The organism is Nocardia jiangsuensis (assembly GCF_042650385.1).
Taxonomy (GTDB): Bacteria; Actinomycetota; Actinomycetes; order Mycobacteriales; family Mycobacteriaceae; genus Nocardia; species Nocardia jiangsuensis.
Map to the genome: position 1 here is coordinate 28,299 of NZ_JBHSAX010000014.1, position 54,172 is coordinate 82,470.

Genomic DNA, 54,172 nt, shown 5'->3' on the forward strand with positions numbered 1-54,172 from the left:
GCGGTTCGGGTCCACCGGGATGCCCGGGCCGGTGTTCGTCGACACCGTCACCTTCTTGACGTAGCGCCCCTTCGCGGTCGACGGCTTGGCACGCAGGATCTCGTCGAGCGCGGCGCCGTAGTTCTCCACGAGCGCGGCATCGTCGAAGGATGCCTTGCCGATGACGAAGTGCAGGTTGGCCTGCTTGTCGACCCGGAAGTTGATCTTGCCGCCCTTGATGTCGGCCACGGCCTTGGCCACGTCGTTGGTGACCGTGCCGGTCTTCGGGTTCGGCATCAGGCCGCGCGGGCCGAGGACGCGCGCGATCCGGCCGACCTTGGCCATCTGGTCCGGGGTGGCGATCGCGGCGTCGAAGTCGAGCCAGCCGCCCTGGATCCGCTCGATCAGCTCCTCGGCGCCGACCGCGTCCGCGCCGGCGGCCTCGGCCTCGGCAGCCTTCTCGCCCGCGGCGAACACGATGACGCGGGCGGTCTTGCCGGTGCCGTGCGGCAGGTTCACGGTGCCGCGGACCATCTGGTCGGCCTTGCGGGGATCGACCCCGAGCCGGACGGCGACCTCGACGGTCGCGTCGGTCTTGGTGGTGGCGGTCTCCTTGGCCAGCTTCGCGGCGGCCAGCGGGGAGTAGAGCGTGTTGCGATCGACCTTCTCGGCCGCGGCGAGGTACGCCTTGCTGCGCTTTGCCATGTTTCTCTGTCCTCTTTCGAAAAGTCAGCGGTGGTTATCGGGCCTGGCCGGCCCTCCCACGGGGGAGCGAGCGGGGTGCGCTCAGCCCTCGACGGTGATCCCCATCGACCGCGCGGTGCCGGCGATGATCTTGGTCGCCTGCTCCAGGTCGTTGGCGTTCAGGTCTTCCTGCTTGGTCTTGGCGATCTCGCGCACCTGGTCGAGGGTCACCGTGGCGACCTTGTTGCGGTGCGGCTCGGCCGAGCCCTTCTGCACGCCTGCGGCCTTGAGCAGCAGCCGCGCGGCAGGCGGGGTCTTCAGCTTGAAGTCGAAGGACCGGTCCTCGTACACCGAGATCTCGACCGGGATGACGTTGCCACGCTGCGACTCGGTCGCGGCGTTGTACGCCTTGCAGAACTCCATGATGTTGACGCCGTGCTGACCGAGCGCGGGACCCACCGGGGGGGCGGGGTTCGCCGCGCCGGCCTGGATCTGCAGCTTGATGATCCCGGCGAGCTTCTTCTTCTTGGGGGGCATCTTTCTTTCCTCGGGTTGTCAGTCGTGCTTTCCTACAGAGCGGCTCTGCAAGTACTAGATCTTCGCGACCTGCGTGAAGGCCAGCTCGACCGGGGTCTCCCGGCCGAAGATCGAGACGAGCACCTTGAGCTTCTGCTGCTCGGCGTTCACCTCCGAGATGCTGGCGGGCAGGGTGGCGAACGGGCCGTCCATCACGGTGACCGACTCGCCGACCTCGAAGTCGACCTCGATGATCGGCTTCGGCGCGAGGTCGCTGCCGGAATCCGCGCCGTGCGCGGCGGCAGCGGCGGCGGGCTTCTTCTGCTGCTGCGCCGCCGGGACCAGGAATTTCACCACGTCGTCCAGCGACAGCGGGGAGGGCCGCGAGGTCGCGCCGACGAAGCCGGTGACGCCGGGCGTATTCCGCACCGCGCCCCAGGACTCGTCGTTCAGCTCCATCCGGACCAGGATGTAGCCGGGCAGCACCTTGCGGCTGACGTTCTTGCGCTGGCCGTTCTTGATCTCGGTGACATCCTCCGTCGGCACCTCGACCTGGAAGATGTACTCCTCCAGGTCCAGGTTCTGCACGCGGGTCTGGAGGTTGGTCTTCACCTTGTTCTCGTAGCCGGCGTAGGAGTGGATGACGTACCAGTCACCGGGGGCGCGGCGCAGCGCGGCCTTCATCTCGGCGACCGGATCCGCGGGCTCGTCGGCGACGGCGGGGGCCGGCTCCGGCTCGGCGGCTGCGGTCTCCGCGGGCTCGGCCGCATCGTCCGATGCGGCGGCGTCCTGCTCGTCCGCACCGGCGACGACGGAATCCTCGACGGACTCCGCGGGGTCGGCCGGGAACTCGTCGCTGGTGTCGTTCTCCGGGGTGGTCACCGGTGCGCTCGCTTCCTGTGTCGTCACAAACATCTTCTGCCTGCCGGAGTGGCACGGCGGATCACGCCGCCCGGCTTCCGTGGGATCGGCTCCCGGTGTCGGCGTCGTCCCGGCGGGCCGGACGGCCGGTCAGCCGAACAGCCAGTCGACACCCTTGATGAACGCCAGATCGATCCCGGCGATGAACGCGACCATGAAGACCACGAACACCAGAACAACGATCGTGTAGGTGACCATCTGATTCCGGTTGGGCCAGATCACCTTGCGCAGTTCCGCGACGACCTCGCGCAGGAACTTGATCAGGCGCTTGAACGGATTGCCCGTTCCCTCGCGCCGGGCCCTGCCCGCGGACTTGGCGGCCGGACGTTCGATCGTGGCCACCGAACCGGTGTCGGCCGACGAGGCGGCACGGCTCCGCCGCGCGGACCGCTTGCCGCTCGGCCGAGTCGATGCGGCGGTGTCCTCACCGTCGTCGGACGCATGCGCGCCGTGGCGAGTATCCCGCTCGTCGCTCACGTCGATCCTCTCTCGTCGCCGGCAATAAGGGCAGGGGCGACAGGACTTGAACCTGCAACCTGCGGTTTTGGAGACCGCTGCTCTGCCAGTTGAGCTACGCCCCTTCGGTCGGACCGCTGCCGCCCGAGAGCTTGCCGGGCCCGACCACATTTCCCATCTGAAATTATAGTTTCGGTCCCACACAACACGCGCGCCACTCCTCAGAGCAGCGCGCTACGACCGGTGATCCCAGATTCCCGAGTGTACGTTACCGTCCACCCGATAAGCCAATCCGGTACCGAGCCGCAGGTCAGGACAGCTGCACCGTCGCGGTCGCGCGGCCGAAGATCTTGCGGCCCGCCGACTTCGCCACGATCGCGACAACCGCGGTCCTGCTCTCCGGATCCACCGACTTCACCTTACCGGTGTACTCGATCTCGGCGGGCTCGTCGGCGCCGACGAAGACCGGGCTGGTGAACCGGACGCTGTAGGCCTTGACCGCGCCCGGATCGCCGAGCCAGGAGGTGATGAAGCCGCCGCCGAGCCCCATGGTGAGCATGCCGTGGCCGACCACGTCGTCCAGCCCGACCAGCTTGACGACCTCGTCGCTCCAGTGGATCGGGTTGGCGTCGCCGGAGACGCCCGCGTAGTTCACCAGGTCGCCGCGGGTGAGCCGGACCGTGCGCGGCGGCAGTTCGGCGCCGACCTCGACATCGGCGAGGGAGAGCGCGTGCTTGCTCGCGGTGATGCCGTCGGCGGGCGGCACCGGCGCCACCGCGACGGTCGGCGCGCTGTGCGCGGGCTCGTCGTCGCCCATGCCGTGCATGAGCACCTTGCGGACGGCCTCGTTGACGTTCGGGTCGATGTCGCCGCCGGTGCGGCCGACCAGCGTGGTGTAGGTGGTGAGCACCAGCTCACCCGCCGCGTCCGAGACGATGTTCTTGGTGACGATGATGTCGCCGCCGAAGGCCTGCCGGAACGAATCCAGGTAGACGTCGCAGATCAGCTTGTCGCCGACCGCGATCGGACGGTGGAACTCCAGCACCTGGTCGGTCTGCATGATCTGGCTCAGGTCGTAGCCGGTGACCACGTTCTCGAACAGCTTGCGCTGGGCCAGGATGCCGACCAGTGAGATGAAGGTGAGCGGAGCGAGCAGCCCGGGGTAGCCGTACTCGCGGGCGACGTCCTCCTCCCAGTGCACCGGGTGGTAGTCCTGCACGGCCCGCGCGTATTCGCGCACCTTCTCGCGGCCGACCTCGTAGTAGTCGTCGACGCGGTAGTGATGACCGACCATCGCCGCCGCGTGTGCGGCCGGATCGACTTCGGTGGTGCCGGTGTTCGATGTCACGGGAGGGACTGTACCTATCTGACCCCGGACGCCGGGATCTCGTCGGACGGTTACCGCCACGGTCCGGAAACGCCAGCGGGGCCGGACATGACGTCCGACCCCGGCGGGCAGTTCACGCGGCAGTGGTCACGCGTTCCTGATCAGCGCGATTCGCGATGCGCCCGGTGCGTGCCGCAGTTCGGGCAGAACTTCTTCAGCTCCAGCCGATCCGGGTCGTTGCGCCGGTTCTTCTTGGTGATGTAGTTGCGATGCTTGCACTGCTCGCAGGCCAGAGTGATCTTCGGCCGGACATCAGTGGACTTCGCGGCCACGGCTTTGCCTTCTTTCCGGTGTTCGGTGCGTTCTCTCTATGGTAGCGATGGCCGGACTTGAACCGGCGACACAACGATTATGAGTCGTTTGCTCTACCGACTGAGCTACACCGCCATGTGCACGGGAATTGCGAGCCCCCTAACGGAATCGAACCGTTGACCTTTTCCTTACCATGGAAACGCTCTGCCGACTGAGCTAAGGGGGCATGACTGCGCTCGCACCGAACTGGAAGTACTCCCGACTCGGTGGCTCGAAGTCTTGAACGAGGTTACACACTCCCCCGTCACCGCACCAAATCGCCTGGTGAAAGGTGGTGAACGGCGAAGTCCCCGCCGACCGTGATCGACGGGGACTCCGGGGTGGCAGATGTAGGATTCGAACCTACGTAGGCTTTCGCCGACGGATTTACAGTCCGCTCCCATTGGCCGCTCGGGCAATCTGCCGTGCGCACCTCAGTGCGATGAGCAGAATACATCTCAACGCCCCCCGGATTGCAAACCACCAGGTCACGCGCGCTAATGTGCCGGTGCATACATACCTCGGGGACAGGAGCAGATCGTGGCCGATTCGTCGTTCGATGTCGTGAGCAAGGTCGACCGCCAGGAGGTCGACAACGCGCTGCAGCAGGCCGCGAAGGAGCTGAGCACCCGGTACGACTTCCGCGGCACCGGAGCGGCCATCGAGTGGTCCGGCGACGACAAGGTCGTGCTCAGCGCCGACGCCGAGGAGCGGGTCGAGGCGGCGCTCGAGGTCTTCAAGGAGAAGCTGATCCGGCGGGACATCTCGCTCAAGGCGTTCGAGGCGGGCGAGCCCGCGATCTCCGGCAAGATCTACAAGATCACCGGGACGCTGGTGCAGGGCATCGACACCGAGCACGCCAAGAAGATCTCCAAGAAGATCAGGGACGAGGGGCCGAAGGGCGTCAAGGCCCAGGTCCAGGGCGAGGAGCTGCGGGTGAGCAGCAAGAAGCGGGACGATCTGCAGGCCGTGATCTCACTGCTCAAGGGCGAGGACTTCGGGATCGCGCTGCAATTCGTGAACTACCGCTAGGGCAGCCGCCTGCCGCCGGCCAGCTCCTCCAGCCGGGCGATCCGGTCGGCGATCGGCGGGTGCGTGGAGAAGAGCCTGGCGCCGCGCTCGCCGACCCGGAACGGGTTGGCGATCATCAGGTGCGACTGCGCGGTGAGCTGCGGCTCCGGCGGCAGCGGCGCCGCCTGCGTGCCGCGCTCCAGCTTGCGCAGCGCGGCGGCGAGCGCCAGCGGGTCGCCGGTCAGCTCGGCGCCGGACCGGTCGGCCTGGTACTCCCGCGACCGGGAGACCGCCAGCTTGACCAGCGCGGCCGCGATCGGGCCGAGCAGCGAGAGCAGCAGCACCCCGATCAGGTTCGGCCCGCCGTCCCGGTTGCCGCCGAAGAACGAGGTGAAGTAGGCCAGGTTCGCCAGGCCGGAGATCACCGCGGCGAGCGCGCCCGCGACCGACGAGATCAGGATGTCGCGGTTGTAGACGTGCGAGAGCTCGTGGCCGAGCACCGCGCGCAGCTCACGCTCGTCGAGCAGCTGCAGGATGCCGCTGGTGCAGCAGACCGCGGCGTGCCGCGGGTTGCGGCCGGTGGCGAAGGCGTTCGGGGCGTTGGTCGGGCTGATGTAGAGCCGCGGCATCGGCTGGCGGGCGATGGTCGCGAGTTCGCGGACGATCCGGTAGATGACCGGCGCCTCCAGCTCGGAGACCGGCTGGGCGTGCATGGCCTTCAGCGCGAGCCGGTCGCTGTTGAAATACGCGTAGGCATTGGTGCCGACGGCGATGAGCACCGCGATCGCCAGGATCGCCGGATTCCGGAACAGGGCGCCGGCCAGCACGATCAGGGCGGAGAGCCCGACCATGAGGCCGAAGGTCTTCAGTCCGTTGGCGTAGCCGTGCCCGTGCATTCCGCTCCTCGCCCCCCGCGATCCCCCTTCTCACCCGTGCTGTCCTAGGCGACAACGAGCCGGACCCCGTGCGGAGTTCCGCACGGGGTCTCTCGATCGGGGTGATTCAGCCGACGCGTTCGATCGTGTAGCGGACCAGCTGCTCCAGCGCGTCGTTGGCCGGGCCCGCGGGCAGCGCGGCCAGCTCGGCGTAGGCGAGGTCGGCGTAGCCGCGCAGCTTCTCCCCCGCCTGCACCAGGCCGCGGGAGTCGGCGAGCAGGGCGAGCGCCTCGCTGACCTCCTCGTCGCTGCTCAGCGGGCGCGCGAGCAGGGTGCGCAGCCGGTCGCCGACCGGCCCGTCCTCGCGCAGCGCGTACAGCACCGGCAGGGTGTGCACGCCCTCGCGCAGGTCGGTGCCCGGCGTCTTGCCGGACTGCTCGGCGGCCGAGGAGATGTCGATGATGTCGTCGGAGATCTGGAAGGCGGTGCCGACCGCGTCGCCGAGCCGGGCCAGCCGCTCGACGTGCTCGGGATCACCGCCGGAGAAGGTGCCGCCGAAGCGCCCGGCCGCGGCGATCAGCGAACCGGTCTTCTCCCAGACCACGCGCAGGTAGTGCTCGACCGGGTCCTGCCGCTCGGTGGCGCCGATGGTCTCCCGCATCTGGCCGGTGACCAGCTCGGCGAAGGTCTCGGCGATGATCCGCACCGCGTCCGGGCCGAGCGTCGAGGTGAGCCGGGAGGCGTGCGCGAAGAGGTAGTCGCCCGCCAGGATGGCGAAGCTGTTGCCCCAGCGGGCGTTGACGCTGGGGGCGCCGCGGCGCAGCTGTGCCTCGTCCATCACATCGTCGTGGTAGAGCGTCGCCAGGTGCACCAGCTCGACAACGGTGCCCGCGGTGATCAGGTCCGGGTCGGCGGGGCGCGGGCCGAGCTGGCCGGTGAGGATCGTGAAGAGCGGGCGGAACCGCTTGCCGCCGGCCTTGGCCAGGTGCAGCGCGGCCTCCTGGAGGAAGTCCGCGCCGTCGGAGAGCTCCTCGACCAGCAGGTTCTCCACGGCGGCGAGGCCGGTGCGGACGGTCTCGGCGAGTTTCTCGTCGCCGAGTTCGACCCCGCCGACCACCGTGTTCCCCGCGCTCACAGCCGATGTACTCATCTCTTCTCCCAGCGACGCGTCCGACCCCACGGTAGAGAACCTAGCCTGTCGGCTCACGGCCGCCCATGAACACCGTCACTTGCGCGGAGGCGCGGCCCTGCGAGGATGGAGTCATGGAAGCACCGGACGTCATCCCCGCCGCGGTCGAGGTGCTCGTGGTCGGTGCGGGCCCGGCGGGCTCGGCGGCCGCCGCCTGGGCGGCCAGGGACGGCCGTGACGTGCTGCTGATCGACGGCGCGGTCTTCCCCAGGGACAAGACCTGCGGCGACGGCCTCACCCCGCGCGCCACCGCCGAGCTGGAGCACCTCGGGCTCGGGCCGTGGCTGCGCGCGCACACCGTCAACCACGGTTTGCGGATGACCGGGTTCGGCCGCGAGGAGCTGCTGCCCTGGCCGGGCGGATCGTTCCCGACCTACGGCAGCGCGGTGCCGCGCACCGAGCTGGACGACATGCTGCGACAGACCGCGGTGAAATCGGGCGCGCGCATGCTGGACGGCACCAAGGCCGTCGAGGTGCTCCGCGACGGCGAGCGGGTGCGCGGGATCACTGTCAAGACCGGTTCCGGCACGCACACCGTCGGGTGCCGGACCCTGGTGGTGGCCGACGGGGTGCGCTCGCCGATCGGCAAGCAGCTCGGCCGCCGCTGGCACCGCCGCTTCGCCTACGGCACCGCGGCGCGGGCCTACATCCGCTCGGCGCGCAGCGACGACCAGTGGATCACCTCGCACCTGGAGCTGCGCAATGCCGACGGCGCGCTGGTGCCCGGGTACGGCTGGATCTTCCCGCTCGGCAACGGCGAGGTGAACATCGGCGTCGGCTCGCTGGCCACCGAGCGCAGGCCGTCGCACATCGCGCTGAAACCGCTGCTGGAGCACTACACCGCGCAGCGCAGGGACGAATGGGCCTTCGACGGCGAGCTGCGCGCGGTGGCATCGGCGCTGCTGCCGATGGGCGGCGCGGTGTCGAACGTCGCCGGGCCGAACTGGGTGCTGATCGGTGATGCCGCCGGCTGCGTGAACCCGCTGAACGGCGAGGGCATCGACTACGGCCTGGAGGGCGGGCACCTGCTGGCCGCGCTGCTGGACGAGCCCGACCTGCGCACCGTCTGGCCGGAGCTGCTCCGCGCCCGCTACGGCCGCACCTTCTCGGTGGCGCGCCGGATCGCGGGCATGGCGACGCACCCGCGGATGGTGCCGCTCGGCGGGCCGCCGCTCATGCGCTCGGCGCTGCTGCGCCGCACCGCGGTGCGGGTGATGGGCAACCTGGTGACCGACGAGGACCTCGACCTCACCGCCCGGCTGTGGCGGACGGCGGGGCGCGCTTCGATGCGCGCCGACGACCTCGTCCCCTTCGCCTGAGATGGCCGCCAGGCCGCCGCTGGCGCTGCTGCCGCACCTGCGCCGGGCCCGCGACCTGGCCGACCGGCACTACGCCGAGCCGCTGGACCTGACGGCGCTGGCCGCGGCCGCCTGCGTCTCCAAGTTCCACTTCCTGCGCGCCTTCGCGGCGGTGTACGGCCGGACCCCGGCCGCGTACCTCACCGAGCGCCGGATCGAGCGGGCGCAGGACCTGCTGCGCGCGACCAACCTGACCGTGACCGAGGTCTGCGTGCTGGTCGGCTACAGCAGCCTCGGCTCGTTCAGCAGCCGGTTCCGCGCGCTGGTCGGGGTGGCGCCATCGGACTACCAGGCCAAGTTCGCCGACGGGGCGCCGCGCATTCCCGGCTGCTACGTCTTCATGCACGGCCTCTCGGACCGGACCGCAATTCCGGAGAAGCGCGGGGAGAACTCCGGGTCCTAGCCTCGACGGTATGACGATCACCAACGTTTCCCTGGTCACCGTGTACGTCACCGACCAGGAGGCCGCCAAGCAGTGGTACCTGGAGAAGCTGGGCTTCGTCGAGGCCGCCGACATCAGCATGGGTGACAACGGCTTCCGCTGGGTCACCATCGTGCACCCGGACCACCCGGAGCTGGAGGTGACGCTCATGGTCCCGGGCCCGCCGCTCGACCCGGAGCTGGCCGACGCCATCCGCCGGGCGCTCGCCAACGGCACGCACGGGGCGCTCGGCCTGCGGACCGACGACTGCCAGCGGACCTTCGAGGAGCTCACCGCGAAGGGCGTGGAGTTCGTGCAGCCGCCGGCCGAGCGGCCCTACGGCACCGAGGCCGTCGTCCGGGACAACTCCGGGAACTGGCTGGTGCTGGTGGAGCGGAAGGAGTTCACCCCCGCCGATTTCGCCTGAGCCTCAGCCCTCGGGGTGCTCGGCGAGCCACGTGGCGAAGAATTCCCGCTCGTTCTGCACCACGCGCTGGTGCAGCTGCTCGACCATGCGCTCCAGCGCGCCGCCGACCATCGGGACGTCGAACTCGGCCTCGCCGCTGATCTCCAGCACGGCGCCCTCGGCGGTGGGGCGGAGCAGGTAGTCGCCTGCGAGCTCGCCGCGCACCCCGGTGGTGGCGGCGGTGAAGGAGCCGGTGGCGCGCTCGCCGTCGAGCCGGTTCCAGGTGTCGGTGCGCTCCAGGGTGAACTCGCGGCCGAGCACCGAGCGGACCACCCTTGGCACGGCGTCGCCGCCGACCCGCTCGGACATGTGGATGCGGATACTGCCCTCGCCGTCCGGGTGGTCGAGGTCGTAGTTCGCGGACTTGGCCTCGGCGAAGCGCGCGCGCCAGGCCTCGGGATCGGTGTATGCCCGGTGAAGCAGGGTCACCGGGGCGGAATAGGGCACGGTGAAGCTATAGGTGCGGGACATGGGCGCACACGCTAGCGGACCCGTCCATTAACCTGGCCCGGTGTCGGAAACCAGCCTCCGCGTGGCGCGTTCGGGTTCGCTGGGGCGGGGCGGGCTGACGGTGCTCGTCGCCGCCGCGGCGATCAGCGCGCTCATGGTGCTACTCGTGCTCGCCGCTTTCCGCAACGACTACCTGATCAGCTCGGATCGCGGCGTGACAACGGCCGAGGTGCTCTCCGCCGGGCGGCTGCGCTCGGCCGTCATGTACGTGACGCCGGACGGCGTGACGCACAACCCCAAGGTGGGAGTGCTCTACCCGACCAACCTGACCGCGGGGCAGAACATCAATGTCGAGTACAACCGGGCCGACCCGGACCTGGTGCGGGTGGCCGGGCGCGACGCGACGGTGGCGATCATCCCGGCGGGGTCGGTGATCGTGGTCGTCTGGCTGATCGCCCTTCCGTTGCTGTGGTACCTGCCGCGGCGCAGGACGAACTGAGCGTTCGCCCGAACTTTGCGCGCCCTTCACGAAGCCGTGGCGCCTCCGGTCACCGGAATTGCGAGGCTGGACGGGTGCGCGTAGCCATCGTCGCGGAGTCGTTCACGCCGAACATGAACGGTGTCACGAACTCCGTCCTCCGGGTGCTGGACCATCTGGACCGGCTCGGCCACGACGCCCTCGTGGTCGCGCCGGACACCGTGCGCGGTCTGCCGCCCGCACCGGATCACCAGGGCAGATTCCCGGTGCACCGGGTGCAGGCGGTCATGGTGCCGAAGATCAGCTCGCTGCCGGTGGGGCTGCCGCAGCCGGGCATCACCGCCGCCATCGCCGCCTTCGACGCCGACGTGGTGCACCTGGCCTCGCCGTTCCTGCTCGGCGCCGGCGGGCTCGGCGCGGCGCTGCGGCTGGATCTGCCGAGCATCGCCGTCTACCAGACCGACGTCGCCGGCTTCGCCAAGAGCTACGGGCTGAGCCTGGCCGCCAGGGCCGCCTGGGGTTGGACCAGGCGCATCCACGAGGGCGCCACCCGCACGCTCGCGCCGTCCAGCGCGGCCGCCGCCGATCTGGCCGCGCACGGCATCCCGCGGGTGCACCGCTGGGGCCGAGGCGTCGACATCGCCCGCTTCACGCCCTCGCGGCGCAGCCGGGAGCTGCGCGAACGCTGGCTCGGCGGCACCGACCGGATGCTGGTCGGCTTCGTCGGCAGGCTGGCGCCGGAGAAGCACGTGGACCGGCTGGCCGTGCTCGCCCGCGATCCGGGCGTGCGGCTGGTGATCGTCGGCGACGGCCCGGAGCGCGCGCGCCTGACCGCGCTGCTGCCCGGCGCGGTCTTCACCGGCGAGCTGGGCGGGCTGGAGCTGGCCGAGGCGTACGCGAGCCTGGACGTCATGGTGCACCCGGGCGAGCACGAGACCTTCTGCCAGGGCGTGCAGGAGGCGCTGGCCGCGGGCGTTCCGGTGATCGGGCCGGACGCGGGCGGCCCGCGCGACCTCGTCGCGCACTGCCGCAACGGCTACCTGCTCCCGGTCGAGCGCTTCGCCGAGCTGCTGCCGAGCGCGGTCGCCGCGCTGCGCGACCGGACCCTGCGCGCCAGGTACGCCACCGCGGCCCGCAAGTCGGTGCTGCACCGCACCTGGCCCGCGATCTGCGACGAGCTCATGGGCCACTACACCGCGGTCACCGGCTGGACGGAACGCACGTCACACACGGCCTGAAGGGTGGAACACCCGTGACCGGATAGGGTCGCGGTGTGGCGAAAACAGGACAGCGCGAAACCATCCGGGCCTCGCTGGAGAAGCGGCCGGACGAGGTCGCGTCGATGTTCGACGGGGTCGCGAAGCGGTACGACCTCACCAATACCGTGATCTCCGGCGGGCAGGACCGATACTGGCGCTGGGCGACCAGGCGCGCGCTCGATCCGCGCCCCGGCGAGCGGGTGCTCGACCTCGCGGCAGGCACCGGTGTCTCCACGGTGGAGTTGCGCCGCTCCGGCGCCTGGTGCGTGGCCGCCGACTTCTCGCAGGGCATGCTGGCCGCCGGTCGCGGCAGGCAGGTGCCGATGGTCGCGGGCGACGCCATGGCGCTGCCCTTCGCCGACGATTCCTTCGACGCCGTCACCATCTCCTTCGGGCTGCGCAACGTCGCCGACATCGACCTCGCCATGCGCGAGATGCTGCGCGTCACCAAGCCCGGCGGGCGGCTGGTGATCTGCGAGTTCTCCACGCCGGTGTTCGGGCCGTTCCGCACGGTCTACATGGAGTACCTGATGAAGGCGCTGCCCCGGGTGGCGCGCGCGGTGAGCAGCAACCCGGACGCGTACGTCTACCTGGCCGAGTCCATCCGGGCCTGGCCCGCCCAGCGCCAGCTGGCGCGGCGGATCACCGAGGCGGGCTGGTCCACGGTGAAGTGGCGCAACCTGACCGGCGGCGTAGTCGCCCTGCACCGGGGTTTCAACCTCGGCTGAGCGGCCGATGAGTTCCGCTCGCCCGTGCCGTCGACAGAGGCAACACCGCACGACGAACGAGCATTCGGGAGAGAAGATGGCGCGCGAACTGGTCTACACGGGATTCATGTCACTGGACGGCGTGGTCGACTCGCCCGGCGGCACGGAGGAGGGGCACCGCAGCGGGGGCTGGGTGATGGCGACCGAGTTCCTGCCCGAAGCGTTCGCGCTCAAGGGTGAAGAGCTCGCCGACACCACCGCGCTGCTGTTCGGCCGCCGCAGCTACGAGGCGTTCGCCCCGTTCTGGCGGGATTCCGAGGACCACGCGGCCTATCGGGAGCTGCCCAAGTACGTCGTCTCGACCGGGCTGAGCGAATCCGCGCTGACCGAGGGCTGGGGGCCGACCGAGATCCTGCGGTCCACGGACGACGTCGCGAAGCTGAAGCAGAGCGCGGGCGGGGCGATCTTCATCCACGGCAGCGCGGAACTGGCCAGGCGGCTGGCCGCAGCCGACCTGATCGACCGGTACAACCTGCTGGTCTTCCCGGTCCTGCTCGGCGCGGGCAAGAGCCTGTTCGACCGGTCGGACCGGGACAAGCGGAACCTGCGGCTGCGGGAGTCGGAGTCCTTCGCCAACGGCGTCACCAAGCTCGTCTACGAGATCGTGCGCTGAACCGGAAGCTCTATGATCTCGAGCACAGCTCACCGGGAAAATCTGCACCGGTGAGGCGGAATGTCACCTGACGATAACGTCGGGTAAAAACCGCGCAACCGCGCCGCAGCACCATGGACTCCATGCGGGAAGCGGATACGGTGCGCACACAGTGCTCGTACTGCGGTGTCGGCTGCGGCATCACCGTGGCGACCGGGGTCGAGCGCGGTGTGCCGGTGATCGCGAAGGTCGCCGGCGACAAGCTGCACCCGGCGAACGCGGGCAGGCTCTGCACCAAGGGCGCGACGCACGCCGAGCTCATGCGCGCGGACGGCCGGATGGGCACCGCGCTCCGGCGTCCGGCGCGGGACCGCGAGCCCGAGCCGGTTCCGGTGGACGACGCCGTCGCCGAGGCCGCCGCCCGGCTGAAGGCGATCCTGGACGAGCACGGCCCGGACGCCGTCGCGCTGTACGTCTCCGGGCAGATGTCGCTGGAGGCGCAGTACCTGGCCACCAAGCTGGCCAAGGGGTACCTGCGCACGGTGCACATCGAGGCCAACTCCCGGCTCTGCATGGCCAGCGCCGGCACCGGCTACAAGCAGTCGCTGGGGTCGGACGGCCCGCCCGGCTCCTACGACGACATCGACGCCGCCGAGCTGTTCTTCGTGATCGGCGCCAATACCGCCGACTGCCACCCGATCGTGCACCTGCGGATGGCGGACCGGCTCAAGGCCGGGGCCAGGCTGATCGTGGTCGACCCGCGGCGCACCGAGACCGCCGACCGCGCCGACCTCTTCCTGCAGATCGCGCCCGGCACCGACCTGGCGCTGCTGAACGGCCTGCTGCACCTGCTCGTCGCCGACGGCGCGATCGACACCGAGTTCATCGCCGCGCACACCGAGGGCTGGGACGCCATGCCGGAGTTCCTCGCCGAGTACCCGCCGGAGTGGGTCGCCGAGCTCACCGGGCTGGCCGAGCCGGACATCCGCACCGCGGCGCGGATGATCGCCGGGGCGGGCGAGTGGATGTCGCTGTGGACCATGGGGCTGAACCAGTCCACGCACGGCACCTGGAACACCAACGCGGTGGTCAACCTGCACCTGGCCACCGGGGCCATCTGCCGTCCGGGCAGCGGGCCGTTCTCGCTCACCGGCCAGCCGAACGCCATGGGCGGGCGCGAGATGGGGTACATGGGGCCGGGGCTGCCCGGCCAGCGCAGCCTCCTCTCCCCCGCCGACCGCGCCTTCGTGGAGACGGCGTGGGAACTGCCGCCCGGCACCATCCGGGACGAGGCCGGGCCGGGCACCATCGAGATGTTCCGGGAGATGAGCGCGGGGCGGATCAGGGCGGCCTGGATCATCTGCACCAACCCGGTGGCGACGGTGCCCAACCGGACCACGGTGATCGCCGGGCTGGAGGCCGCCGACCTGGTGATCACCCAGGACGCCTTCGCCGCGACGGCGACCAACACCTACGCCGACATCGTGCTGCCCGCCACGCTCTGGGCCGAGGCGGAGGGCACCATGGTGAACTCCGAGCGCACGGTCACGCTGCTCCGGCAGGCGGTGCCGCCGCGCGGCGACGCCAGGCCGGACTGGCTGCTGATCGCGCAGGTGGCGCGGGCCATGGGCTTCGCGGGCTTCGAGTTCGAGACGGCGGCCGAGGTCTTCGCCGAGATCACCCGCTTCGCCAACCCGGCCACCGGCTACGACCTGCGCGGCATGAGCCACGAGGCGCTGCGCGGCGGGCCGATGCAGTGGCCGTGCCCCGACCCGGAGCGGCCGCGCAACCCGATCCGCTACCTCAACGACGGGGTCAGCCAGACCCTGTTCACCGCCGAGGACGGCAGCACCCCGCGGCTGGCCTTCGCCACGCCGAGCAGGCGGGCGGTGTTCCTCGCGCGGCCGCACATGCCGGCGCGGGAGATGCCCGACGACGATCACCCCTTCCTGCTGAACACCGGCAGACTCCAGCACCAGTGGCACACCATGACCAAGACCGGGCGGATCGGCAAGCTGACCAAGCTCACCGGGGAGCCGTTCCTGGAGATCTGCCCGGCCGACGCGGAGCGGCTGGCGATCCGGCCGGGAGACGGGATCGAGATCACCTCGCGGCGGGGCCGGGCGGTACTGCCCGCGCGGATCTCGGATCGGGTGCGGCCGGGTGAGTGCTTCGCGCCGTTCCACTGGAACGACGAGCACGGCGAGTACCTGACCATCAACGCCGTCACCAACGACGCGGTCGACCCGGCCTCGCTGCAGCCCGAGTTCAAGGCCTGCGCGGTGGCGCTGCGCCGGGTGCCCGCCGCGCCCCGGCCCGCGCCGCAGCCCGCCCCCGCGGCGCACCCGCTCGCCGCCGCGCTCGGGCTGGATGGCACCGCGCCGACGCTGAGCGAGGCGGAGCGGATCTACCTCTCCGGCTACCTCGCCGCGCTGCAGTCGCTCCCGGTGACCGGGCAGCCGGTGCTCCCGGTGACCGCGCCGATCTCGCCGGGCAGCCGGATCTGGATCGACGGGCTGCTGGCCGGGATGTACTCGCGGGCGGGCGAGACCGCCGACGCGGCGCCGGAGCGCGCGGTGACGGTGCTCTGGGCTTCGCAGACCGGCACCGCCGAGGAGCTGGCGGCGAGCGCGGCCGGTCGGCTCACCGCGGCCGGTTTCAGCCCGAGGCTGCGCGATATGGACACCTGCGACCCGGCCGAGCTCGGCGGCGACGTGCTGGTGGTGAGCAGCACCTTCGGTGACGGCGGGCCGCCGGACAACGGCCGCGACTTCTGGGAGCGGCTGGCCGAGCACCCCGGGCGGTTCAACGGCATGCGGTACGCCGTCTTCGCGCTCGGCGACTCCTCCTACGACGACTTCTGCGGGCACGGCCGCAAGCTGGACGAGACCTTCGCCGCCCGCGGTGCGCAGCGGTTGCTGACCAGGGTGGACAGTGAGCCGGAGTACGTCGAGGCGGCGGATGCCTGGTTCGACGCGGTGCTCGCGGCGCTGGGGTCCGGCGGGGGGCCGGGCGGTGGCGGTGCGCCGGAGGGCGGCGGCGGGTATCCGCCGGGCGCGGGTGGCGGCTTCGCCCCCGGGGAGGGTGGTGGCTTCGCCGGTGCCGGCGGTGTGGGCGCGAGCGGCGTGCCCGTCGGTGCGGGCGGACCCCGCGGCGGTGTAGGAGCGCGTGGCCTGCCCCTCGGCGGCGCAGCTGCCGGTATCGCGGGTGCGGGCCGGGGAGGTACGGCGACGGCGGTGCGACCGGCGAAGCGCGCCACCACGTTCACCAGGAACGCACCGGTGCGGGCGCCCCTGGTGCGCAACGAGGTGCTCTCCGCGGGCAGCGCGAAGGAGGTCCGCCGCTTCGGCTTCGACCTGCGCGACCTCGACGTCCGCTACGAGGCGGGCGACGCGCTCGGCATCTGGCCGCGCAACGGCGACGCCCTGGTCGCCGAGTGGCTCGCCGCCACCGGCCTGGACGGCGCCCGCCCGGTCGAGGTGGACGGCGCCGAGATCCCGCTGGCCGAGGCGCTCGCCACCCGCTACGACATCACCCGGGTCAGCAACGACCTGCTCACCTTCGTCGCCGAGCACCACCCGGGCAACAACCAGCTGGCGAAACTGCTGCGCCGGGACAACCGCAACGAACTCGACGGCTACCTGTGGGACAAGCAGGCGGTGGACGTGCTGCGCGACTTCCCGGTCCGCGCCGACCTGGTGGAGTGGCTCGGCGCGCTCAAGAAGCTGCAACCGCGCCAGTACTCGATCTCCTCCAGCCCGCGGGTGAGCCCGCACGAGGTGGAGCTCACCGTCGGCGTCGTCCGCTACGCCGAGCGCGGCGGGGTCTGCTCGACCTTCCTCGCCGACCGGGCGGGCACCGATGTCCCGATCTTCCTGCAGCGCGCGCCGCACTTCCGCCCCCCGCTGGACCGGACCGCCCCGATGATCATGGTCGGCCCCGGCACCGGCATCGCCCCCTTCCGCGGCTTCCTGCACGAGCGCCGCGCGCTCGGCGCCACCGGCCGCAACTGGCTCTTCTTCGGCGACCAGCACGCCGCGCAGCACTTCTACTACCGCACCGAGCTGGAGGACATGTTCCGCTCCGGCTTCCTCACCCGGCTCGACCTCGCCTTCTCCCGGGACCAGCGGGAGCGGGTCTACGTGCAGCACCGGATGATCGAGCACGGCGCCGAGCTGTGGTCCTGGCTGCGCGACGGCGCGCACTTCTACGTCTGCGGGGACGCGGCCAGGATGGCCACCGACGTCGACGAGGCGCTGCTCACCATCGCCAGGGTGCACGGCAAGCTCGACGACGACGGCGCCCGCGCCTTCCGCAAGCAGCTCGTCGCGGAGAAGCGCTACGTCCGGGACGTCTACTGAACGCCGGCCAGCGGCGGATCGAGCCGGGCGAAGTCCGGGAGCCGGTGGTAGGGGTAGCGCGGGTAGGGCGGGGTGGTCGCGCTCGCGGCGTCGAGCCGGGCGAGCTGCTCCGGCGTCAGCGCGACCTCGAGCGCACCGAGATTCTGCCGCAGCTGCTCCTCGTTCCGCGCGCCGACGATCACGCTGGTCACCGTCGGCCGGGTGAGCAGCCAGGCCAGGGCGAGCTGCGGGACGGCGTTGCCCGTCTCGGCGGCGAGCTCGTCCAGGACCTCGACCACCCGGTACAGCCGCTCGTCGTCCACCGGCGGGCCCGCGGCGGCGGTCCGGTGCAGCCTGCTGCCCGGCGGCAGCGCGGCGCCGCGGCGGATGTGCCCGGTCAGCCGCCCCCACCCCAGCGGTGACCAGACCAGCGCGCCGACGCCCTGGTCGTGGCCGAGCGGCATGAGCTCCCACTCGTAGTCCCTGCCGACCAGCGAGTAGTACACCTGGTGCGCGACATACCTGGTGAGCCCGTTCCGATCGGCGGCGGCGAGCGACTTCATGAGCTGCCAGCCGGCGAAGTTGGAGGCGCCGAGGTAGCGGATCTTGCCCGCGCGCACCAGGTCGTCGAGCGCGCTCAGCGTCTCCTCGACCGGGGTCTGCGCGTCGAAGGCGTGCAGCTGGAACAGGTCGATGTGCTCGGTGCCGAGCCGGCGCAGCGCCGCCTCCACCGCGCGCACCAGCCGGGCGCGGCCGGTGCCAGCCTCGTCCGGGCCCGGCCCGGTCGGCAGCCCGGCCTTGGTGCTGAGCAGCACCCGGTCGCGGCGGCCGCGCAGCGCCGCGCCCAACACCTCCTCGGAGGCGCCGTCGGAGTAGACGTCGGCGGTGTCGAAGAGGGTGACGCCGGCCTCCAGGCAGATGTCGACCAGCCGCCGGGCGGCGGCCACGTCGGTATCGCCCCAGGCGCCGAAGAGTTCGCCGCGCCCGCCGAAGGTGCCCGCGCCGAAACCGAGCACGGGCAGGACGAGGCCGGAGGAGCCGGATCGCCGATACTCCATGGTGACTCCTAAAGGGTCTATAGTTCCGTTAACTCGTCCGACAGTACGCCCGAGCGGCCACAAATGGAACTGGAGACCCGTTATGACTTCCGACCCGGGGTCGGTCCGGCCCGGCGGACGCACCGCCAGGGTGCGCGCGGCCGTGCTGCGGGCCGCGGGCGACCTGCTGGCCGAGCGCGGCTTCGGCGCACTGGATCTCACCGAGGTGGCTGCGCTGGCCGAGGTCGGCAAGACCACGGTGTACCGGCGCTGGGGCACGCCCGCCGGGCTGGTGACCGATCTGTTGCTGGCCATGGCGGAGGAGTCGGTGCCGCGCGCCGACACCGGGACCCTGCGCGGGGATCTGCTGGCCGATGCCAGGCTGGTGCTGGACACGCTCACCGATGCCAGGCAGGGGCGGCTGTTCCGCGCGGTGATCGCGGCCGGGACCGCCGACCCGGCGACCGAGGTCGCGCTGCGGCGCTTCTACGACGTGCGGCTGGCGGAGTGGGCGCCGTGTGTCACCGACGGGATCGCGCGCGGCGAGGCGCCGGTCGGCACCGACCCCCGCGCGGTGCTCTCCGCGGTCGCGGCGCCGCTCTACTACCGACTGCTGATCAGCGGCGACCCCCTGGACGGGACCACCGCCGTGCGCGCCGCCGAAGCGGCCATGGACGCCATCGCCGCCGGCCGCTTCATCGCGACTTGACCCGAGCCGGGCCGGACTGCGAGCGCTCCGGCCCGGCTTCCGCCTCAGGGGGTCCAGTCGGCCCTGCGACCCGTGCGGGCCAGCACCCGGTCCAGCCGGGAGGCATCCTCGGCGACCGGCTGGACCGGGCCGAACAGCCCCGGCGTCCCCTCGGCGGGCATCTCGGCGAGGAACCCCTCCAGCACCTCCAGCTCGCCCGGCGTGACGTCGAACGGCAGCCCGGTGGCGCGGGCCAGATCCCACCCGTGGACGACGAGCTCGTCCAGTGCCACCGCCGCCATGGCGGGCGCGGGCGCGGTGACCCCGCCCGCCTCGGTCTCCCCCGCCCACGCCTCCTCCTCGCGCCACGCGCTGACCAGCGCGTTCAACCGCGCCGGGATGAGCGTGCGCCAGTCAGCGGGCAGCTCGCTCGCGGCCACCTCGGGTGGCTGCGAACCACCGGCCTCCTTGGCCGCGGCCTGCCGGAATGCCTCGGTGAGCCCGGCGACGTGCCCGAGCAGGGCGGCCACCGGAACACCGGGGCACGGGGTCGGGCCGGTGAGCTGATCGTCGCCGATCCCGGCGACCAGGGCGGCCATCCGGTCGGCGGCGACGGCGAAATCGAAGGTGGGGGCGGCAGCGGTCACGGCGGATCTCCTGTCCTGGGAACGGCTCTCACCGATACCGACGGAGCGGGCCCGCGGAATTCATCGCCGCGCGGTGGGTATACCGCCTCCGGACAGAGAACCCCCGCGGAGAGGAGCGCACGATGGTCGATCGCAGCACACCCGCCACGTTCGAGGTGTCCGAGGCCGATCTGGCCGACCAGTCCCGCCCGGTCGACCCGGCCGACGACGCGCCGCCGCCGGAGGTACCGGGCGACCTGTGGAGCGCCGACCCCGCCGACGTGGTGGAGCAGCGCATCGAGGTCCCGCTCGACGACGAGCGGGAGTAGCCCTCAGCTGATCGCGCCGCGCACGGAGGCATGCAGCTCGCGCAGCCCGGAGCGCTCGGTCGCGACCTCCAGCACCCGCACCCCGTGCGCGTGGCCGGTGAGCGCCGCCGCCAGCTCGGCGGTGTCCACCTGGCGGTGCGGGATGCGGTAGGCCGCGCAGAGCGCGGCCAGGTCCATGCCGTGCGGGGTGCCGAAGACCCGCTCGAAGACCCCCGCGTACTGCGGATCGCCCTGTTCGAGCAGCTCGAAGATGCCACCGCCGTCGTCGTTGGCGACCACGATGGTGAGGTCGTCCGGGCGCGGCTCGCCGCGGCCGATGAGCAGCCCGGAGGCGTCGTGCAGGAAGGTCAGGTCGCCGATCAGGGCGAAGGTGCGGCCGTCGTGCCGCATGGCGGCGCCGAGCGCGGTGGAGACGGTGCCGTCGATGCCGGCGACGCCGCGGTTGGAGAGCACCGTGACGCCCGGCCGCGGCGCGGAGACCAGCGCGGTGTCGCGCACCGGGTTGGAGGCGCCGAGCAGCAGCTGGTCGCCCTCGCGCAGCGCGTCGGCGACCACGGCGGCGACGTGCAGCCCGGTCGGCTTGGGGTGCCTGGCGAGTTCGTCCCGGACGGCGTGGTGCGCGCGCTCGTTGAGCTCGTGGCAGCGGGACAGCCAGCCCGGGTCGGGCGCACCGGAGACGACGGCCCTGGTCCCGGTGCCGACCACGTTGCCGGAGACGTCCGGCCAGCGCGGGCCGGTGGTCAGTGCGTAGACGGTGACCTCGGGGTCGGCGAGGAGCTTGGCGACCGGGCGGTGCAGCGTCGGGCGGCCGGTGATGACGGCCTGCTTCGGCCGGAGCAGCGGCAGCGCCAGCGGGTGCAGGGCGGGGCCGTGCAGCGGCGCGGTCGGCTCGGCGACGGTGGGCAGCGCGGCGAGTTCCGGCCGCAGCCCGGCGCCGTGGCCGGAGATCACCACGGTGTCCGCGGTGAGGTCGATGGCGAGCGGGACGTCGAGCGTGGCGTGCTCGGTCCTGGTCCACGGGGCGTCGCCGGTGCGGCCGGGGATCGCGGTCGCGGCCGGGTCGGGGACCAGCGGCTCGCGCAGCGGGATGTCGAAGTGCACCGGCCCGGCATTGCCGGAGCGGGTGCCGCGCGCGGCGGCGAGCACCCGGCAGACCGCCGAGCGCCAGACGCTGTTCTGCCGCGTGTAGCCGGGATCGGCCTCGAGTTCGGCCAGCCCGAGGCTGATGGTGGCGCGCACCTGGCTGCCGAAGAGCCCGAGCTGCTCGACCGTCTGGTTGGCGCCGGTGCCGAGCATCTCGTAGGGCCGGTTGGCGCTGAGCACCACCAGCGGCACCCTGGCGTAGTTGGCCTCGAGCACGGCGGGGCCGAGATTGGCAACGGCGGTGCCGGAGGTCATCACCACCGGCACCGGGGCGCGGCCGGACAGGGTGAGCCCGACCGCGAGGAATCCCGCGGTGCGCTCATCGATGCGCATGTGCAGGCGGAGCCGCCCCGCTGCGTCCGCGGCCTGCAGTGCGAAGGCCAGCGGGGCATTGCGGGAGCCGGGGCAGAGGACCACGTCCAGCACCCCGCCGCGCACCAGTTCGTCGACGACGACCTGCGCCTGCGCTGTTGACGGATTCACGTCTCCAGACTTCCAGACTCGGGCCACCGCCGCCGCGTCACCCTGCTCACAGCGGAGCGAAGCTCGCGCCGCCGGCGACAGCGGCGACGGCGCGAGATCGGGTCAGACCGTCGCGTGCCGCTGGACCAGCGCACCCACGCGCGGCAGCGCCTCGACCACGTTCTTCTTGGCCGAGGAGCGCAGCGAGGAGTACACCTTCTGCAGCGCGGGGCGGGTCGAGGACTGCGCCCGCTCGTCGGTCACCGCGAGCAGCGCCTCGGCCACCTCGTCGGACTTGGCGACCAGCAGATCGGCGAAGCTGCCGGTGCTGCCGGACGCGGTGTATTCCTGCCAGTAGGGCTCCAGCTGGGCCACCAGCCGCGGGGCCAGGGACTCCAGGGCGTCGGGGACGATGGACGGGCCGATCTTCTTGACCGCCGCGTAGCCACCCTTCACAGCCAGGCCGGACGCACCACCCTTGTCCGAGACCTCGGCATCCAGGACCTCGACAGCGTCGGCAAGGAAGGCCGGCCGCTTGGCATCGTCGAGCAGGGATTCAGACAGTGCTGCAACCACTTTCAGGTTCCTCCGGAATCGGTTCGTTGTACGAGCACGCGCCACTATACGCACCGCCGCCCGCATCCACCCGGCTACGGCTGCCCTGGCAGCAGTTGAATCATCAATCCTTCGGCATCCGCGAGCTTTTCACCCTGCTCATCGCGGAGCTCCGCGGTGACGAACGTCTTCCGCCCCTGCACCCGATCGACCCGTCCGCGAACGGCCAGCGTCCGTTCCAGCGGAGTGACCTTCCGATAGTTCACGTGCAGGTAGCCGGTCCGGCTGATCGGCCTGCCCGCGTAGTGCAGCACCGAGCCGAAGAGCTCGTCGAAGAGCAGCGGGAGCACCCCGCCGTGCGCGGCGCCGTTGCCGCCGAGGTGGAAGCGGCGGAAAACGCCCGTCATGGCGACCCCGTCCGGGCCTGCCTCGGCCGTCTGCCACGGCAGCAGCAGCAGGCTGCCGCGGCCGGGCAGCTCCACCGCGCGCCCGGCCGGGCCCTGCAGCTCCGGCGCCCGGTGTGGCTCGAGCAGCGCGGCCAGCCGCTCGGCGAGCGCCGCGGCCTCGGCGTAGACCCCGTCCGGCGCGTCGACGCTCACTGCGAGATCCTGCACCCGGCGCAGCACCTCGACGAACGGCCCGAAGCTCGGCCCGATCGGCTCCCGCGACACCTTCGGGAAGAACCGGGCGTGCTGCTCGTACCGCTCCGGATCGATCGCACTCAGGTCGATAACCGGTTCTATTTTCTCGCTCATCCCTGCACGCTATCCGGGCGTTGTACACCGTCCGAACGGGGCCGCTCCCGCGCTGTTCCACCGAGCGCCGATAATCGCAGGGTGACCTTCGATCCCGCGTTGTGGCGCCCGGTACCCGGCTTCGAGAACCTGACCGACATCACCTACCACCGGCACCTGTCGCAGGGCACGGTGCGGGTGGCGTTCGACCGGCCGGAGGTGCGCAACGCCTTCCGCCCGCACACGGTGGACGAGCTGTACCGGGCGCTCGACCACGCCAGGATGACCTCCGACGTCGGCGCGGTGCTGCTCACCGGCAACGGCCCGAGCCCCAAGGACGGCGGCTGGGCCTTCTGCTCCGGCGGCGACCAGCGCATCCGCGGCCGCAGCGGCTACCAGTACGCGGACGGCGAGACCGCGGAGACGGTCGACCCGGCGCGCGCGGGGCGGCTGCACATCCTGGAGGTGCAGCGGCTCATCCGGTTCATGCCGAAGGTGGTGATCGCGCTGGTGAACGGCTGGGCCGCGGGCGGCGGGCACAGCCTGCACGTGGTCTGCGACCTCACCCTGGCCAGCCGGGAGCACGGGAAGTTCAAGCAGACCGACGCCGACGTCGGCAGTTTCGACGGCGGCTACGGCAGCGCCTACCTGGCCAAGATGGTCGGGCAGAAGTTCGCCAGGGAGATCTTCTTCCGCGGCCGCCCGTACACCGCCGAGGAGATGCACCGGATGGGCGCGGTCAACGAGGTGGTCGACCACGCCGAGCTGGAGAACGTCGCGCTGGAGTGGACCGCCGACATCCTCGGCAAGTCGCCGCAGGCGCAGCGCATGCTCAAGTACGCCTTCAACCTGGCAGATGACGGGCTGGTCGGTCAGCAGCTCTTCGCGGGCGAGGCGACCAGGCTGGCGTACATGACCGACGAGGCGGTCGAGGGGCGGGACTCCTTCCTGGAGAAGCGCTCGCCGGACTGGACCCCCTACCCCTGGTACTTCTGATGGACATCCTGAGCAGCCGGATCATTCTGCGCCCCGGCGACTACGAGGCAACGCTGGCCTTCTACCGGGACGCGCTCGGGCTCGCGATCGCCAGGGAGTATCCCGGCGGGACGGTCCTCTTCGCCGGGCAGTCCTCGATCGAAGTCGCCGCGCACGGCGGGTCCGGCGAGCCCTCGCACTTCGGCGGCGCGATCTGGCTGCAGGTCCGCGATATCGCGGATGCCGCCGCCGAACTCGCGCGGGCGGGGGTGCGCGTCGATCGGGAGCCGAAGCGGGAGCCGTGGGGGTTGCTGGAGATGTGGATCGCGGACCCGGACGGGGTGCCGATCGTGCTGGTCGAAGTCCCCGCGGAGCACCCGCTGCGCCGCGACTCGCGCTGAGGTCGCCACCTTCGAGTTGCCAGCAGGCAAACCGAAAGGGACGATAACGACTCGGGCGAGACCCGACCGCCGACGTCCGGGAGCCATCTCGCCGCGTTCCGTCGGACGAGAGAATCGTGGTCTCGATGCCTGTCGTACCTGAGCCGTTGTCGGCCCGCTCCCGCGCGCGCTGTGCCCGTTCCCGGACCACCCGTTCCGTGTGCACGCACGCGGACATGACACGATCGCTGTCGTGAGCAAGCCCCTTCGGATCCTGCCGATGCCGACCGGGTCCGGCGTCGGCGACGTGCTCCCGCACCTGCGCGAGGCGCTCGAGGGCACCGGCCCGGCATGGCTGCCGGTGCCGAACAGCGACCGGCGCGAGGCGCGCAGGCTCGGTGACGCGCTCGCCCCCGGTGAGCCGATCGACGAGGACGTGGCGCTGGTCGTCACCACCTCGGGGACGACCGGGGTGCCGAAGGGCGCCATGCTCGGCTCCGCCGCGCTGCGGGCGAGCGCGAGCGCGACGCACGAGCGGCTCGGCGGGCCGGGGCAGTGGTTGCTGGCCCTTCCGACGCACCACATCGCGGGCGTCCAGGTGTTGCTGCGCAGTATCCAGGCGGGGACCGAGCCGGTGGTGCTCGACGTCGGCGGCGGGTTCCTGCCGGAGGCGCTGGCCGGGGCGATCCGGGCCATGCGCGGGGAGCGGCGGTACACCTCGCTCGTTCCCACCCAGCTGATCAAGGTGCTGGAATCGCCCGCCGCTTCGGCCGCGCTGGCCGGGCTGGACGCGGTGCTCGTCGGCGGTGCCGCGACACCCGCCCGGGTGCTCGAGCGGGCGCGGGCCGCCGGGATCCACGTGGTTCGCACCTACGGGATGAGCGAGACCTGCGGGGGTTGCGTCTACGACGGGATTCCGCTCGACGGGGTCCGGCTGCGGATCGAGGACGGGCGGATCGTGCTCGGCGGGGCCACCGTCGCCATCGGGTATCGCAACCACCCGGACCATCCCGCCTTCGCCGAGCCGGGCTGGTTCCGCACCGACGACGCGGGCGTCCTCGAGGCCGGAGTGCTCCGGGTGACCGGGCGGTTGGACGAGGGGATCAGCACCGGGGGGTTGCTGGTTCTGCCACAGGTCGTCGAAGCCGTGCTCGGAACGCACCCCGCCGTCGCCGAGTGCGTCGTGCTCGGGTTGCCCGACGAGCGTTTGGGTCAGCGGGTAGCCGCCGTCATCGTCCCAACCCCCGGAGCAGAGCCCCCGAGCCTGGACGAGGTCCGCGCCCACGTCACCGCCGAACTCGACGCCATCGCCGCCCCCCGCGAACTCGCCGTCCTCGACGAACTCCCGCTGCGAGGTCCGGGCAAACCGGATCGCGCCGCCCTCCGCGACCACCTCCTGGCGCACAGCACGCACTGACCCGCCGCGGGGCGCGCACGTGCCCAAGCGGTGCAGCTCAGCAGCCGCACGCAAGAGCGGTGCAAGAGGTGTGCGGGCGGTGCAAGGGCGCCCGCGCACCCTTGCGACATGACAGATTCCGCACCCCTCGCGGTGGAAGCCACCGATCTGGTCAAGGTGTTCGGCACCCAGCGCGCCGTCGACGGCGTGAGCCTCGCCGTCCCCGAGGGCTCCGTGTACGCGGTCCTCGGCCCCAACGGCGCGGGCAAGACCACCACGATCCGCATGCTCACCACCCTGCTCCCGCTCGACGGCGGCACCGCCCGGATCTTCGGCCACGACGTGGCGAAGGAGCCGACCGCGATCCGCTCGCTGATCGGCGTGACCGGCCAGTACGCCTCGGTGGACGAGGACCTCTCCGCCACCGAGAACCTGATCGTCTTCTCCCGCCTGCTCGGTCTGAGCCGCCAGGACGCCAGGCGCAGGGCGACCGAACTGCTGGCGGAGTTCGGCCTCACCGACGCCGCGACCAAACCGCTGAGAACCTTCTCCGGCGGGATGCGCCGCCGCCTCGACCTGGCCGCGAGCCTGATCGCGACGCCGCCGCTGCTCTTCCTGGACGAGCCGACCACCGGCCTGGACCCGCGCACCCGCGCGCAGATGTGGGACACCATCCGCCGCCTGGTCCGCCAGGGCGCGACGGTCCTGCTCACCACCCAGTACCTGGACGAGGCGGACCAGCTCGCCGACCGGATCGCCGTGATCGACCACGGCAGGGTGATCGCCGACGGCACCGCCGACGAACTCAAGGAATCGGTCGGCGGCTCCTCGCTGCACCTGGTGCCGGCGGACCGGTCGCGGCTGGCGGAGGCGCGGCAGCTGGTCGCGACCTTCCTCGACGCCGAGGCGACGGTCACCCCGGAGGCGGGCCGGATCACCGCCCCGCTGCGCGACGCCGACGTCACCACCGACCTGCTGATCCGGCTGCGCGAGGAGCGGATCGCCATCGCGGAGATCAACGTCAGCAAGCCGAGCCTGGACGAGGTCTTCCTCACCCTCACCGGCCGTCCCTCCGAGGACGCCGACACCGAAAAGGACGCAGCATGACCGACACCCTCGTCTCCCCGGCCCCGCCGCAGCGGGTCGCCGCGGTGCGGCAGGCGAGCAACAGCGTGAGCCCGGCCGCCACCGTCTCGGCCTCGCTCACCATGGCCTACCGCGGGCTGCTCAAGATCAGGCACAAGCCGGAGCAGCTGTTCGACGTCACCATCCAGCCGATCCTGTTCACCGCGCTGTTCGCCTACATCTTCGGCGGCGCGATCGGCGGCAGCGTGCAGAACTACCTGCCGGTCCTGATCCCCGGCATCCTGGTGCAGACCGTCGTGCTCACCTCGGTGGTCACCGGTACCCAGCTGCGCGAGGACATGGACAAGGGCGTCTTCGACCGCTTCAAGTCGCTGCCGATCGCCCGGATCGCCGCGCTGGCGGGCGCGCTGATCGCCGACATGGTGCGCTACACGCTCGCCACCGTGCTCACCGTCGTGGTCGGGCTCGCCATCGGCTACCGGCCCGCGGGCGGGGTGGTCGGCGTGGTCGCGGCCGGGGTGGTGATCGTGCTCTGCTCGTTCGCGGTGAGCTGGATCTGGGCGCTGGTCGGCGTCACCGGGCGCAGCGCGGCAGGCGTGCAGGGCATCTCGATGATGGTCATGTTCCCGCTGACCTTCATGTCCGGCGCGTTCGCGCCGACCAGCACCATGCCGGGCTGGATGCAGGCGATCAACCACGCCAACCCGGTCTACTACATGGTCAATGCCTGCCGCGACCTGATGAACGGCAACGGCTTCGGGAGCAGCACGGTGTATTCGCTGCTCGGCGCCGTCGCGGTGATCGCGGTGTTCGCGCCGCTCGCGGTGCGGGCCTACATGCGCCGCGCGTGAACTCCGGCGGGGGCGTCCGGTTCGCCGGGCGCCCCCGCCGTCGTCCCGGCGATCAGCGCGAGCACGCGGGGCAGCAGCCGCATCCGGCGCGCGGGGCCGAGCGCCGCCTCCGCCTCCGCGACGGCCGCTGTCCCCGACTTCGCCTCGGCGAGCTCCAGGTGCCTGCGGACCAGCATGGACGGGAAGTCCTGCCTGGCGGACAGCCGGGGCGCGGCGAGCAGCAGCCGCAGCCCGGTCTCCGGGTCCTCGCCGGTGGCAACGAGCCTGCTGCCGAGCGCGCAGGCGATGGCGCCGATCTGCGGGACGTCCTGGAAGGCGCCGAAGATCCGGTCCGCTGCCTCGGCCAGCTCGCGGGCGATCTTCCCGGCCGCGACCGGGTCGCCGTACAGCACCTCGGCGTCGAGCACCGCCGCGACCAGCATGAGCACCCATGCCCCGGGCCCCCGCGAGGTGCCCGGCCAGCCGGAGACGGCGAGCGCGCGGCGGTACCGGCGCACGCCGTCCTCGATCCGGCCGCGCGCGATAAGCAGCTCCGCCTGCGCCTGGAAGAGCACACCGAGCAGCCCGCTGACGGTGCCGTCCGGCGCCTCCGGGTCGAGGTCGGCGAGTTGCACGGTGCGCTCCAGCTCGGCGGCGGCGCGGTCGGGCTCACCGCAGCCGATGAGGGCGCCGACCAGCGCGGTGCGCGCCTCGATCAGCTCGTCGTAGGCGCCGATCCGCTCCAGCAGCCCGATCCCGCGCTCGTAGTGCTCGACGGCCTCGCCGTACCGGCCCGCCTGGCCGTGCAGCTGCGCCACGTGCCGGTGCGCGGAGGCCAGGCTCCACCCGTCGCCGGGGCGGAGCAGGGTGAGCGTCGTCGCCGCGTCCCGCAGCGAGCCACGCAGGTCGCCGAGGTTCTCCCTGATGTTCGCGCGCAGGATCAGCGCATTCACCCTGGCGTCCCGGTCGGGTGAGCGCACCCCCGCGGCCACCAGCCGCGGGATCCCGGTTCCGCGCGGCGGGCTCACCAGCAGCCGGGCCGCGAGCAGCACCGACGCCGAGAGGTCGGTGCGCGCGGCGAGCAGCCGCCTGGTGCGCAACCGCACCCGGGCCATCCTGCGCAGCTCGGAGCGGTCACCGAAGGCGGCGTGCAGGATCTGCAGCGCGGCGCCGATCACCAGCAGATCGCCCGGCGGGTGCGCCGCGTCCGGCGCGGGCAGCGGGACGTGCAGCAGCCGCTCGGACCAGGCGATCACCTCGCCGTGCGCGCCGCGCATCATCCAGAGCACGCCGAGCGTGGGGAACACGGTGTAGACGGTGACCCCGTCGGCGCGCTCGGCGGCCCAGCGCAGCGCGGCGAGCAGGTTGTCCTGCTCGGCGTCGAGCTCGCCGCCGAGCAGCAGCTGGTCCTCGCGGTACGCCCGCGCCCCCAGGTCCTCGCAGCAGGAGCGGGCCCAGCGCAGGGTGCGGGCGATGACCTCCTCGCCCTCCCCGCTCGCGGCCAGCCGCTCCTCGCCGTACTCGCGGACCGTCTCCAGCATCCGGTAGCGCAGCCCGGCCGCTGAGTCCTGCACGGTGAGCAGGGACTGGTTCACCAGCCCGTCCACCGCGGCGGCGACCTCGCCGACCTCGGCACCCGCGGCCACCACCTCGGCCGCGGCCAGGGTGAAGCCGGCCGGGAAGCGGCACAGCCTGCGCAGCGCCACCCGCTGGCCCGGCTCGAGCAGGTTCCAGCTCCAGTCGATGACGGCGTGCAGGGTGCGGTGCCGCGCCGGGGAGCTGCGGTCGCCGGAGCGGAGCAGGGCGAAGCGGTCGTGCAGCCGGTCGGCGATCTCCTCGACGCTCATGGTCCGCACCCGGGCGGCGGCGAGCTCGATGGCGAGCGGGAGGCCGTCGAGGGTGTGGCAGAGCCGGGCCACGACGGCCTGGTCGATCCGCACCGACGGCCGGACCGCGCGGGCCCGCGCCGCGAACAATTCGGTGGCAGGCGAGCCCGCGGGGTCGATGTGCAACGGGGGCAGCGGGTAGACCGCCTCGGCGGTGATCATCAGCGGCGCGCGGCTGGTGGTGAGCACCCGCAGCCGGGGGACGTGTGCGATGAACTCGGCGACCAGCGTGGCGACGGCGTCGATCAGGTGCTCGCAGTTGTCCAGGACGAGCAGCGTCGGGCGGGCCGAGACGGCGTCGAAGAGGCGCTGGCGCAGCTCCACCGGGCCGGTGCGCAGTGTGTTGCTGTCGAAGGGCGCCTCGGAGACGCCGAGCACCGCCGCGATCGCGCTCTCGATCTCGGCGCGCGCCACCTCCGGTTCGGCGGCGCGGATGGAGGCCAGTTCGACCAGGGCTACCGCGCCGGACTCACGGGCACCGAGTTCGTGGGCGACGCGGGTCTTGCCGGTGCCGCCGGGGCCGAGCACGGTGGTCACCCGGGAGCGGCGGAGCAGCTCCTCGAGCGCGGTCAGGTCGGTGTCGCGGCCGAGTAGCGGGTTGGGTGCGGCGCGCACACCCAGGCCGAGGAACGGCGCGCGCTCCGTCGCGCCGGGCGCGGGTCCGGCGACGACGGCGGGCAGCGGGACGGCAACCGCTCGCGGGGGCGAGACGGCGGGCGGGAGGCTGTCGCCGAGCGGCGCGATCCGCTTCCCGCGCAGAACGGCGGTGTTGAGCTCGGTGAGCTCGGGGCCGGGGTCGGCGCCGAGGCGGTCGGCGAGGCGGTCGCGGAAGGTGGCGACGGTTTCCAGTGCGGCGGCGGAGCGGCCGGTGGCGGCGAGCAGCCGGACCAGCTCGACGTGCGCGGGTTCGTCCAGGGGCAGTGCGGCGGCGCGGTGCACTGCCAGCCGGAGCGCGCCGTCCGCGTCACCACTGCCTGCCCGGGCGGTGATCTCCAGCGCGTCGAGTTCGGCCGCGTGGCCTGCGGCCCGCTCACGCAGCTCGGCGGCGAGCGGGCCGGGGGGCAGGTCGGCGCCGGGTTCCCCGCGCCAGAGTGCGCGGGCGGCGAGCACGGTGGCGAGGGAGGTGGCGTAGGCGCCGGAACCGCGCTGCTCGGTGGCCCGCTCGAGGAGCCGCGCGCAGCGGGTCAGATCGACCTGCTCGGGGTCGAGTTCCAGCCGGTACCCGGCCGGGCCCGCGCTCACCGCGCCGCCGGGCAGCACCGAGCGCAGCCGGGACACCTGGGTGTGCAGCGCGTTCATCGGCGCCCGCGGCGCCGCCGCACCCCACACGTCCTCGATCAACCCCGCCGCGGCCCGGCTCCGCCCCGGCCGCAGCGCCAGCGCCGCGAGCAGCGCACGGGCCCGCGCCCCGGGCAGCGGCCACAGTCCGCCCTCCCGGCGCACCGCCACCGGCCCGAGCAACCCCACCTCGAGCACCGCGGCCACGGAGTCAGGCAGCACCGGTGCCGCGCCCGGCTCCGGCCAGGCCGCGCGGTCCCCCTCGACTTCTTCCAGCGGCACGACAACTCCCCCCGCGTCCACCGGCGAGGACTCTCCGCCGCGCGGAGCCACCATTCGGTCGGGCCCGATCGGGCCACTGTTCTCCGGCACCATTCCGGAATCGATCCTAGGGTTCACGCGACCGATGCGGCGCGCGTCCCGCGCGGCCCCGGCGCTCGGCTTAGAGTCGGCCCATGGCCGACTTCGAGGTTGCCCGGCGCACCGTGATCGCCGCCGAGCCCGCCCGGATCCACGGGCTGATCGACGATTTCCACCAGTGGGTGCACTGGTCGCCGTGGGAGGACATCGACCCCGAGCTGAACCGGCGATACGCGGGCCCCGAGTCCGGTGTCGGCGCCTCCTACTCCTGGAACGGTAACCGCAGGGCGGGCAGCGGCACCATGACGATCACCTCCAGCGCCGAGCACGAGATCGGCGTCCGGGTGGAGTTCCGCAAGCCGATCGCCGCCACCAACGACGTCCGCTTCGAGCTGGCCGGCGTGGTCGGCGGCACCGAGGTGACCTGGCGGATGACCGGTGAGCGCACCGGCTTCCTCGGGCTGGTCGGCCGGGTGATCCCGATGGACAGGTTCATCGGCAAGGACTTCGAGAAGGGGCTGGCCCGGCTGAAGGCAGCCGCCGAGCAGCCCGGCTGAACTCCGCCGGATTAGGCTGCGCGCATGGCAACTGCAGCGCAATGGCTCGAAGGCGCCCGGCCGCGAACCCTCCCCAACGCGATCGCCCCGGTGCTCGCCGGCACCGGCGCCGCCGCCGCGCTCGACGCCGCGGTGTGGTGGAAAGCACTGCTTGCCCTTGTGGTCTCGCTCGCCCTGATCGTCGGGGTGAACTACGCCAACGACTACTCCGACGGCATCCGCGGCACCGACGACGTCCGGGTAGGCCCGGTGCGGCTGGTCGGGCAGCGGCTGGCCGAGCCGAAGGCGGTGCGCAACGCCGCGGTCGCGAGCCTGCTGGTCGCCGCGGTCGCCGGCCTGGCGCTCGCGCTGCTCACCGCCTGGTGGCTGCTGCTCTTCGGCGCCGCCTGCCTGGCCGGCGCCTGGTTCTACACCGGCGGGCGGAACCCGTACGGCTACAGCGGTTTCGGTGAGATCGCGGTGTTCGTCTTCTTCGGTCTGTTCGCGGTGCTCGGCACCCAGTACGTGCAGGCCGAGCGGGTGGACTGGGCCGGGCTCGCCGCCGCGGTCGCGGTCGGCGCCTTCTCCAGCGCGGTGCTGGTCGCGAACAACCTGCGCGACATCCCCACCGACACCGAGTCCGGCAAGACCACGCTCGCGGTCAGGCTCGGCGACCCGCGCACGCGGACGCTGCACGCGGTGCTGCTCGCGCTGCCCTTCGCGATGACCCTCGTCCTCGCGCTGCGCACCCCGTTCGCGCTGCTCGCGCTGGTCGCCGTGCCGCTCGCGCTGCGCGCCAACGCGCCGGTGCGCGGCGGCCGCGGCGGGCCGGAACTGATTCCGGCGCTGCGCGATTCCGGCCTCGCCCTGCTGGCCTGGTCGGCGGTGACCGCCGCCGCGCTCGCCCTCGGCTGAGGCCGGGCTCAGTCCTCGCCGACCAGGAGCCCGAGCCCCCAGTTGACGATCGAGATGATGAGCGCGCCGACCAGCGCGGCCCAGAAGCCGTCCACCCGGAGGCCGTAGTCGGTGACCTCGGTGATGGCCGCCGTCAGCATCAGCATCAGTGCGTTCACCACCAGCAGGAACAGCCCGAGCGTGACAATCACCAGGGGCAGCGACAGCACCTGGACGATCGGCTTGACCAGGGCGTTCACCAGGGTGAAGACCGCGGCGACGGCGAGCAGGACGATGATCTTCCAGCCGATCTCGTCCTCCGGGCTCACCACCTCGATGGCGCCGACCAGGTAGGCCGCCAGCCAGATGGCGAAGGCGTTGATGATCAACCGGAGCGCTAGCTGCATGCCGCCATGCTAAGCGGGCGAGGTGTCGCGCAGGGTGCACAACGCGGGAGCGCTCAGGCGGCCCGGTCCAGCAGGGCGTGGATCCGGGGGCGCAGCGCGTCTCGCGCGGCGGGGCCGCCGAGCAGCCCGGTGGTGACCTCGTTGGCCCCGCGCAGGATGCCGAGCAGCAGGTGCCCGGACTCGATCGAGCGGTCCTTGCGGGCGAGCGCCTCGCGCAGCGCCAGCTCCAGCGTCTTCTTGGCGTCCCGGGTGAACGGGATGTGCCCGCCGGTCCACCGGGCGAACCGCCCGCGCGGCTCCGGCGCCGCCTGCGCCAGCGCGTCCGCGCCGAACCCGGCTTCCAGGCTCGCGCGCACGGCGTCCAGGTCGATCCCGATCGAGCGCAGCGCCTCGGCGTCCTCCTCCCCCAGCGGCTCGCCGCGGCCGCGCTCGGCCAGCGCCGCCACCACCGCGTCCCTGGTCACCCCGGACTCCGCGAGCAGCGTGCGCAGCGCGGGCTCGGCGTGGCCGAGCAGCCCGAGCAGCACGTGCTGCACATCGATCACCGGGGAGCGCAGCTCGCGGGCGTCCTCCTGCGCCAGCACGATCGCGACCCGCGCCTCCCTGCCGAACCGTTCGAACATCAGCGTCTCCTCGTGTGCTTCTGGTGGACGGCTTGCTTACTGACCTCGAGCGCATCGGCGATCGCCTGCCAGGACCAGCCCTGCGCCCTGGCGTTCGCGACCTGGATGGCCTCCAGCCGCTCGAGCAGCCTGCGCAGCGCGAGCACCGCACGCAGCCCGACCGTCGGGTCGGGGCTGCCCGCGGCGGCCGCCAGCGTTGTCGCTTCACTCATGCCGTCAATTTTGATTGACGCCGCGGGCACTTGTCAACAAAAATTGACGAACGGAAGGCTCAGCCGGTCCAGATCCCGGTGGCCGCGAACTTCGCCAGCACCGCCCGCGCGGGCTCCAGCTCGAAGCCCTGGGCCGCCACCCAGGGGTCGTCGTAGTACGTGGTGGCATAGCGGTCGCCGCCGTCGCAGAGCAGCGTCACCACGCTGCCGGAGCGCCCCGCCGCCAGCAGCTCCGCGATCAGCGCGAAGGCGCCCCACAGGTTGGTGCCGGTCGACCCGCCGACCCGGCGGCCGAGCACGCCGCTCGCGTACCGCATGGTGGCGATCGACGCGGCGTCCGGCACCTGGATCATCCGATCCACCACCTGCCCGACGAAGGACGGCTCGACCCGGGGCCGCCCGATCCCCTCGATCCGGGACGACATGCCGGTGCCGTACCCCGCGTCGCCGGTCTCGTAGCCGCCGAAGAAGGCGGAGTTCTCCGGGTCGACGACGGCGAGCCGGGTGTGGTGCCTGCGGTAGCGGATGTAGCGGCCGATGGTCGCGCTGGTACCGCCGGTGCCCGCGCCGACCACGATCCACTCCGGCACCGGGTGCGCCTCCAGCCGCATCTGCTCGAAGACGCTCTCGGCGATGTTGTTGTTGCCGCGCCAGTCGGTGGCCCGCTCGGCGTGCGTGAACTGGTCCATGTAGTGCCCGCCGCACTCGGCGGCCAGCCGCGCGGCCTCGGTGTACATCTCCGGCGGCCGCTGCACGAAGTGGCAGCGCCCGCCCTGCGCCTCGATCAGCGCGACCTTGCGCGGCGAGGTACTCGCCGGCATCACCGCCACGAAGTCGAGCCCGAGCAGCTTGGCGAAGTACGCCTCGCTCACCGCGGTCGACCCGGACGAGGCCTCCACGACGGTCGTCCCCTCGCCGACCCAGCCGTTGCAGATGGCGTACAGGAAGAGCGAGCGGGCCAGCCGGTGCTTCAGGCTGCCGGTGATGTGCGTCGACTCGTCCTTGAGGTACAGCTGCACCCGCCAGGCGGCGGGCAGCGGGTAGCGCAGCAGGTGGGTGTCGGCGCTGCGCTGGGTGTCGGCGTCGATCAGCCGCACCGCGTTGTCCACCCACCCGCGCGGGGCGCTGCGGTCGCAGGTCTTCACGGCGTCACGCCTGCTCGTCGTCCTCGCCGCGCAGCCGGGCGCGCAGCCTGGCCTTGTCCTGCCGACGTTTCCGGTCGACCGTCGCGATGTCCTCGTTCACCTTGGACCGCAGCGATTTGAACAGCGTCAGCGAGAGCGGCATCGCCACGATGATCGCGAACAGCGCCGCCACCACCAGCGGGATCTCCACGTCGACCAGCCGCGCGACCCCGACGATCAGGCCCGTGATCAGCACAACGAGGCCGAGCCGGGCCAGGGTGTAGAGGCCGAGGTTCAGCGCGAGCCGCCTGCCCGGCGCCGGCTCGCCCGTGCCTGCTCCGTCGCGCGATGGGGTTGCGTCACTCACGTCGGCAAGCCTATGCCACGGGGTTGCGTTGTCCGGGATGACCGCTTCGCACCAGGTGGGAGGTGTATCCGATTTGTCTATTACCTCCCCTTTACCAACCGTAGATCAATCGAGTACCTAGGGGTCTTCGTGCCACGATGGCGCTGTCCGATGAGGGACTGTCGAAGACGGAGAGGTTTGCCATGACTGCTGCGACGACCGCCCAGGACGCTCTGCTCACCCCGGGCCAGGTGGCCGCGCTCTTCCACGTCGACCCGAAGACCGTGACCCGGTGGGCGCACGCGGGTCGGCTCGGGTCGCTGCGCACCCCCGGTGGGCATCGCCGATTCCGCGAATCGGAGGTCATGCGGCTGCTCGCCTCGCTCACCACCGAGGCAACCGCGCGCTGACCGTTCGCCGCGCCGCCGACCGCACGCACGCGGGCGGCGGGCGCGGTGACGCCGCGGTGAACGCCGCCGAAACTGGGCTTACCCGCGGACCGCCGCTACCCTCGTAGCCAGGAGGTGAGCGACGTGATGTACCTGTTGGCACTCATCGCGGTGGTAGCTGTCGCGGTGCTGTGCTGGAAGGCCTTCGGCCCGGCCGGGAGCAGTGCTCCCCAGCGCACGCGGACCGTCGGCCCCGACGACGATCCCGAGTTCCTCTGGCGGCTCTCCCGCCAGCAGCACCGGGACGGCGATTCGGGTAAAGGTGGCGCCGGCGACCGCTAGGTGAGCCCCGCGTAGCTGTGCAGCCCGCTGATCACCAGGTTGATGATGAACAGGTTGAACAGCATGGCGACGAAGCCGGCGATGTTGATCCAGGCCGCCCTGGTGTCGCGCCAACCCGAGGTCGCGCGGGCGTGCAGGTACGCCGCGTAGAGCACCCAGGCGATGAAGGAGCAGGTCTCCTTCGGATCCCAGCCCCAGAACCGGCCCCAGGCCGCCTCGGCCCAGATGGCGCCGAGAATGACGCCCGCACCGAAGAGCGGGAAGCCGATGATCGTGGTCCGGTAGGCGATCCGGTCCAGGGTGCGGGCGTCCGGCAGCCTGCGCGCCACGGCGCCGAGCAGGTTGTCCGTTTCGCCGCCCTCCGGCTGTCGCAGCCGGTACAGGAAGAGCAGGCTGGCGATGCCGGAGACCAGGAAGACACCGCTGCCGATGCTCACGATGGTCACGTGGATGGGCAGCCAGAACGAGCGCAGCGCGGGCACCACCGGCGCCGCGTCGGCGTAGAGCACGGTGCCGCCGAGGAACATCAGGACCAGCACCGGCACCAACAGGAAGACCCACATCGAGCGGTACCGCTGCTCGCGCAGGAACACCATGCCGACCAGCACCGCGGCCGCCGTCGCCATGGTGACGAACTCGTACATGTTGCCGAGCGGGAAGCGGTTCGTCGCGAAGCCGCGCAGCACGATCGAGGCCAGGTGCAGCGCCACCGCCACCACCAGCACCGAGAAGGCCATGTTGCCGAACCGGTCGGCCAGCGGCCGCTGCGGCGGCGCCGCGATCTTGCCCGGCAGCGCGGGGTCGTTCCCCGCCCCGACCAGCGCGGGCTCGCGGGCCGCGACCTGCCTGGTGCGCGCCGAGGCATATTGCACCAGGAGCAGCACCAGCACCAGCGCGTACACCACGATGGCCGACTTGAAGGCGAGGTCGCTGTAGCCCGCCAGGGTCTCGTCGATCTCCATCACTGTTCTCCCGTGCTCGGCTCGATCAGGCGGGTGCGCAGCCGGTCGAACTCGGAGCCCCAGCCCGCCTGGTCGGTGCGGGCGAGCCCGCCCATCTCTACTACGGTGCGTCGTTGGTCAACGGTACCGGGTGCGCCCGCGGCCGGGTAGACCCGGACCCAGACCCGCCGCCGCTTCACCAGCAGCGAGACCAGCAACCCGGCCATCATGGTCACCGCGCTGATCAGCACCCACTGCTGCGCCGGGTCGTGCGACACCTGGATGTTCACGAACTCCTTCGCGCCGTCGAAGGTCACCGTGGTGCCGTTGGCGAGCTGGGTGGACTCGCCGGGGCGCAGGTTCACCCGCGCCTCCTTGGTCAACCGGCCCTGCCGGACCAGCTCCTGATCCAGCGCGAAGAGGTTCTGCGGGCGGCCGGTGTCGAGTCCGGTGTCGCCGCGGTAGATGTCGACCGCGACCGCCGGGTCGTCCATCCGGGGGAAGGACGAGGTGAGCAGGGCGCCGTGCAGCAGCGCGGTGGGCGCGAAGAGCCCCTCGATCGCGATCTGGTTGCGCCTGCGTTCCTCCTCGTCGGCGAAGAGCCCGCCGGGCGGGTCGATCCGGAGCACGCCGCTGGAGAGGAAGGTCCGCGCGTCGTCCGGGCGCCACTGGATGGTCTCGGTGCGGGTCTCGCCGTTCGGGAAGCGGACCGTGAAGGTCGGCGCGTAGCCGTGGCCCTGCAGGTAGACGCGGTCGCCGGCGACCCGGAGCGGGTGGTTCACCCGGAGCGTCGTGTCCCGCCAGGTGCCGGTGGCCAGGTCGGCGCCTGCCTGGTAGGAGATGTTCGAGGTGAACATCTCGGCCTGGCCGGTGTCCAGATAGTCGGCGCGGAAGTCCTTGACCCGGACGCAGAGCGGCGTCATCCCGGTGCCGTCGTTCACATTGCCCGCGCGGAACGAGTCGAAGGCAGCGGGCGAGGTGCTGCAGAAGCCGGGGCCGTCGTCGGCGATCACGATGACGGTGCCCTCGTAGCCGAAGAGCTTGCCAACGGCGATCGCCACGAGCAGCCCGACCAGGGCGAGGTGGAAGACCAGGTTGCCGAGCTCGCGGGTGTAGCCCTTCTCCGCGGAGAGGGTCAGCTCGCCGGGGCGCTCGCCATCGCGGCGGCGCACCCGCCAGCCGCTCAGCCCAGCCTCTGCGGTGGCCAGCACCTGCTCGGGCTCGCGCTCGTCGGTGCCGGACCAGTGGTGCGGCAGCCTGCCGAGATTGCGCGGTGCGCGCACCGGCGGGGTGCGCAGCGCCCGCGCGTGCTCCACCGTGCGCGGCAGGATGCAGCCGACCAGCGAGATGAAGAGCAGCACGTAGACGGCGGTGAACCAGAAGCTGGAGAAGACGTCGAACAGCTCGAACCGGTCCATCCACGGGCCCAGCGTCGGGCGGTCCGCGATGTACTCCGCGACCTTCTGCTCGTTCAGGTTCCGCTGCGGCAGCAGCGCGCCGGGGATGGCGGCCAGCGCGAGCAGGAAGAGCAGCACCAGCGCGGTGCGCATGCTGGTCAGCCCACGCCAGGTGTTGCGCACCGCGGCGAGCGCGCGGCCGAACGGGGACTGGCGCGGCGGCGGCACGGGCGCGGCGGCGGGCGGGCTGTCGGTCACGGTCATATCGGCAGGGTCACCTCGGAGACGAAGGCGTCGCGCACCCACGCGACGAACTGGTCCCAGGCCCCGGTCACCAGGGCGACCCCGACCGCGACCAGCAGGATTCCCCCGACGAGCTGAATGGTGCGGGAGTTGCGGCGCAGCCAGCCGACACCGCGCAGCGCCCCCGCCGAGCCGAAGGCGAGCACGACGAAGGGCAGCCCGAGCCCGACGCAGTAGGCCACGATCAGGGTGACGCCACGCGCGGCGGTCGCGCCCTCGGTGCCCGCCGCCACCGCCATCACGCCGGAGAGCGTCGGGCCGAGGCACGGGGTCCAGCCGAGCGCGAAGACCCCGCCGAGCAGGGGGGCGCCGAGCAGCCCGGTGATCCGGCGCGGCTCCATCCTGGTGTCCCGCTGCAGCGCGGGGACGAGGCCGATGAAGACGAGCCCCATCAGGATGGTGAGCACGCCGCCGATTCGCTGCAGCAGCTCCCGGTTCACGTTCATGGTCTGGATCAGGCCGAACACCGTCGCGGTCGCCAGCACGAAGACCACGGTGAAGCCGAGCACGAAGAGTCCGGCCGCGCCCGCGATCCGCAGCCTGCCCGCGCGCGCGGCGCGTCGCTCGGCGGCGCCCTTCTCGACAGTGCCCGGCTCCGCAGCGGCGGCCGAGTCAGTGCCCGGCTCCGCGCGGGCAGAGCTGCCCGCGGCACCGCGCACCGGGCCGCGCATCGCGCGGTGCGCGGTGCCGCGACGGCTCCGCGCCTCGGTCGGCGTCACCGGCGGCGCCTCCGCGCCGACCAGCCCGGCCAGGTAGGAGAGGTAGCCGGGCACCAGCGGAACCACGCACGGCGAGGCGAAGGAGACCAGCCCGGCCAGCAGGCAGGCACCGAGCGCGAGCACGAGCGGCCCGCTCGCCGCCGTCTGCTGGAACGAATCCCCCACCCCCGCCAGCACTACGGTGCTCACGACGGGCCCTCGCCCGCGAGCCGCTCCACCACCGGCTGCAGGTCCTCGGCGAGCAGGGCGCGCAGGAAGACCGCCGCGACCCGGTGCTGCCGATCGAGCACGAGCGTGGTCGGGATGACGCTGGTGGGGAAGTTTCCACCGAGCGCGAGCAGGGTGCGCATGGACGGGTCGTAGATCGAGGGATAGCCGACCCGGTTGTCGACCACGAAGTCCTTCGCCTTGTCCTGCTGCGGGTCGCGGACGTTGATGCCGACGAAGGCGACGCCCCGATCCCTGGTCCGCTCGTAGACCTGCTCCAGCGCGGGCACCTCGGCGCGGCACGGCCCGCACCACTGCCCCCACAGATTCAGCACGACGACCTGGCCGGGGAAGTCGGCGACCGAGACGGTCTTCCCGTCGTTCATCAGGTCCGGGCCGGCCAGCGCGCCGATGGTGCCTCGGCTCGCGGGCGGGTCGTAGACGATGTCGGTCTTGCCGCCGGGCGAGACGAAGTCGAAGGTGCCACCGGACGCCACCGCGTCGGTACCGGTGGCGCAGCCCGCGAGCGCGGCCACCAGGGCCACGCACGCGAGCAACACCGGCCCGATCCGCCGGGGACGTGCGGTGGAACGGCTCATGCTGTGTCCATCCGGCCCGAGCGCTGGCCCTCCGTGGCTACGCGCGCTGCCGCCTCCGGGCCTGACGCACTCATGCCCCGGTCTTCCTCGGATCCGAACTACCCGCGGGCTCGGAGTAGACGATGTCGACCAGGGTGTCGCCCTCGTAGACCAGCGAGGTCAGCGAGGCGAGCGAGCACTGCCTGCTGCGCGGGTCGTGCCAGAGCCGCTGCCCCTGCAGGAAGCGGCGCAAGGTCCAGACCGGCAGCTGGTGCGAGACCAGCACCACCTCGCGGCCGCTCGCCTCCACCCGCGCCTTGTTCACCGCGGCCAGCATGCGGTGCGCGATCTGCAGGTAGGGCTCGCCCCAGGACGGGGTGAAGGGGTCGCGCAGCTTCCACCAGTGCCTCGGCTTGCGCAGCGCGCCGTCGCCGACCGAGACGCGCAGCCCCTCGAAGGTGTTGCCCGCTTCGATCAGGTTCTCGTCGGTGCGGATCGCGATGCCGTGCGCCGCGGCGATCGGCTCCGCCGTCTCCTGCGCGCGCTGCAGCGGCGAGGCGATGACCAGCGCGAGGTCGTGGTCGGCGAGCGCGCGGGCGACGGCGCCCGCCTGCGCCCGCCCGGCCACCGAGAGGCCGAAGCCGGGCAGCCTGCCGTAGAGGATGCCGTTCGGGTTGTGCACCTCGCCGTGGCGCAGCACGTGCACGATGGTCTCCACCCGCTCGGCCACCGCGGGCGGCTCGTGCTGGGCAACCGGCCGGACCGCGGGGCGGTCGGCGGCGGGCTCGGCGGGGACGTCGGAGGGGGTGGGCTGATCGGAGCTCACGCGCGGGTTCCTTCGGGGGTGGCTGCGGCCGCCGCGCGAGCGGCGGCGGGCAGAGCGGCGGCGATGCGGGCGAATGCGTCCTCGTCGAGCGCCGCCGACACGAACCAGGCCTCGAACGCACTCGGCGGCGGGTACACCCCGGCGCTCAGCAGGGCGTGGAAGAAGGCCGGGTAGCGCCAGGTCGCACTGGCCTTGGCGGAGGTGTAGTCGGTGACCGGGCCGTCGGCGAAGAACACGCTCACCATATTGCCCGCGAACTGGACCCGGTGCTCGACCCCCGCCGCGGTCAGCGCGTCGGTGAGCAGCCCGCCGAGCCGCTCGGCATTGCGGTCGAGCGCCGCGTAGACGGCGTCGTCGGCGGCGCGCAGGGTGGCCAGCCCGGCCGCGACCGCGACCGGATTCCCGGAGAGCGTGCCCGCCTGGTAGACCGGCCCGAGCGGGGCGAGCCGCTCCATGATGTCGGCGCGGCCGCCGAACGCCGCGGCGGGCAGCCCGCCGCTCATGACCTTGCCGAAGGTGTAGAGATCGCCCGCGACCCCCTCGCGGCCGTACCACCCGGACCGGCTCACCCGGAACCCGGTCATGACCTCGTCCATGATCAGCAGCGCGCCGTCGGCCTCGGTCAGCTTCTTCAGCCCGGCGTTGAAGCCCTCGGCAGGCGCCACCGCGCCCATGTTGCCCGCGGCCGCCTCGGTGATCACGCAGGCGATCTCGCCCGGATTCGCGGCGAAGGCCGCGGCGACGGCGTCCAGGTCGTTGTAGGGCAGCACGATGGTGTCGCTGGCCTGCGCGCCGGTGACGCCCGGCGAAGTGGGCAGCCCGAGGGTCGCGACCCCCGAGCCCGCCTCGGCCAGCAGCGCGTCCACGTGGCCGTGGTAGCAGCCGGCGAATTTGATGATCTTGGTGCGGCCGGTGAAGCCGCGGGCCAGCCGGACCGCGCTCATGGTGGCCTCGGTGCCCGAGTTCACCAGCCGCACCCGCCGCACCGGCTCGACCCGCTCGGCGATGGCCTCGGCCAGCAGGATCTCGGCCTCGGTCGGGGCGCCGAAGGACAGCCCGCCGCCCGCCGCCGCGCGCACCGCCTCGACCACGGCGGGGTGCGCGTGGCCGAGGATCATCGGGCCCCACGAGCAGACCAGGTCCACGTAGTCGTTGCCGTCCGCGTCGGTGAGCGTGCAGCCGTGCGCCGAGGCGATGAACCGCGGCGTCCCGCCCACCGAGTGGAAGGCCCGGACCGGCGAATTGACACCACCGGGGATGATCCCGGCGGCCCGGTCGAAGAGCTGGGCGGAAACCGGGACCGAACCCTCGGCCGCGCGCGGAGAAGAACTCACGAACTCCAGTGTGTCAGCCGCCGCGCGCGGCTTCGACGACAGGGTGTAGTGGAGTGATCCACACCGCAGATCGTCAGCTGTACATGCAGGGGAACTGCGGGGAGACCGTGTGCAGGAGGCACATGGCGTGGTTGTACGGCCCCGCCGATCCCGACTCCGGCACGAACCCGGCCTGCACCGGCTCGGCCGGCTGCGCGGCCGCGGGCTCCAGCGGCAGCCCCGGTGCGGCGACCGCCTGCCCCGCGCCGAACCCCACCGCGGCGACCGCCATCGTCGCCATCCCGAACCGCACCACGAACCGCTTCACAGAAAACCTCTCGCTGGTAGATCTCAGAAATCCGCGACCCGGCAGACAGACCGGAATCGCCACGGACACACTACTGTTCGCGGTGCGCCGCGCTCGCATTCCGGGCCGTCGCGAGGTGCGCGACGACGTCGACCAGCAGCAGCCCGGCCACCGTGAGCAGGGTGGCGGCGAGGAAGATCCAGGGGCCCGCGTACCGGGTGGCCTCGAAGGCGGGGACGTCGCCCGACGGCGCGAATCCGGTGGTGCGGATGCCGTTGCGCCAGGCGAGGACCCCGCCGAGCACGGCGGCGAGCGCGAGAACCGTCCCCACAGCCGCCCGCGCGATCCCGTACCTCACCGCTGCGCCCCGTCCTCCCGGTCGTCGTCAGCGGGCACGGTACCCGGTGCGGCGGCACCGCGCGCAGCGGGCTCCTCGGGTTCGGCGGGTTTCGCTGCCGCGTCGGCCACCGCCGCCTCCAGGGCGGCGCGCAGGCCGCGGTGGTCGCGGGCCCAGCCCTGGACCAGCGCGCCGTTGCGCAGCTTCAGCCCGACACCGGTGCGCCTGCGCGGCACCCCGTGCAGCTCGCCGAGCGCGCGGGCGGACTCCCAGTCCAGATCGTCCCAGTTGTCGTCGTCGCGCTCCGGCAGCACGGCGGCGATGTCGCGCAGCGGCAGGAGCTCGGTGCCCTGGCGGAGCTGCTCGGGGGTGAGCTCGACGCTCACGTGCCGCTGCCCGGCGACCACCTGCAGCGCGACGAAGCCGCCGATCGCGACCCCGCAGAAGATCAGCGCGAACCAGTGCGGCCGAGCGCCGGTCGCGAGTTCGACGACGAGCAGGATCGCGCAGAGAACGGGCCCGTAGGCGACGCTGCGCCAGCGCGCACCGGGTTCGGCGAAGAGCACTATCGGATCAGCGGGTCAGACCTGGAAGCAACAGCACGGCGACCGTCAGTACGCCGAACAGGATCAGCAGACTCAGCACGAGCAGGTCCCGACGAATGCTCTGCGGCTGTTGGATGACCACGCGCATCGTTGCCTCCGATCTCCCGAAGCCGGCCGGCCGAATCTCACCGCGGCGGTAACTCCGCTGGTGAGCACCCCTCGCCCGGCGACTCACGGTCTTCACGTCCACTGTGACAGCCCTCACGATACATGCAGGCGTGTCCGAGACAAACTCAGCTCCCGGTTCGCGCGGGGTTCACCGGCGATTCACCAGGAAGTAGGCGGTGGAGTCCGGGCGGTACGCCAGAAAAATGGCACCGGCTGCCAGTACGCCCTGCACCAGGGTTGCCGCGCCGGCCGCGAGCGCCGCAGCACCTGAGACACCGTCGAGCGCGAAGAGCGTGCCCGTTGCCATGAGCACCAGCCAGACCCCCGCGATGGTGAGCACGGTGCGCGCCCACAGCCTCCCCCTGCCGAGCAGGTGCGCCAAGAGCACACCGAGCCCGGCCAGCACGATGCCGATCAGCACGGCGAGCGCGAGGCCGAGCGTGACCATCAGCTCGGCCATGGCCTGCGTGGCCGGCTGCCCGGCGCGCTCCAGGTCATCGCGCATCTGTTCGGCCAGCGAGCCACGCTGCTGCACGCCCGCGATCACCGAGGCGATCACCTGGAGCAGCCCGAAACCGACGACCGCCAGCCACAATTGCTGCGCGGTGCCGATATCGGTCGGCTTCGGGGGTGGCTCCGGCCGCACCGGCGGCGGGCCGGGGTACGGGCCGTACGGCGGCGGCGCAGGCGCCCACTGGGGCGGCTCGACCGGCTGAGACGGCGGCTTCGCCTGCCGCGGCTCGGCCGCCGCCGCCGACCGCTCGTCGCGGGGCGGGGAGATCGGTGAATCGTTCATCGCCAGCGGTGCCGCTACCGCAGCCAGTGCGACGCTTCGGTCGCCCAGTAGGTGAGCACGATGTCGGCGCCCGCCCGGCGGATCCCGGTCAGCGACTCCAGGATCGACCCGCGCCGGTCGATCCAGCCGCGCTCGGCGGCGGCGGTGATCATCGCGTACTCGCCGGAGATCTGGTACGCCGCGACCGGCACGGTCGAGCGGTCCGCGACGTCGCGCAGGATGTCCAGGTAGGACATGGCCGGCTTGACCATCACGATGTCGGCGCCCTCGGCCAGATCCAGCTCCAGCTCGCGCAGCGACTCCCGCCGGTTCGCCGGATCCTGCTGGTAGGTGCGCCGGTCGCCCTGCAGCGAGGAGGCGACCGCCTCGCGGAACGGCCCGTAGAAGGCCGATGCGTACTTGGCGGCGTAGGCGAGGATCCCGGTGTCCAGGTGCCCGGCCGCGTCCAGCCCGTCCCGGATCGCGCCGACCTGCCCGTCCATCATGCCGCTGGTGCCGAGCAGATCGGCCCCGGCCTCGGCCTGGGCCAGCGCCATCTCGACGTAGCGCTCGACCGTCGCGTCGTTGTCCACGCCGCCGTCCGGCGCGACGACACCGCAGTGGCCGTGGTCGGTGAACTCGTCCAGGCAGGTGTCGGCCATGATCACGGTGGCGTCGCCGACCTCGGCGGCGAGCGCCCGCAGCCCGCGGTTGAGAATGCCGTCCGGATCGCTCGCCCTGCTGCCGACCGCGTCCTTGTCCGCGGCCAGCGGCACCCCGAAGAGCATGAGCCCACCGACCCCGGCCTCGACCGCCTCAGCCGCCGCCTTGCGCAGCGAATCCAGCGAGTGCTGGTGCACACCGGGCATGGAGCTGATCTCCCTCGCCTCGGTCAACCCGTCGGCGACGAACATCGGCAGCACCAGATGCCGTGGCTCCAGCGTGGTTTCGGCGACGAGGCGGCGCAGGGCCGGGGTACGGCGCAACCGCCGCGGGCGGTCGATTCCGGTCATGTTTCGCACCTTACGCCTGCCGGAACAGCCACTACCGGCTGCGGCGGCTCTTCTTGCGCGGCGGCGGGAGCAGCCCCTCGGCGCGCAGCCGGGCCGCGTGCTCGGCCAGCGCCTCGACCAGCGGGCCGACCTGCGCCACCTCGGGCTGCACGTCCACCCGCAGCCCGAACTCGACCGCGGTCTCCGCGGTTTTCGGGCCGATGCAGGCGACGATGGTGCGTGCGTGCGGCTTGCCCGCGATGCCGACCAGGTTCCGCACGGTGGAGGACGAGGTGAAGAGCACCGCGTCGAAGCCGCCGGTCTTGATCATCTCGCGGGTCTCCGCCGGCGGCGGGGATGCCCGCACGGTGCGGTAGGCGGTGACGTCGTCGATCTCCCAGCCACGGTCGCGCAGCCCCTCGGCGAGGGTCTCGGTGGCGATGTCGGCGCGCGGGAGCAGCACCCGGTTCACCGGGTCGAAGACGTCGTCGTAGGGCGGGAAGTCGGCGAGCAGCCCCTCGGAGGACTGCTCCCCGCTCGGCACCAGCTCCGGGTTGATGCCGAAGGCGCGCACCCGGTCCGCGGTGGCCTCGCCCACGCAGGCGATCTTGACGCCGGAGAAGGCGCGGGCGTCCAGCCCGAACTCGGCGAACTTCTCCCACACCGCGCGCACCGCGTTGGTGGAGGTGAAGACCACCCACTGGTAGCGGCCGTCGACCAGCCCCTTGACCGCGCGCTCCATCTGCGCCGGGCTGCGCGGCGGCTCGACCGCGATGGTCGGCACCTCGGCCGGGATGGCGCCGTGCGTGACCAGCCGCTCACTCATCTCGGCGGCCTGATCCTTGGTGCGCGGCACGAGCACGGTCCAGCCGTACAGCGCGCGCGACTCCCACCAGGACATCTTGCTGCGGCTGGAGACCACCTTGCCGATGGTCAGCACCAGCGGGCCGACCAGCTCGGAGGCGGCGCTGTTCAGCGTGGCCAGCGTGGCCTCGATGGTGCGCTGCTGGCGGGTGGTGCCGCGCACGGTCACCGCGACCGGGGTCTGCGGGGCCATGCCGTGTTCGACCAGCGCGCTCGCGGTCTCGGCCAGGTGGCCGGAGGTGGCGTGCAGCACCAGCGGGCCGGGTGCGGCGGCCAGCGCCGCCCAGTCGACCTCGCCGCGCACGTCGGCCTCGGTGTGCCCGGAGCCGAGCGCGATGCCCGCGTAGCTGGGCACCGCGGAGCCGTTCGGCAGCCCGGGCAGCACCTCGAAGGCGATGTGCGAGCGGGTGACGGCGGTGACCTCGGCGATCACCGAGTCGGTGGTCAGCGGGTCGCCCGCGACCACGCGGACCACGTCGCTACCGGCCTTGGCCTCGGCGATCAGCGTCTTGGCGACCTCGGCGGGCTCGCCGAGCGCCGGCCGCACGTCGACCGCGCGCTCGCCGTCCTCGCTCTCCGCCACCGCGGAGCCGATGAGCGCGAGCACGCCCCGGTCCACGTCGGGGTCGGTGAAGGCGAGCGTGGCCCGGCCGATGACCTCCCTGGCGCGCACGGTGAGCAGCGCCGGATCACCGGGGCCGGAGCCGACGAACAGGATGCGCCCGGGTTGCTTCTTATGGGATCGGCTCATCGGGTGTTCTCCATCGGACTGGGGTGGGTGGCGTCAGCGGCGGACGGCGGCGCCGTCCGCGGGGTGGGGTCGCCGTCCCCCGCGGCGATCTCCGGGCGCGCCGCTCCGGCGGCCCCGAGCAGTTCGCGTGCGCCCAGGTCGAGCAGTTCCCTGGCGAGCGCTCTGCCGAGCTCCTCCGCGCGCTCCGGCGCGCCGACGATCGAGGCGCGGACCACGTCCGAGCCGTCGATCGCGGCGGCGCACCCGCGCAGCGAGAGCTCATCGACGATGCGGCCGTCGTCGTCGAGCGACTCGACGACCTCGGCCAGTGCCCCGACCGGCGCGGTGCAGCCCGCCTCCAGCTCGGCGAGCAGGCCGCGCTCGGCGACGACCGCGGCGTGCGATGCGGCGTCGTCGAGACCGCGCAGGATCTCGATCAGCTCCGTGTCGTCGACCCGGCACTCGATCGCGAGCGCGCCCTGGGCGGGCGCGGGCAGCATCTGCACCGGCTCCAGCGCCTCGGTGACGGCGTCGGTCCGCTCGATCCGGACCAGCCCGGCCCTGGCGACGACGACCGCGTCCAGCTCACCATCGGTGACCTTGCGCAGCCTGGTGTCCAGGTTGCCGCGCAGCGGAACGATCTCCAGCCCGAGCCCGAGCGCGAGCAGCTGAGCCGCGCGCCGCGGCGCGGATGTCCCGATCCGGGAGCCTGCGGGCAGCTCGCCGAGGACGAGGCCGTCCCGCGCGACCAGCGCGTCCCTCGGGTCGGCGCGCGGCGGTACCGCGGCGATCACGAAGCGCGGGTCCTGCGCGGTGGGCAGGTCCTTGTAGGAGTGCACCGCGATATCCACCGCGCCGGCGGCGAGCTCGTCGCGCAGCGCGGTGGTGAAGACCCCGACGCCGATCTCCTGCACCGGCGCCTGGGAGAGATCACCGGCGGTCTTGACCACCACCAGCTCGGCCGGCTGCCCGGCCGCGACCAGCGCGTCCCGCACCGTGCCCGCCTGGGTCAGCGCGAGCAGGCTTCCCCGCGTCCCGATGCGCCACGGCGCGCGGGCGCCGACGCCGCTCACATCGCCCTCTTCGTGCACCATGGTCATCAGGAAAGCCCCTGTTCGTCGCCGCGGTGGCCCGCGGTGAAGTCGTCGGCGAGACCGGCGGGAACCTCCCCGCCGAGCGCGGTCACCTCCATGGGCGCCGCGACGGCCTGAGCCGCTCCCGGTTTGAGTTCGAACAATTCGCGCAGCGCCTCGGCGTAGCTGTCGCCGCCCGGCGTCGACGCCAGCTGCTTGACCCGCACCGTCGGCGCGTGCAGCAGCTTGTCCACCACCCGGCGCACCGTGCGCGCGACCTCGTCGCGCTCCGGGTGCGCCAGGCCGGGCAGCCGCGAGTCCAGCCGCAGCAGCTCCGCCTCGACCACCTCGGCGGCGCGCTGGCGCAGCGCCGCGACGGTCGGCGTCACCTCGGCCATCCGCTGCCCGGCCAGGTACTTGGCCAGCTCGTCGGCGACGATGCCGCGCGCGGCGGTGGTGTCGTCGGCGGCCGCGCCCGCGGCCGGGTCGTGCTGCAGCGTCTCGATGTCGATCACCGAGACGCCGGGCAGCCCGGCGACGGCGTGCTCGACATCGCGCGGCAGCCCGAGGTCGCAGAAGACCAGCGGCCGCTCGGCGGATGCGCGCCCGGCCAGCGCGCGGTGCACGTCGGCCAGCGTCACCACAGCGCCGACGGCACCGGTGCAGGTCACCACGACATCCGCCGCGGCCATGGCCTCCGGCAGCCGGGAGAACTCGAGCCCTTCGGCCGCGACGCCGTAACCGCGGGCGATCTCGGCGAGCCGCTGCGCCCGGCCCAGCGTCCGGTTCACCACCACGATCCGCTCGATCCCCGCCCGGGCCAGGTGCGCGACCGCGAGGCCGCCCATGGCGCCCGCGCCGACCACCACCGCGGTGCGGGCGGCCAGCGTGCCGACGATCTCCTGCGCGCGGTCGAGCGCGACCGAGACGACGGAGGCACCGGCCCGGTCGATGCCGGTCTCCGAGTGCACCCGCTTGCCGACCCGCAGCGCGTGCTGCGCCAGCTCGTGCAGGGTCCGCCCGACGGCCTGCTGGGCGTCGGCGGAGGCGTAGGCGCCGCGGATCTGGCCGAGCACCTGCTGCTCGCCGACCACCATCGAGTCCAGCCCGCTGGCCACCGCGAACAGGTGCTCGGCGGCGGCCTCGCTGTAGCGCACGTAGGCGTGCTTGGTGAGCTCGGTCATCGCCAGCCCGGAGTGCCTGGTCAGCAGCTCGCCGACCTCGGCGAGGCCGCCGTGGAAGGCGTCGACGACCGCGTAGACCTCGACCCGGTTGCAGGTGGAGAGGATCATCGCCTCGGCGACGTGGCTGGAGGCGAGCAGCCGGTCGACCAGCTTGGGGCGGTCGGTGTCGGTGACGGCCACCTTCTCCAGCACCGCCACCGGCGCACTGCGGTGCGAGATACCGACGAGAAGAACGCTCATGGTGTTACCACCGATCCCTTGCTGCTTGGCTCCGTTGCCGAATGGGATGAATTCGATCGACTGCGGCCGCCGACTCGATTGGCGGCTCCGCCACCGCGGGCACCGGGCGCCCGGCGCGCGATCCGTCCGGAGACGGCGTGCGCGACCTCGGGCGGCGGCGCGTCGCGGGCCGTCTCGAAGGAGAGCATCTGCAGCTCGACCGCGAGGTCGACCCGGCGGATCTGCACCGTCTCCGGGGCGTGCAGCTCACAGGGCGCGAAGCTGAGGATGGAGCGCAGCCCGGCCGCGACCAGCCGGTCGCAGACCTGCTGGGCCGCGGCGTCCGGCACCGCGATCACCGCGATGGTCGGGGCCAGCGCGCCGACCTGGTCGGTGAGCTGCGCGACGTCGGCGACGGCGAGCCCGGCGACCTCGGCGCCGACCAGCCGCGGGTCGCTGTCGAAGATCCCGACCACGCTGAAGCCGCGGCGGCGGAACCCGCCGTAGCCGACCAGGGCGCGGCCGAGATTGCCCGCCCCGACCAGGACCACCCGGTGGCCCTGGGCGAGCCCGAGCACATCCTCGATCCTGGCGCGCAGCTTGACCACGTCGTAGCCGACGCCGCGGACGCCGTTCGGGCCGAGGAAGGAGAGATCCTTGCGCAGCTTCGCGGAATTGACACCCGCCGCGACAGCCAGTTCCTCACTCGATACGATGGCAACACCCTCGTCGGCGATCCCGGCGAGAACGCGGAGATAGGTCGCCAACCGGGCGACCGTCGCCTGCGGAATGTCTTTCCTGCCGTCGCCCGGTCTCGAGCCGTCGGGCCCGCGCAGAGCCCCACCGGAGACGCCACCGGGCGTCTCGTGCTGCTCTGTCACGTTCGTCGGCTCCTCGTTCCGGCCCGGCGGTCCGGCTTGCGTCGCTCGACCCGGGGGCTGCGGCTCCCGGTGCTGTGCGGTCGGGAGGCGGGTCGATTCGAGATGGTGGCGGGGTGCGCCCGGGGCTTCGGCGCGCGGCAGCGCGGCTCGGCGTGCGGGGTGCTGCCACCACCGTAACCGCTTGTGAACGCCTGCACAAAGTCGGTGAACCGGGCCTCATTTTGCCCCGGCAAACCGCCGGCGAGCGAAACCACGGCGAACCGGGAGGGAGTCAGCGGCCGAGATCGGCGCGCAACCGCGGCTCGTCGACGTCGAAGTAGGAGTGCTCGCGGCCGTCGAGCAGCACCACAGGCAGGCGATCTCCGTACTCCGCGCGCAGTTCCGGGTCGGTGGCCGCCGCCTCGTCGACATCGACGGTTTCCGGGGTCAGCCCGAAGTCGGCACAGATTGCGCGCAGTTGTTCGAGTGCTGTAGCACACAGCCCGCAGCCGGTACGTGTCAGCAAAGTCACCGAACGAGAGGGTCCGCTCATGGTCATCATCAAAACACTGCGCGGCACGGCCGATCCGGCGCACCGGGTCGCGGGAATCCGTCGGCTCCGCCGGTTAGTGTGGGATGTGGTTCGCGCGAACGGGCGGAGGTAGTCGGTGCCGGAACGATCGAGGATGGCTAGGGGCGGCTTCATCGCGGGCCGGTTCGGCGAGTTCCCGGTGCGGTGGAACGTGGGATCGATCGGCCAGGGGCTGCAGGATCAGATCGCGCGCATCTCGCGCAGCCCGTTCGGGCCGAGCGAGGAGGAGGTCAGGGCGAACCTGGCCGGCGAGGCGAGCGCCGACGCCGCGCTCACCCTGCACGAGTCGGAGCTGGCCGAGGGAATCGACATCGGCACGCCGGAGGTCCCCCGCGACCTGACCGCGGCCGCCTTCTTCGACGTCGACAACACCATGGTGCAGGGCGCCTCCATCGTGCACTTCGCCCGCGGCCTCGCCGCGCGCAAGTACTTCAGGACCTCGGACCTGATGGACGTGGCCTGGAAACAGGTCAAGTTCCGGGTCACCGGCAAGGAGAACAGCACCGACATGGCGACCGGGAGGGAGAAGGCGCTCGCCTTCATCGCCGGCCGCCCCACCGCCGAACTCGCCGTGCTCGGCGAGGAGATCTACGACGAGATCATCGCCGACAAGATCTGGCCGGGCACCCGCGCGCTCGCCCAGATGCACCTGGACGCCGGCCAGCAGGTCTGGCTCGTCACCGCCACCCCGGTGGAGCTGGCCCAGGTGATCGCCAAGCGCCTCGGCCTCACCGGCGCGCTCGGCACCGTCGCGGAGAGCGTCGACGGCAAATTCACCGGCCGGCTGGTAGGCGACGTGCTACACGGGCTCGGCAAAGCCCACGCCGTCCGGGCCCTCGCCATCCGCGAGGGCCTCAACCTCAAGCGCTGCACCGCCTACTCCGACAGCCACAACGACGTCCCCATGCTGTCGCTGGTAGGAACCTCGGTAGCCATCAACCCGGACTCCGACCTCCGCGAGGTGGCCCGAAACCGAGGCTGGGAAATCCGCGACTTCCGCACCGGCCGCAAAGCAGCCAAGATCGGCGTCCCCACCGCCCTTGCCCTCGGCGCAGCCGGCGGCGCGGTAGCCGCGGCGGTAACCCACCGAAAGAACCACTGACCTCGGGCGAATGCCGGGTCGAACTCAGCCGAGTACCGGGTTCCGCCGCTTCGCCAGCTGCCGGTACAGGGTCTGCTGGATGGTCTCCCGAACCTGATCCGTCACCTCGAACATCAGCATCGGATCGTCGGCGGCCTCCGGCGAGTACTCCGCCGTGGCGATGGGCTCCCCGAACTCGATGTACCACTTACTCGGCAACGGCACCGCCCCCAGCAGCCCGAGGTGCGGGAACGTCGGAGTCACCGGGAAGTACGGCAGCCCGAGCAGCCGCGCCAGCGGCTTGATGTCGGCGAGCTTCGGATAGATCTCCTCCGACCCCACGATCGAGACCGGAATGATCGGCACCCCGGTCCGCACCGCGGCGGCGACGAACCCACCCCGCCCGAACCGCTGCAACTTGTACCGGTCGGCGTAGTCCTTCCCGACCCCCTTGAACCCCTCCGGGAACACCCCGGTGAGCTCACCGGAGCGAAGCAGCCGCTCCGCGTCCGGCGGGCAGGCCAGCGTATGCCCCGCCTTCCGGGCGAGCGTCCCGAGCACCGGCGTCTCGAAGACCAGATCCGCCGCGAGCAACCGCAGCGCCCGCTGCTTGGCGTGGTGGTCGTGCACCGCGAGCTGCAGCATCAACCCGTCGATCGGAATGGTCCCCGCGTGGTTGGCGACCAGCAGCGCACCACCCACCTCCGGCACGTGCTGCATGCCGTTGACCTGCACCCGGAACCAGTGCTCGGCGAGCGGCCGGAGCGCGGGCAGCAGCACCGACTCCAGCAGGTGCTCGTCGAAGCCGAACTCGTCGACCTGGTAGTCGCCGGAGAGCCTGCGCCTGGCGAACTCCGCGGTGCGGTTGATCCCCCTGCCGAGCAGCCCGCGGACCAGCCCGGAGACCGACTGCGGTGGCTTCGGCTCGGCCGCGGGTAGTCGGTCGGTGAGCGAGGTGACCGAGCTGGCCGTTGCCCGGCCCGCGCTGTCCGGCCAGCGCCGCGAGGTTGGTCGCTGCCTGGTGTCGACAGCGGCCTCCGGCAACCGGATGACCTTTGCTACGTCGTTCATCTCTGTGCTCCCGTACCGGCCCCGACAAGGCCGAGCAGTTTGTTTTCTGCGGCATCGATCCATTTGAGGTCGATGACGGGTCGCAACGCTGCGCCCCCGATGAAGTCGTCGAAAGCCTGCACCGTGGTCCAGCGCGGCTGGAAGCCGAGCTCGGTGCGCATGCGAGTGGTGTCCAGCCCGCAGCCGAAGTGGAAGTAGTCGAGCTGTTCACCGCTGAATTCGCGCATGACCCGGCCCATCAGCGTGCGCCCGACGGTGCGGAAGACCGAGAACGGCACCGGCACCTGGATCCGGCCCGCCCGGCGCACTACCTGGGAGAGCGTGAGCGCGCCGTCGCCCGCCACGTTGAAGGTGCCGCTGGCGACGGTGTGCGCGGCGTGCACGAGCGCGGCGACCGCGTCCTCCTCGTGCAGCAGCTGCATTCTGGCGTCCCGGCCGAAGACGGTCGGCGTCACCGGCGACCGGAGGTATTCGATACCGCGCGCGGCGAGCCGGGGCCCGACGATCGGGGCGAGCCGCAGGGTGGCGATGGCGATGTCCGGCCTGCGCCTGGCCAGCCCGCGGACGAAGCCCTCGACCTCGATCATGTCCCTGGCGAAGGCGCCGCTCGGCGGCCTGCGGGCACCCATCTCCTCGGTGAACTTCGCCGGGTCCTTGGCACTGCCGCCGTACACCGCCGATGACGAGCGCACCGCGACGCGGCGCATGGTCGGCGCTTTCTGACACACGGCGAACAATTGCATCGCGCCGAGCACATTGAGATCCTTCATGACCGCGCGGCCCCCGCCCGCCGGCGGATGGGTGAGCACCGCGGTATGGATGAGGGTGTCGACCGCATTTCCGTCGACCACCTTGCGGATCAACGGATTTCGAATATCGGCACGCACGAATTCGGCCCGGCCCATGCGGCGGCGGAGTTCCGCGCTCGGCATCACGGAATCGACCGCGAGCACCCGCTCGATCGCGGGGTCGCGGGCGAGCCTGGCGACGACGTCACCGCCGAAGAACCGAC

Annotated in this window: 59 protein-coding genes and 4 tRNA genes (1 of these 63 running past the window's edge); 21 read left to right on the forward strand and 42 right to left on the reverse strand. The window is 72.2% G+C overall.

Annotated elements, in window-relative coordinates; translation table 11 throughout:
- From rplA to ACFO0B_RS14315, 10 genes are all read right to left on the reverse strand, one after another.
- Positions 1-684, reverse strand: a 684-nt coding sequence (gene rplA / locus ACFO0B_RS14270) for a 50S ribosomal protein L1 (protein ID WP_378612915.1), incomplete at its 3' end; no start/stop codon positions are given.
- A gap of 81 nt (positions 685-765) precedes the next feature.
- Positions 766-1,200, reverse strand: coding sequence for a 50S ribosomal protein L11 (rplK, locus tag ACFO0B_RS14275; RefSeq protein WP_357018309.1), 435 nt, complete (start codon positions 1,198-1,200; stop codon positions 766-768).
- 54 nt (positions 1,201-1,254) lie between these two features.
- Complete coding sequence (gene nusG / locus ACFO0B_RS14280; protein WP_378613798.1) at positions 1,255-2,061, reverse strand: transcription termination/antitermination protein NusG; 807 nt, start codon at positions 2,059-2,061, stop codon at positions 1,255-1,257.
- 129 nt (positions 2,062-2,190) lie between these two features.
- On the reverse strand, positions 2,191-2,577 hold the full coding sequence (gene secE / locus ACFO0B_RS14285) for a preprotein translocase subunit SecE (RefSeq protein WP_378612916.1): 387 nt from the start codon (positions 2,575-2,577) through the stop codon (positions 2,191-2,193).
- 31 nt (positions 2,578-2,608) lie between these two features.
- A tRNA-Trp gene (locus ACFO0B_RS14290) sits at positions 2,609-2,681 on the reverse strand.
- Between the two features lie 185 nt (positions 2,682-2,866).
- Positions 2,867-3,850, reverse strand: a complete 984-nt coding sequence (locus tag ACFO0B_RS14295; protein WP_378613799.1) for a fused (3R)-hydroxyacyl-ACP dehydratase subunits HadA/HadB — start codon at positions 3,848-3,850, stop codon at positions 2,867-2,869.
- 194 nt (positions 3,851-4,044) lie between these two features.
- Positions 4,045-4,215, reverse strand: a complete 171-nt coding sequence (gene rpmG, locus ACFO0B_RS14300) for a 50S ribosomal protein L33 (RefSeq protein WP_011211653.1) — start codon at positions 4,213-4,215, stop codon at positions 4,045-4,047.
- Positions 4,216-4,254: 39 nt separating this feature from the next.
- Positions 4,255-4,330: transfer RNA gene (locus ACFO0B_RS14305), tRNA-Met, on the reverse strand.
- Between the two features lie 18 nt (positions 4,331-4,348).
- Positions 4,349-4,421, reverse strand: a tRNA-Thr gene (locus tag ACFO0B_RS14310).
- Between the two features lie 155 nt (positions 4,422-4,576).
- A tRNA-Tyr gene (locus tag ACFO0B_RS14315) sits at positions 4,577-4,659 on the reverse strand.
- Between the two features lie 115 nt (positions 4,660-4,774).
- Here ACFO0B_RS14315 and ACFO0B_RS14320 point away from each other — a divergent pair.
- Positions 4,775-5,266, forward strand: coding sequence for a YajQ family cyclic di-GMP-binding protein (locus tag ACFO0B_RS14320; protein ID WP_378612917.1), 492 nt, complete (start codon positions 4,775-4,777; stop codon positions 5,264-5,266).
- Here ACFO0B_RS14320 and htpX read toward each other — a convergent pair.
- Together htpX and ACFO0B_RS14330 are read right to left on the reverse strand one after the other, a co-directional pair.
- On the reverse strand, positions 5,263-6,141 hold the full coding sequence (htpX, locus tag ACFO0B_RS14325; RefSeq protein ID WP_378612918.1) for a zinc metalloprotease HtpX: 879 nt from the start codon (positions 6,139-6,141) through the stop codon (positions 5,263-5,265). The genes ACFO0B_RS14320 and htpX overlap by 4 nt on opposite strands.
- A gap of 106 nt (positions 6,142-6,247) precedes the next feature.
- Complete coding sequence (locus ACFO0B_RS14330) at positions 6,248-7,270, reverse strand: polyprenyl synthetase family protein (protein ID WP_378612919.1); 1,023 nt, start codon at positions 7,268-7,270, stop codon at positions 6,248-6,250.
- A 113-nt stretch (positions 7,271-7,383) separates the two neighbouring features.
- Between ACFO0B_RS14330 and ACFO0B_RS14335 the strand changes: the two genes are divergently transcribed.
- The 3 genes from ACFO0B_RS14335 to ACFO0B_RS14345 are packed head-to-tail and all read left to right on the forward strand — an operon-like array spanning position 7,384 to position 9,515.
- Positions 7,384-8,628: a geranylgeranyl reductase family protein gene (locus ACFO0B_RS14335; protein WP_378612921.1), complete on the forward strand. Its 1,245-nt coding sequence runs from the start codon at positions 7,384-7,386 to the stop codon at positions 8,626-8,628.
- 1 nt (position 8,629) lies between these two features.
- Complete coding sequence (locus ACFO0B_RS14340; protein ID WP_378612922.1) at positions 8,630-9,070, forward strand: helix-turn-helix transcriptional regulator; 441 nt, start codon at positions 8,630-8,632, stop codon at positions 9,068-9,070.
- 10 nt (positions 9,071-9,080) lie between these two features.
- On the forward strand, positions 9,081-9,515 hold the full coding sequence (locus tag ACFO0B_RS14345; protein WP_378612923.1) for a VOC family protein: 435 nt from the start codon (positions 9,081-9,083) through the stop codon (positions 9,513-9,515).
- Between the two features lie 3 nt (positions 9,516-9,518).
- Here ACFO0B_RS14345 and ACFO0B_RS14350 read toward each other — a convergent pair whose 3' ends face one another.
- Positions 9,519-10,025, reverse strand: a complete 507-nt coding sequence (locus ACFO0B_RS14350) for a DUF2505 domain-containing protein (RefSeq protein ID WP_378612924.1) — start codon at positions 10,023-10,025, stop codon at positions 9,519-9,521.
- A gap of 133 nt (positions 10,026-10,158) precedes the next feature.
- Between ACFO0B_RS14350 and ACFO0B_RS14355 the strand changes: the two genes are divergently transcribed.
- From ACFO0B_RS14355 to ACFO0B_RS14375, 5 genes are all read left to right on the forward strand, one after another.
- Positions 10,159-10,503 (forward strand): DUF3592 domain-containing protein, encoded by a 345-nt coding sequence (locus ACFO0B_RS14355; RefSeq protein WP_449289795.1) that lies wholly within the window; start codon positions 10,159-10,161, stop codon positions 10,501-10,503.
- A 74-nt stretch (positions 10,504-10,577) separates the two neighbouring features.
- The gene (locus ACFO0B_RS14360; RefSeq protein WP_378612927.1) at positions 10,578-11,720 is read left to right on the forward strand and encodes a glycosyltransferase family 4 protein; all 1,143 of its coding nucleotides are present in this window, start codon (positions 10,578-10,580) and stop codon (positions 11,718-11,720) included.
- Between the two features lie 35 nt (positions 11,721-11,755).
- Entirely contained in the window at positions 11,756-12,469 is a 714-nt protein-coding gene (locus ACFO0B_RS14365; RefSeq protein WP_378612928.1) for a demethylmenaquinone methyltransferase, read from the forward strand.
- 76 nt (positions 12,470-12,545) lie between these two features.
- On the forward strand, positions 12,546-13,121 hold the full coding sequence (locus tag ACFO0B_RS14370) for a dihydrofolate reductase family protein (RefSeq protein WP_378612929.1): 576 nt from the start codon (positions 12,546-12,548) through the stop codon (positions 13,119-13,121).
- 122 nt (positions 13,122-13,243) lie between these two features.
- Complete coding sequence (locus ACFO0B_RS14375; protein WP_378612930.1) at positions 13,244-17,461, forward strand: molybdopterin-dependent oxidoreductase; 4,218 nt, start codon at positions 13,244-13,246, stop codon at positions 17,459-17,461.
- Here the strand turns inward: ACFO0B_RS14375 and ACFO0B_RS14380 are convergent.
- The gene (locus ACFO0B_RS14380; RefSeq protein ID WP_378612931.1) at positions 17,455-18,498 is read right to left on the reverse strand and encodes an aldo/keto reductase; all 1,044 of its coding nucleotides are present in this window, start codon (positions 18,496-18,498) and stop codon (positions 17,455-17,457) included. The genes ACFO0B_RS14375 and ACFO0B_RS14380 overlap by 7 nt on opposite strands.
- Before the next feature lie 82 nt (positions 18,499-18,580).
- Between ACFO0B_RS14380 and ACFO0B_RS14385 the strand changes: the two genes are divergently transcribed.
- The gene (locus ACFO0B_RS14385) at positions 18,581-19,186 is read left to right on the forward strand and encodes a TetR/AcrR family transcriptional regulator (protein ID WP_378612932.1); all 606 of its coding nucleotides are present in this window, start codon (positions 18,581-18,583) and stop codon (positions 19,184-19,186) included.
- A gap of 44 nt (positions 19,187-19,230) precedes the next feature.
- Here the strand turns inward: ACFO0B_RS14385 and ACFO0B_RS14390 are convergent, their stop codons facing one another.
- A complete protein-coding gene (locus ACFO0B_RS14390) occupies positions 19,231-19,812 on the reverse strand; it encodes a TIGR03086 family metal-binding protein (RefSeq protein WP_378612933.1) in 582 nt (193 codons plus the stop codon).
- A gap of 122 nt (positions 19,813-19,934) precedes the next feature.
- On the opposite strand from ACFO0B_RS14390, the gene ACFO0B_RS14395 reads away from it, so the two are divergent.
- Positions 19,935-20,120: a hypothetical protein gene (locus ACFO0B_RS14395; protein WP_378612934.1), complete on the forward strand. Its 186-nt coding sequence runs from the start codon at positions 19,935-19,937 to the stop codon at positions 20,118-20,120.
- Between the two features lie 3 nt (positions 20,121-20,123).
- Here ACFO0B_RS14395 and menD read toward each other — a convergent pair whose 3' ends face one another.
- From menD to ACFO0B_RS14410, 3 genes are all read right to left on the reverse strand, one after another.
- On the reverse strand, positions 20,124-21,746 hold the full coding sequence (gene menD, locus ACFO0B_RS14400; protein WP_378612936.1) for a 2-succinyl-5-enolpyruvyl-6-hydroxy-3-cyclohexene-1-carboxylic-acid synthase: 1,623 nt from the start codon (positions 21,744-21,746) through the stop codon (positions 20,124-20,126).
- 102 nt (positions 21,747-21,848) lie between these two features.
- Complete coding sequence (locus tag ACFO0B_RS14405) at positions 21,849-22,301, reverse strand: DUF6918 family protein (protein ID WP_378612937.1); 453 nt, start codon at positions 22,299-22,301, stop codon at positions 21,849-21,851.
- 74 nt (positions 22,302-22,375) lie between these two features.
- Positions 22,376-23,035 (reverse strand): PaaI family thioesterase, encoded by a 660-nt coding sequence (locus tag ACFO0B_RS14410; RefSeq protein WP_378612938.1) that lies wholly within the window; start codon positions 23,033-23,035, stop codon positions 22,376-22,378.
- 81 nt (positions 23,036-23,116) lie between these two features.
- Here ACFO0B_RS14410 and ACFO0B_RS14415 point away from each other — a divergent pair, with 81 nt between their 5' ends.
- From ACFO0B_RS14415 to ACFO0B_RS14435, 5 genes are all read left to right on the forward strand, one after another.
- Positions 23,117-24,010, forward strand: coding sequence for a 1,4-dihydroxy-2-naphthoyl-CoA synthase (locus ACFO0B_RS14415; RefSeq protein ID WP_378612939.1), 894 nt, complete (start codon positions 23,117-23,119; stop codon positions 24,008-24,010).
- The gene (locus tag ACFO0B_RS14420) at positions 24,010-24,390 is read left to right on the forward strand and encodes a VOC family protein (RefSeq protein ID WP_378612940.1); all 381 of its coding nucleotides are present in this window, start codon (positions 24,010-24,012) and stop codon (positions 24,388-24,390) included. The genes ACFO0B_RS14415 and ACFO0B_RS14420 overlap by 1 nt, the downstream gene beginning before the upstream one ends.
- 259 nt (positions 24,391-24,649) lie before the next feature.
- Positions 24,650-25,786, forward strand: coding sequence for an o-succinylbenzoate--CoA ligase (gene menE / locus ACFO0B_RS14425; RefSeq protein ID WP_378613800.1), 1,137 nt, complete (start codon positions 24,650-24,652; stop codon positions 25,784-25,786).
- Positions 25,787-25,894: 108 nt separating this feature from the next.
- Positions 25,895-26,872, forward strand: coding sequence for an ATP-binding cassette domain-containing protein (locus ACFO0B_RS14430; protein WP_378612941.1), 978 nt, complete (start codon positions 25,895-25,897; stop codon positions 26,870-26,872).
- Positions 26,869-27,702: an ABC transporter permease gene (locus ACFO0B_RS14435; RefSeq protein ID WP_378612942.1), complete on the forward strand. Its 834-nt coding sequence runs from the start codon at positions 26,869-26,871 to the stop codon at positions 27,700-27,702. Before ACFO0B_RS14430 ends, ACFO0B_RS14435 begins: the two co-directional genes overlap by 4 nt.
- On the opposite strand, the gene ACFO0B_RS14440 is transcribed toward ACFO0B_RS14435, so the two are convergent.
- Positions 27,684-31,127: an AfsR/SARP family transcriptional regulator gene (locus tag ACFO0B_RS14440; RefSeq protein ID WP_378612943.1), complete on the reverse strand. Its 3,444-nt coding sequence runs from the start codon at positions 31,125-31,127 to the stop codon at positions 27,684-27,686. The genes ACFO0B_RS14435 and ACFO0B_RS14440 overlap by 19 nt on opposite strands.
- 173 nt (positions 31,128-31,300) lie before the next feature.
- Between ACFO0B_RS14440 and ACFO0B_RS14445 the strand changes: the two genes are divergently transcribed.
- A complete protein-coding gene (locus ACFO0B_RS14445; RefSeq protein ID WP_378612944.1) occupies positions 31,301-31,762 on the forward strand; it encodes an SRPBCC family protein in 462 nt (153 codons plus the stop codon).
- A 24-nt stretch (positions 31,763-31,786) separates the two neighbouring features.
- Positions 31,787-32,656, forward strand: a complete 870-nt coding sequence (locus ACFO0B_RS14450) for a 1,4-dihydroxy-2-naphthoate polyprenyltransferase (RefSeq protein ID WP_378612945.1) — start codon at positions 31,787-31,789, stop codon at positions 32,654-32,656.
- Between the two features lie 8 nt (positions 32,657-32,664).
- On the opposite strand, the gene ACFO0B_RS14455 is transcribed toward ACFO0B_RS14450, so the two are convergent.
- From ACFO0B_RS14455 to ACFO0B_RS14475, 5 genes are read right to left on the reverse strand one after another with little or no spacing between them, the layout of a single operon-like run.
- Positions 32,665-33,042: a phage holin family protein gene (locus ACFO0B_RS14455; RefSeq protein ID WP_378612946.1), complete on the reverse strand. Its 378-nt coding sequence runs from the start codon at positions 33,040-33,042 to the stop codon at positions 32,665-32,667.
- Positions 33,043-33,095: 53 nt separating this feature from the next.
- Complete coding sequence (locus ACFO0B_RS14460; RefSeq protein ID WP_378612947.1) at positions 33,096-33,665, reverse strand: Clp protease N-terminal domain-containing protein; 570 nt, start codon at positions 33,663-33,665, stop codon at positions 33,096-33,098.
- Entirely contained in the window at positions 33,665-33,877 is a 213-nt protein-coding gene (locus tag ACFO0B_RS14465) for a hypothetical protein (protein ID WP_067653721.1), read from the reverse strand. The genes ACFO0B_RS14460 and ACFO0B_RS14465 overlap by 1 nt, the downstream gene beginning before the upstream one ends.
- Before the next feature lie 59 nt (positions 33,878-33,936).
- Positions 33,937-35,022: a PLP-dependent cysteine synthase family protein gene (locus ACFO0B_RS14470; protein ID WP_378612948.1), complete on the reverse strand. Its 1,086-nt coding sequence runs from the start codon at positions 35,020-35,022 to the stop codon at positions 33,937-33,939.
- 4 nt (positions 35,023-35,026) lie between these two features.
- Positions 35,027-35,368, reverse strand: coding sequence for a DUF4229 domain-containing protein (locus ACFO0B_RS14475; RefSeq protein WP_378612949.1), 342 nt, complete (start codon positions 35,366-35,368; stop codon positions 35,027-35,029).
- Between the two features lie 182 nt (positions 35,369-35,550).
- Here ACFO0B_RS14475 and ACFO0B_RS14480 point away from each other — a divergent pair, with 182 nt between their 5' ends.
- Together ACFO0B_RS14480 and ACFO0B_RS14485 are read left to right on the forward strand one after the other, a co-directional pair.
- Positions 35,551-35,757: a BldC family transcriptional regulator gene (locus ACFO0B_RS14480; RefSeq protein ID WP_233020706.1), complete on the forward strand. Its 207-nt coding sequence runs from the start codon at positions 35,551-35,553 to the stop codon at positions 35,755-35,757.
- A 123-nt stretch (positions 35,758-35,880) separates the two neighbouring features.
- On the forward strand, positions 35,881-36,078 hold the full coding sequence (locus ACFO0B_RS14485) for a hypothetical protein (protein WP_378613801.1): 198 nt from the start codon (positions 35,881-35,883) through the stop codon (positions 36,076-36,078).
- Here ACFO0B_RS14485 and ccsB read toward each other — a convergent pair.
- The 16 genes from ccsB to ACFO0B_RS14565 form a co-directional block, all read right to left on the reverse strand.
- Positions 36,075-37,040: a c-type cytochrome biogenesis protein CcsB gene (ccsB, locus tag ACFO0B_RS14490; protein WP_378612950.1), complete on the reverse strand. Its 966-nt coding sequence runs from the start codon at positions 37,038-37,040 to the stop codon at positions 36,075-36,077. The two genes, ACFO0B_RS14485 and ccsB, sit on opposite strands and share 4 nt — an antisense overlap.
- Positions 37,040-38,680: a cytochrome c biogenesis protein ResB gene (resB, locus tag ACFO0B_RS14495; RefSeq protein ID WP_378612951.1), complete on the reverse strand. Its 1,641-nt coding sequence runs from the start codon at positions 38,678-38,680 to the stop codon at positions 37,040-37,042. The genes ccsB and resB overlap by 1 nt, the downstream gene beginning before the upstream one ends.
- Positions 38,677-39,627: a cytochrome c biogenesis CcdA family protein gene (locus ACFO0B_RS14500; protein ID WP_378612952.1), complete on the reverse strand. Its 951-nt coding sequence runs from the start codon at positions 39,625-39,627 to the stop codon at positions 38,677-38,679. The genes resB and ACFO0B_RS14500 overlap by 4 nt, the downstream gene beginning before the upstream one ends.
- Positions 39,624-40,244 (reverse strand): TlpA disulfide reductase family protein, encoded by a 621-nt coding sequence (locus ACFO0B_RS14505; protein ID WP_378612953.1) that lies wholly within the window; start codon positions 40,242-40,244, stop codon positions 39,624-39,626. Before ACFO0B_RS14505 ends, ACFO0B_RS14500 begins: the two co-directional genes overlap by 4 nt.
- Before the next feature lie 70 nt (positions 40,245-40,314).
- A complete protein-coding gene (locus ACFO0B_RS14510; protein ID WP_378613802.1) occupies positions 40,315-40,953 on the reverse strand; it encodes a histidine phosphatase family protein in 639 nt (212 codons plus the stop codon).
- 92 nt (positions 40,954-41,045) lie between these two features.
- Positions 41,046-42,383, reverse strand: a complete 1,338-nt coding sequence (gene hemL, locus ACFO0B_RS14515) for a glutamate-1-semialdehyde 2,1-aminomutase (protein WP_378612954.1) — start codon at positions 42,381-42,383, stop codon at positions 41,046-41,048.
- A 73-nt stretch (positions 42,384-42,456) separates the two neighbouring features.
- Complete coding sequence (locus tag ACFO0B_RS14520) at positions 42,457-42,690, reverse strand: hypothetical protein (protein WP_378612955.1); 234 nt, start codon at positions 42,688-42,690, stop codon at positions 42,457-42,459.
- A gap of 70 nt (positions 42,691-42,760) precedes the next feature.
- A complete protein-coding gene (locus ACFO0B_RS14525; protein ID WP_378612956.1) occupies positions 42,761-43,027 on the reverse strand; it encodes a hypothetical protein in 267 nt (88 codons plus the stop codon).
- Positions 43,024-43,572 carry a hypothetical protein gene (locus ACFO0B_RS14530; RefSeq protein ID WP_378612957.1) on the reverse strand — a complete coding sequence of 183 codons (549 nt, stop codon included), beginning with the start codon at positions 43,570-43,572 and terminating at the stop codon, positions 43,024-43,026. The genes ACFO0B_RS14525 and ACFO0B_RS14530 overlap by 4 nt, the downstream gene beginning before the upstream one ends.
- A 295-nt stretch (positions 43,573-43,867) precedes the next feature.
- A complete protein-coding gene (locus ACFO0B_RS14535; protein WP_378612958.1) occupies positions 43,868-44,515 on the reverse strand; it encodes a hypothetical protein in 648 nt (215 codons plus the stop codon).
- A 14-nt stretch (positions 44,516-44,529) separates the two neighbouring features.
- Positions 44,530-45,507 (reverse strand): porphobilinogen synthase, encoded by a 978-nt coding sequence (gene hemB / locus ACFO0B_RS14540; RefSeq protein WP_378612959.1) that lies wholly within the window; start codon positions 45,505-45,507, stop codon positions 44,530-44,532.
- A 31-nt stretch (positions 45,508-45,538) separates the two neighbouring features.
- Positions 45,539-47,101 carry a bifunctional uroporphyrinogen-III C-methyltransferase/uroporphyrinogen-III synthase gene (locus ACFO0B_RS14545; protein WP_378612960.1) on the reverse strand — a complete coding sequence of 521 codons (1,563 nt, stop codon included), beginning with the start codon at positions 47,099-47,101 and terminating at the stop codon, positions 45,539-45,541.
- Positions 47,098-48,180: a hydroxymethylbilane synthase gene (hemC, locus tag ACFO0B_RS14550; protein WP_378612961.1), complete on the reverse strand. Its 1,083-nt coding sequence runs from the start codon at positions 48,178-48,180 to the stop codon at positions 47,098-47,100. Before hemC ends, ACFO0B_RS14545 begins: the two co-directional genes overlap by 4 nt.
- On the reverse strand, positions 48,180-49,577 hold the full coding sequence (locus tag ACFO0B_RS14555; RefSeq protein WP_378612962.1) for a glutamyl-tRNA reductase: 1,398 nt from the start codon (positions 49,575-49,577) through the stop codon (positions 48,180-48,182). Before ACFO0B_RS14555 ends, hemC begins: the two co-directional genes overlap by 1 nt.
- On the reverse strand, positions 49,574-50,437 hold the full coding sequence (locus ACFO0B_RS14560) for a redox-sensing transcriptional repressor Rex (protein ID WP_378612963.1): 864 nt from the start codon (positions 50,435-50,437) through the stop codon (positions 49,574-49,576). Before ACFO0B_RS14560 ends, ACFO0B_RS14555 begins: the two co-directional genes overlap by 4 nt.
- Before the next feature lie 271 nt (positions 50,438-50,708).
- Positions 50,709-50,969 carry a glutaredoxin family protein gene (locus ACFO0B_RS14565; protein ID WP_378613803.1) on the reverse strand — a complete coding sequence of 87 codons (261 nt, stop codon included), beginning with the start codon at positions 50,967-50,969 and terminating at the stop codon, positions 50,709-50,711.
- Between the two features lie 133 nt (positions 50,970-51,102).
- Between ACFO0B_RS14565 and ACFO0B_RS14570 the strand changes: the two genes are divergently transcribed.
- Positions 51,103-52,110, forward strand: coding sequence for an HAD family hydrolase (locus ACFO0B_RS14570; RefSeq protein ID WP_378612964.1), 1,008 nt, complete (start codon positions 51,103-51,105; stop codon positions 52,108-52,110).
- 24 nt (positions 52,111-52,134) lie between these two features.
- Here ACFO0B_RS14570 and ACFO0B_RS14575 read toward each other — a convergent pair whose 3' ends face one another.
- On the reverse strand, positions 52,135-53,160 hold the full coding sequence (locus ACFO0B_RS14575; protein WP_378612965.1) for a lysophospholipid acyltransferase family protein: 1,026 nt from the start codon (positions 53,158-53,160) through the stop codon (positions 52,135-52,137).
- On the reverse strand, positions 53,157-54,172 hold the 3' portion of the coding sequence (locus ACFO0B_RS14580) for an NAD-dependent epimerase/dehydratase family protein (protein WP_378612966.1). The gene runs 58 nt beyond the window's last position; 1,016 of the gene's 1,074 nt are visible here — the last part of the coding sequence; its start codon lies off the right edge, out of view — the gene reads right to left on this strand; the stop codon is at positions 53,157-53,159. Before ACFO0B_RS14580 ends, ACFO0B_RS14575 begins: the two co-directional genes overlap by 4 nt.

Excerpts from the sequence above, each read along its gene's own strand:
- ACFO0B_RS14370 (WP_378612929.1), top strand. The coding sequence starts at position 12,546 with ATGGCGCGCGAACTGGTCTACACGGGATTCATGTCACTGGACGGCGTG.
- menE (WP_378613800.1), top strand. The coding sequence starts at position 24,650 with ATGCCGACCGGGTCCGGCGTCGGCGACGTGCTCCCGCACCTGCGCGAG.
- ACFO0B_RS14430 (WP_378612941.1), top strand. The coding sequence starts at position 25,895 with ATGACAGATTCCGCACCCCTCGCGGTGGAAGCCACCGATCTGGTCAAG.
- ACFO0B_RS14535 (WP_378612958.1), bottom strand. The coding sequence starts at position 44,515 with ATGAACGATTCACCGATCTCCCCGCCCCGCGACGAGCGGTCGGCGGCG.
- ACFO0B_RS14455 (WP_378612946.1), bottom strand. The coding sequence starts at position 33,042 with ATGCAGCTAGCGCTCCGGTTGATCATCAACGCCTTCGCCATCTGGCTG.
- hemB (WP_378612959.1), bottom strand. The coding sequence starts at position 45,507 with ATGACCGGAATCGACCGCCCGCGGCGGTTGCGCCGTACCCCGGCCCTG.
- ACFO0B_RS14355 (WP_449289795.1), top strand. The coding sequence starts at position 10,159 with ATGGTGCTACTCGTGCTCGCCGCTTTCCGCAACGACTACCTGATCAGC.
- ACFO0B_RS14375 (WP_378612930.1), top strand. The coding sequence starts at position 13,244 with ATGCGGGAAGCGGATACGGTGCGCACACAGTGCTCGTACTGCGGTGTC.
- ACFO0B_RS14445 (WP_378612944.1), top strand. The coding sequence starts at position 31,301 with ATGGCCGACTTCGAGGTTGCCCGGCGCACCGTGATCGCCGCCGAGCCC.
- ACFO0B_RS14460 (WP_378612947.1), bottom strand. The coding sequence starts at position 33,665 with ATGTTCGAACGGTTCGGCAGGGAGGCGCGGGTCGCGATCGTGCTGGCG.
- ACFO0B_RS14335 (WP_378612921.1), top strand. The coding sequence starts at position 7,384 with ATGGAAGCACCGGACGTCATCCCCGCCGCGGTCGAGGTGCTCGTGGTC.
- ACFO0B_RS14395 (WP_378612934.1), top strand. The coding sequence starts at position 19,935 with ATGGTCGATCGCAGCACACCCGCCACGTTCGAGGTGTCCGAGGCCGAT.
- ACFO0B_RS14505 (WP_378612953.1), bottom strand. The coding sequence starts at position 40,244 with ATGAGCCGTTCCACCGCACGTCCCCGGCGGATCGGGCCGGTGTTGCTC.
- ACFO0B_RS14340 (WP_378612922.1), top strand. The coding sequence starts at position 8,630 with ATGGCCGCCAGGCCGCCGCTGGCGCTGCTGCCGCACCTGCGCCGGGCC.
- htpX (WP_378612918.1), bottom strand. The coding sequence starts at position 6,141 with ATGCACGGGCACGGCTACGCCAACGGACTGAAGACCTTCGGCCTCATG.
- ACFO0B_RS14345 (WP_378612923.1), top strand. The coding sequence starts at position 9,081 with ATGACGATCACCAACGTTTCCCTGGTCACCGTGTACGTCACCGACCAG.
- ACFO0B_RS14575 (WP_378612965.1), bottom strand. The coding sequence starts at position 53,160 with ATGAACGACGTAGCAAAGGTCATCCGGTTGCCGGAGGCCGCTGTCGAC.
- ACFO0B_RS14385 (WP_378612932.1), top strand. The coding sequence starts at position 18,581 with ATGACTTCCGACCCGGGGTCGGTCCGGCCCGGCGGACGCACCGCCAGG.
- hemC (WP_378612961.1), bottom strand. The coding sequence starts at position 48,180 with ATGACCATGGTGCACGAAGAGGGCGATGTGAGCGGCGTCGGCGCCCGC.
- ACFO0B_RS14350 (WP_378612924.1), bottom strand. The coding sequence starts at position 10,025 with ATGTCCCGCACCTATAGCTTCACCGTGCCCTATTCCGCCCCGGTGACC.
- ACFO0B_RS14330 (WP_378612919.1), bottom strand. The coding sequence starts at position 7,270 with ATGAGTACATCGGCTGTGAGCGCGGGGAACACGGTGGTCGGCGGGGTC.
- ACFO0B_RS14545 (WP_378612960.1), bottom strand. The coding sequence starts at position 47,101 with ATGAGCCGATCCCATAAGAAGCAACCCGGGCGCATCCTGTTCGTCGGC.
- ACFO0B_RS14450 (WP_378612945.1), top strand. The coding sequence starts at position 31,787 with ATGGCAACTGCAGCGCAATGGCTCGAAGGCGCCCGGCCGCGAACCCTC.
- ACFO0B_RS14435 (WP_378612942.1), top strand. The coding sequence starts at position 26,869 with ATGACCGACACCCTCGTCTCCCCGGCCCCGCCGCAGCGGGTCGCCGCG.
- resB (WP_378612951.1), bottom strand. The coding sequence starts at position 38,680 with ATGACCGTGACCGACAGCCCGCCCGCCGCCGCGCCCGTGCCGCCGCCG.
- ACFO0B_RS14570 (WP_378612964.1), top strand. The coding sequence starts at position 51,103 with ATGGCTAGGGGCGGCTTCATCGCGGGCCGGTTCGGCGAGTTCCCGGTG.
- ACFO0B_RS14565 (WP_378613803.1), bottom strand. The coding sequence starts at position 50,969 with ATGAGCGGACCCTCTCGTTCGGTGACTTTGCTGACACGTACCGGCTGC.
- ACFO0B_RS14380 (WP_378612931.1), bottom strand. The coding sequence starts at position 18,498 with ATGGAGTATCGGCGATCCGGCTCCTCCGGCCTCGTCCTGCCCGTGCTC.
- ccsB (WP_378612950.1), bottom strand. The coding sequence starts at position 37,040 with ATGGAGATCGACGAGACCCTGGCGGGCTACAGCGACCTCGCCTTCAAG.
- ACFO0B_RS14420 (WP_378612940.1), top strand. The coding sequence starts at position 24,010 with ATGGACATCCTGAGCAGCCGGATCATTCTGCGCCCCGGCGACTACGAG.
- ACFO0B_RS14465 (WP_067653721.1), bottom strand. The coding sequence starts at position 33,877 with ATGAGTGAAGCGACAACGCTGGCGGCCGCCGCGGGCAGCCCCGACCCG.
- rplK (WP_357018309.1), bottom strand. The coding sequence starts at position 1,200 with ATGCCCCCCAAGAAGAAGAAGCTCGCCGGGATCATCAAGCTGCAGATC.
- ACFO0B_RS14555 (WP_378612962.1), bottom strand. The coding sequence starts at position 49,577 with ATGAGCGTTCTTCTCGTCGGTATCTCGCACCGCAGTGCGCCGGTGGCG.
- ACFO0B_RS14410 (WP_378612938.1), bottom strand. The coding sequence starts at position 23,035 with ATGAGCGAGAAAATAGAACCGGTTATCGACCTGAGTGCGATCGATCCG.
- ACFO0B_RS14480 (WP_233020706.1), top strand. The coding sequence starts at position 35,551 with ATGACTGCTGCGACGACCGCCCAGGACGCTCTGCTCACCCCGGGCCAG.
- ACFO0B_RS14295 (WP_378613799.1), bottom strand. The coding sequence starts at position 3,850 with ATGGTCGGTCATCACTACCGCGTCGACGACTACTACGAGGTCGGCCGC.